This is a genomic window from Acinetobacter indicus CIP 110367, assembly GCF_000488255.1.
Lineage (GTDB): Bacteria > Pseudomonadota > Gammaproteobacteria > Pseudomonadales > Moraxellaceae > Acinetobacter > Acinetobacter indicus.
Window position 1 is genome coordinate 1 of the sequence record NZ_KI530756.1, and the last position, 57,671, is coordinate 57,671.

Annotated in this window: 61 protein-coding genes (1 of these 61 running past the window's edge); 24 read left to right on the forward strand and 37 right to left on the reverse strand. The window is 47.7% G+C overall.

From position 1 onward, the window contains the following. Positions 1–339: 339 nt before the first annotated feature. From P253_RS11280 to P253_RS11290, 3 genes are read right to left on the reverse strand one after another with little or no spacing between them, the layout of a single operon-like run. Positions 340–1,428, reverse strand: a complete 1,089-nt coding sequence (locus tag P253_RS11280; RefSeq protein ID WP_016659557.1) for a DUF6670 family protein — start codon at positions 1,426–1,428, stop codon at positions 340–342. 24 nt (positions 1,429–1,452) lie between these two features. After that, complete coding sequence (pssA, locus tag P253_RS11285; protein ID WP_016659558.1) at positions 1,453–2,277, reverse strand: CDP-diacylglycerol--serine O-phosphatidyltransferase; 825 nt, start codon at positions 2,275–2,277, stop codon at positions 1,453–1,455. Positions 2,278–2,324: 47 nt separating this feature from the next. Further along, positions 2,325–3,182 (reverse strand): 23S rRNA (adenine(2030)-N(6))-methyltransferase RlmJ, encoded by an 858-nt coding sequence (locus P253_RS11290; RefSeq protein ID WP_016659559.1) that lies wholly within the window; start codon positions 3,180–3,182, stop codon positions 2,325–2,327. 117 nt (positions 3,183–3,299) lie between these two features. Here P253_RS11290 and P253_RS11295 point away from each other — a divergent pair, with 117 nt between their 5' ends. Next, complete coding sequence (locus P253_RS11295; RefSeq protein WP_016659560.1) at positions 3,300–3,902, forward strand: 2OG-Fe(II) oxygenase; 603 nt, start codon at positions 3,300–3,302, stop codon at positions 3,900–3,902. 60 nt (positions 3,903–3,962) lie between these two features. Continuing rightward, on the forward strand, positions 3,963–4,490 hold the full coding sequence (locus P253_RS11300; protein ID WP_005182203.1) for a hypothetical protein: 528 nt from the start codon (positions 3,963–3,965) through the stop codon (positions 4,488–4,490). Between the two features lie 94 nt (positions 4,491–4,584). Here the strand turns inward: P253_RS11300 and P253_RS11305 are convergent, their stop codons facing one another. From P253_RS11305 to P253_RS11330, 6 genes are all read right to left on the reverse strand, one after another. Further along, positions 4,585–4,842 (reverse strand): DUF2789 family protein, encoded by a 258-nt coding sequence (locus tag P253_RS11305; RefSeq protein ID WP_005182199.1) that lies wholly within the window; start codon positions 4,840–4,842, stop codon positions 4,585–4,587. Positions 4,843–4,952: 110 nt separating this feature from the next. Further along, a complete protein-coding gene (locus P253_RS11310; RefSeq protein WP_005182196.1) occupies positions 4,953–5,213 on the reverse strand; it encodes a DUF2789 family protein in 261 nt (86 codons plus the stop codon). Positions 5,214–5,358: 145 nt separating this feature from the next. After that, complete coding sequence (locus P253_RS11315) at positions 5,359–5,613, reverse strand: DUF2789 family protein (RefSeq protein WP_005182193.1); 255 nt, start codon at positions 5,611–5,613, stop codon at positions 5,359–5,361. Positions 5,614–5,806: 193 nt separating this feature from the next. Further along, positions 5,807–6,793: a malate dehydrogenase gene (locus tag P253_RS11320; RefSeq protein ID WP_005182191.1), complete on the reverse strand. Its 987-nt coding sequence runs from the start codon at positions 6,791–6,793 to the stop codon at positions 5,807–5,809. 178 nt (positions 6,794–6,971) lie between these two features. Continuing rightward, positions 6,972–7,625 carry a ribonuclease T2 family protein gene (locus P253_RS11325; RefSeq protein WP_005182188.1) on the reverse strand — a complete coding sequence of 218 codons (654 nt, stop codon included), beginning with the start codon at positions 7,623–7,625 and terminating at the stop codon, positions 6,972–6,974. Between the two features lie 75 nt (positions 7,626–7,700). Beyond that, positions 7,701–9,677, reverse strand: coding sequence for a lytic transglycosylase domain-containing protein (locus P253_RS11330; protein WP_005182175.1), 1,977 nt, complete (start codon positions 9,675–9,677; stop codon positions 7,701–7,703). A 260-nt stretch (positions 9,678–9,937) separates the two neighbouring features. Between P253_RS11330 and miaB the strand changes: the two genes are divergently transcribed. The 4 genes from miaB (at position 9,938) to P253_RS11350 (ending at position 13,390) form a co-directional block, all read left to right on the forward strand. Further along, positions 9,938–11,392: a tRNA (N6-isopentenyl adenosine(37)-C2)-methylthiotransferase MiaB gene (miaB, locus tag P253_RS11335; RefSeq protein WP_005182171.1), complete on the forward strand. Its 1,455-nt coding sequence runs from the start codon at positions 9,938–9,940 to the stop codon at positions 11,390–11,392. A gap of 41 nt (positions 11,393–11,433) precedes the next feature. Next, positions 11,434–12,507 (forward strand): PhoH family protein, encoded by a 1,074-nt coding sequence (locus tag P253_RS11340; protein WP_016659561.1) that lies wholly within the window; start codon positions 11,434–11,436, stop codon positions 12,505–12,507. Positions 12,508–12,526: 19 nt separating this feature from the next. Continuing rightward, positions 12,527–13,009, forward strand: a complete 483-nt coding sequence (gene ybeY, locus P253_RS11345) for an rRNA maturation RNase YbeY (RefSeq protein ID WP_016659562.1) — start codon at positions 12,527–12,529, stop codon at positions 13,007–13,009. A gap of 90 nt (positions 13,010–13,099) precedes the next feature. After that, entirely contained in the window at positions 13,100–13,390 is a 291-nt protein-coding gene (locus P253_RS11350) for an antibiotic biosynthesis monooxygenase family protein (protein ID WP_016659563.1), read from the forward strand. Here the strand turns inward: P253_RS11350 and P253_RS11355 are convergent. Further along, positions 13,387–14,265, reverse strand: coding sequence for an energy transducer TonB (locus tag P253_RS11355; RefSeq protein WP_016659564.1), 879 nt, complete (start codon positions 14,263–14,265; stop codon positions 13,387–13,389). The genes P253_RS11350 and P253_RS11355 overlap by 4 nt on opposite strands. A 239-nt stretch (positions 14,266–14,504) precedes the next feature. Here P253_RS11355 and P253_RS11360 point away from each other — a divergent pair, with 239 nt between their 5' ends. The 4 genes from P253_RS11360 (at position 14,505) to P253_RS11375 (ending at position 17,333) form a co-directional block, all read left to right on the forward strand. After that, a complete protein-coding gene (locus P253_RS11360; RefSeq protein ID WP_016659565.1) occupies positions 14,505–15,188 on the forward strand; it encodes a hypothetical protein in 684 nt (227 codons plus the stop codon). A 153-nt stretch (positions 15,189–15,341) separates the two neighbouring features. After that, positions 15,342–16,055, forward strand: coding sequence for a DUF3108 domain-containing protein (locus P253_RS11365; protein ID WP_016659566.1), 714 nt, complete (start codon positions 15,342–15,344; stop codon positions 16,053–16,055). A gap of 89 nt (positions 16,056–16,144) precedes the next feature. Continuing rightward, complete coding sequence (locus P253_RS11370) at positions 16,145–16,720, forward strand: xanthine phosphoribosyltransferase (protein WP_005182137.1); 576 nt, start codon at positions 16,145–16,147, stop codon at positions 16,718–16,720. A 217-nt stretch (positions 16,721–16,937) separates the two neighbouring features. Then, positions 16,938–17,333, forward strand: coding sequence for a hypothetical protein (locus tag P253_RS11375; protein WP_016659567.1), 396 nt, complete (start codon positions 16,938–16,940; stop codon positions 17,331–17,333). Positions 17,334–17,401: 68 nt separating this feature from the next. Here the strand turns inward: P253_RS11375 and P253_RS11380 are convergent, their stop codons facing one another. Both P253_RS11380 and wrbA read right to left on the reverse strand, forming a co-directional pair. Then, positions 17,402–17,593, reverse strand: a complete 192-nt coding sequence (locus P253_RS11380) for a hypothetical protein (protein WP_016659568.1) — start codon at positions 17,591–17,593, stop codon at positions 17,402–17,404. Between the two features lie 287 nt (positions 17,594–17,880). Continuing rightward, positions 17,881–18,477, reverse strand: coding sequence for an NAD(P)H:quinone oxidoreductase (gene wrbA, locus P253_RS11385; RefSeq protein WP_016659569.1), 597 nt, complete (start codon positions 18,475–18,477; stop codon positions 17,881–17,883). A gap of 111 nt (positions 18,478–18,588) precedes the next feature. On the opposite strand from wrbA, the gene P253_RS11390 reads away from it, so the two are divergent. Beyond that, entirely contained in the window at positions 18,589–19,836 is a 1,248-nt protein-coding gene (locus P253_RS11390; RefSeq protein WP_016659570.1) for a YihY family inner membrane protein, read from the forward strand. Between the two features lie 43 nt (positions 19,837–19,879). Here P253_RS11390 and yddG read toward each other — a convergent pair whose 3' ends face one another. The 7 genes from yddG to P253_RS11425 all read right to left on the reverse strand — a co-directional run bounded on the left by yddG (position 19,880) and on the right by P253_RS11425 (position 25,530). Beyond that, positions 19,880–20,770, reverse strand: a complete 891-nt coding sequence (yddG, locus tag P253_RS11395; RefSeq protein WP_016659571.1) for an aromatic amino acid DMT transporter YddG — start codon at positions 20,768–20,770, stop codon at positions 19,880–19,882. Beyond that, a complete protein-coding gene (locus P253_RS11400) occupies positions 20,770–21,684 on the reverse strand; it encodes a DMT family transporter (protein ID WP_016659572.1) in 915 nt (304 codons plus the stop codon). Before P253_RS11400 ends, yddG begins: the two co-directional genes overlap by 1 nt. Positions 21,685–21,842: 158 nt before the next feature. Then, positions 21,843–22,247 carry an ExbD/TolR family protein gene (locus P253_RS11405; protein ID WP_005182129.1) on the reverse strand — a complete coding sequence of 135 codons (405 nt, stop codon included), beginning with the start codon at positions 22,245–22,247 and terminating at the stop codon, positions 21,843–21,845. After that, complete coding sequence (locus tag P253_RS11410) at positions 22,247–22,870, reverse strand: MotA/TolQ/ExbB proton channel family protein (RefSeq protein WP_005182127.1); 624 nt, start codon at positions 22,868–22,870, stop codon at positions 22,247–22,249. Before P253_RS11410 ends, P253_RS11405 begins: the two co-directional genes overlap by 1 nt. 20 nt (positions 22,871–22,890) lie before the next feature. After that, entirely contained in the window at positions 22,891–23,676 is a 786-nt protein-coding gene (locus tag P253_RS11415) for an energy transducer TonB family protein (protein WP_016659573.1), read from the reverse strand. A gap of 206 nt (positions 23,677–23,882) precedes the next feature. Then, complete coding sequence (gene purU, locus P253_RS11420) at positions 23,883–24,749, reverse strand: formyltetrahydrofolate deformylase (RefSeq protein WP_005182122.1); 867 nt, start codon at positions 24,747–24,749, stop codon at positions 23,883–23,885. A 70-nt stretch (positions 24,750–24,819) separates the two neighbouring features. Beyond that, positions 24,820–25,530, reverse strand: coding sequence for a TetR/AcrR family transcriptional regulator (locus P253_RS11425; RefSeq protein ID WP_016659574.1), 711 nt, complete (start codon positions 25,528–25,530; stop codon positions 24,820–24,822). Positions 25,531–25,645: 115 nt separating this feature from the next. Here P253_RS11425 and P253_RS11430 point away from each other — a divergent pair, with 115 nt between their 5' ends. From P253_RS11430 to P253_RS11445, 4 genes are all read left to right on the forward strand, one after another. After that, a complete protein-coding gene (locus P253_RS11430) occupies positions 25,646–27,109 on the forward strand; it encodes a coniferyl aldehyde dehydrogenase (protein ID WP_016659575.1) in 1,464 nt (487 codons plus the stop codon). Between the two features lie 164 nt (positions 27,110–27,273). After that, complete coding sequence (rpmB, locus tag P253_RS11435) at positions 27,274–27,510, forward strand: 50S ribosomal protein L28 (protein ID WP_000048256.1); 237 nt, start codon at positions 27,274–27,276, stop codon at positions 27,508–27,510. A 16-nt stretch (positions 27,511–27,526) separates the two neighbouring features. Beyond that, positions 27,527–27,682 carry a 50S ribosomal protein L33 gene (rpmG, locus tag P253_RS11440; RefSeq protein ID WP_003654787.1) on the forward strand — a complete coding sequence of 52 codons (156 nt, stop codon included), beginning with the start codon at positions 27,527–27,529 and terminating at the stop codon, positions 27,680–27,682. Between the two features lie 147 nt (positions 27,683–27,829). After that, complete coding sequence (locus P253_RS11445; RefSeq protein WP_005182113.1) at positions 27,830–29,548, forward strand: cation:proton antiporter; 1,719 nt, start codon at positions 27,830–27,832, stop codon at positions 29,546–29,548. 60 nt (positions 29,549–29,608) lie between these two features. Here the strand turns inward: P253_RS11445 and P253_RS11450 are convergent, their stop codons facing one another. From P253_RS11450 to P253_RS11505, 12 genes are all read right to left on the reverse strand, one after another. Further along, the gene (locus P253_RS11450; RefSeq protein ID WP_005182110.1) at positions 29,609–29,887 is read right to left on the reverse strand and encodes a hypothetical protein; all 279 of its coding nucleotides are present in this window, start codon (positions 29,885–29,887) and stop codon (positions 29,609–29,611) included. 102 nt (positions 29,888–29,989) lie between these two features. Continuing rightward, positions 29,990–30,493, reverse strand: coding sequence for a DUF6586 family protein (locus P253_RS11455; RefSeq protein WP_005182107.1), 504 nt, complete (start codon positions 30,491–30,493; stop codon positions 29,990–29,992). Positions 30,494–30,671: 178 nt separating this feature from the next. Next, positions 30,672–30,923 (reverse strand): RNA recognition motif domain-containing protein, encoded by a 252-nt coding sequence (locus P253_RS11460; RefSeq protein WP_005182105.1) that lies wholly within the window; start codon positions 30,921–30,923, stop codon positions 30,672–30,674. A 92-nt stretch (positions 30,924–31,015) separates the two neighbouring features. Then, positions 31,016–33,007, reverse strand: a complete 1,992-nt coding sequence (locus P253_RS11465) for an ATP-dependent helicase (protein WP_005182102.1) — start codon at positions 33,005–33,007, stop codon at positions 31,016–31,018. A gap of 68 nt (positions 33,008–33,075) precedes the next feature. Next, positions 33,076–33,429 carry a hypothetical protein gene (locus P253_RS11470; protein WP_016659576.1) on the reverse strand — a complete coding sequence of 118 codons (354 nt, stop codon included), beginning with the start codon at positions 33,427–33,429 and terminating at the stop codon, positions 33,076–33,078. 47 nt (positions 33,430–33,476) lie between these two features. After that, the gene (locus P253_RS11475) at positions 33,477–34,616 is read right to left on the reverse strand and encodes a glycerate kinase family protein (protein ID WP_016659577.1); all 1,140 of its coding nucleotides are present in this window, start codon (positions 34,614–34,616) and stop codon (positions 33,477–33,479) included. 56 nt (positions 34,617–34,672) lie between these two features. Continuing rightward, positions 34,673–35,431: a hypothetical protein gene (locus P253_RS11480; protein ID WP_016659578.1), complete on the reverse strand. Its 759-nt coding sequence runs from the start codon at positions 35,429–35,431 to the stop codon at positions 34,673–34,675. Between the two features lie 4 nt (positions 35,432–35,435). Further along, positions 35,436–36,239 (reverse strand): NYN domain-containing protein, encoded by an 804-nt coding sequence (locus P253_RS11485; protein ID WP_005182091.1) that lies wholly within the window; start codon positions 36,237–36,239, stop codon positions 35,436–35,438. Positions 36,240–36,332: 93 nt separating this feature from the next. Next, positions 36,333–38,969 (reverse strand): type I DNA topoisomerase, encoded by a 2,637-nt coding sequence (gene topA / locus P253_RS11490; protein WP_005182090.1) that lies wholly within the window; start codon positions 38,967–38,969, stop codon positions 36,333–36,335. Between the two features lie 33 nt (positions 38,970–39,002). Beyond that, the gene (locus P253_RS11495) at positions 39,003–39,452 is read right to left on the reverse strand and encodes an ammonium transporter (RefSeq protein WP_016659579.1); all 450 of its coding nucleotides are present in this window, start codon (positions 39,450–39,452) and stop codon (positions 39,003–39,005) included. 70 nt (positions 39,453–39,522) lie between these two features. Continuing rightward, complete coding sequence (locus P253_RS11500; RefSeq protein WP_016659580.1) at positions 39,523–40,545, reverse strand: hypothetical protein; 1,023 nt, start codon at positions 40,543–40,545, stop codon at positions 39,523–39,525. A 220-nt stretch (positions 40,546–40,765) separates the two neighbouring features. Next, positions 40,766–41,011, reverse strand: coding sequence for a SlyX family protein (locus tag P253_RS11505; RefSeq protein WP_005182087.1), 246 nt, complete (start codon positions 41,009–41,011; stop codon positions 40,766–40,768). A 35-nt stretch (positions 41,012–41,046) separates the two neighbouring features. Between P253_RS11505 and P253_RS11510 the strand changes: the two genes are divergently transcribed. Together P253_RS11510 and lpxL are read left to right on the forward strand one after the other, a co-directional pair. Continuing rightward, a complete protein-coding gene (locus P253_RS11510) occupies positions 41,047–42,957 on the forward strand; it encodes an ATP-binding cassette domain-containing protein (protein WP_016659581.1) in 1,911 nt (636 codons plus the stop codon). 100 nt (positions 42,958–43,057) lie between these two features. Further along, entirely contained in the window at positions 43,058–43,993 is a 936-nt protein-coding gene (gene lpxL, locus P253_RS11515) for an LpxL/LpxP family Kdo(2)-lipid IV(A) lauroyl/palmitoleoyl acyltransferase (RefSeq protein ID WP_016659582.1), read from the forward strand. A 339-nt stretch (positions 43,994–44,332) separates the two neighbouring features. Here lpxL and P253_RS11520 read toward each other — a convergent pair whose 3' ends face one another. Next, positions 44,333–45,460: an endonuclease/exonuclease/phosphatase family protein gene (locus P253_RS11520; protein ID WP_016659584.1), complete on the reverse strand. Its 1,128-nt coding sequence runs from the start codon at positions 45,458–45,460 to the stop codon at positions 44,333–44,335. Between the two features lie 194 nt (positions 45,461–45,654). On the opposite strand from P253_RS11520, the gene asd reads away from it, so the two are divergent. The 5 genes from asd to truA all read left to right on the forward strand — a co-directional run bounded on the left by asd (position 45,655) and on the right by truA (position 51,645). Next, positions 45,655–46,773 (forward strand): aspartate-semialdehyde dehydrogenase, encoded by a 1,119-nt coding sequence (gene asd, locus P253_RS11525; RefSeq protein WP_016659585.1) that lies wholly within the window; start codon positions 45,655–45,657, stop codon positions 46,771–46,773. A gap of 125 nt (positions 46,774–46,898) precedes the next feature. Then, on the forward strand, positions 46,899–48,314 hold the full coding sequence (locus tag P253_RS11530) for a FimV/HubP-related protein (protein WP_016659586.1): 1,416 nt from the start codon (positions 46,899–46,901) through the stop codon (positions 48,312–48,314). 66 nt (positions 48,315–48,380) lie between these two features. Further along, complete coding sequence (locus tag P253_RS11535) at positions 48,381–49,814, forward strand: FimV domain-containing protein (protein ID WP_016659587.1); 1,434 nt, start codon at positions 48,381–48,383, stop codon at positions 49,812–49,814. A gap of 46 nt (positions 49,815–49,860) precedes the next feature. Beyond that, positions 49,861–50,829 carry an asparaginase domain-containing protein gene (locus tag P253_RS11540; RefSeq protein WP_016659588.1) on the forward strand — a complete coding sequence of 323 codons (969 nt, stop codon included), beginning with the start codon at positions 49,861–49,863 and terminating at the stop codon, positions 50,827–50,829. Positions 50,830–50,847: 18 nt separating this feature from the next. Then, a complete protein-coding gene (gene truA, locus P253_RS11545; protein ID WP_016659589.1) occupies positions 50,848–51,645 on the forward strand; it encodes a tRNA pseudouridine(38-40) synthase TruA in 798 nt (265 codons plus the stop codon). 140 nt (positions 51,646–51,785) lie between these two features. On the opposite strand, the gene P253_RS11550 is transcribed toward truA, so the two are convergent. After that, positions 51,786–52,793 (reverse strand): AraC family transcriptional regulator, encoded by a 1,008-nt coding sequence (locus P253_RS11550; protein WP_005182061.1) that lies wholly within the window; start codon positions 52,791–52,793, stop codon positions 51,786–51,788. A gap of 230 nt (positions 52,794–53,023) precedes the next feature. Between P253_RS11550 and infA the strand changes: the two genes are divergently transcribed. Both infA and P253_RS11560 read left to right on the forward strand, forming a co-directional pair. Next, positions 53,024–53,245 carry a translation initiation factor IF-1 gene (gene infA / locus P253_RS11555; protein ID WP_001284370.1) on the forward strand — a complete coding sequence of 74 codons (222 nt, stop codon included), beginning with the start codon at positions 53,024–53,026 and terminating at the stop codon, positions 53,243–53,245. Between the two features lie 163 nt (positions 53,246–53,408). Then, positions 53,409–53,804, forward strand: a complete 396-nt coding sequence (locus P253_RS11560; RefSeq protein WP_016659590.1) for a hypothetical protein — start codon at positions 53,409–53,411, stop codon at positions 53,802–53,804. 80 nt (positions 53,805–53,884) lie between these two features. Here the strand turns inward: P253_RS11560 and leuB are convergent, their stop codons facing one another. From leuB to leuC, 4 genes are all read right to left on the reverse strand, one after another. Continuing rightward, entirely contained in the window at positions 53,885–54,964 is a 1,080-nt protein-coding gene (leuB, locus tag P253_RS11565) for a 3-isopropylmalate dehydrogenase (protein ID WP_016659591.1), read from the reverse strand. A gap of 40 nt (positions 54,965–55,004) precedes the next feature. Next, positions 55,005–55,568: a hypothetical protein gene (locus P253_RS11570; RefSeq protein ID WP_016659592.1), complete on the reverse strand. Its 564-nt coding sequence runs from the start codon at positions 55,566–55,568 to the stop codon at positions 55,005–55,007. Between the two features lie 101 nt (positions 55,569–55,669). After that, on the reverse strand, positions 55,670–56,320 hold the full coding sequence (gene leuD, locus P253_RS11575) for a 3-isopropylmalate dehydratase small subunit (protein WP_016659593.1): 651 nt from the start codon (positions 56,318–56,320) through the stop codon (positions 55,670–55,672). Between the two features lie 75 nt (positions 56,321–56,395). Continuing rightward, positions 56,396–57,671 carry the 3' portion of a 3-isopropylmalate dehydratase large subunit gene (gene leuC / locus P253_RS11580; RefSeq protein WP_005182046.1) on the reverse strand. 158 nt of this gene lie beyond the right edge of the window, so only the last 1,276 of its 1,434 coding nucleotides appear in the window; the start codon falls outside the window, past its right edge; the stop codon is at positions 56,396–56,398.

The window sequence follows — 57,671 nt, forward strand, 5'->3', positions numbered from 1 at the left end:
AATGAAAATATATTCGATTAATCAACCAGTAAAAATCCACACAAGTTGTTCTTCATAATCTCTTAATGATCTTCTCGATGCTTCGTCAGCATCAAGCTAGGTCGGCTATATTACTCTCTATTTTTAGAAAGTCAACATGCAATGTTGATTTTATTTCTAAACTTACCACCTAAACCAGAACTCAACCATTTTAGCTAAATCATTGTTTATCAACAAGTTTTTATCAACATCACCGCCGATGGATGTGCATTATAGAGCAAATAAAACCTGACGCAACCCCTATTTTTAATTATTTTGGGAAATACGACACAACTGTTTATTTATTCAACAAAAATACACTTATTTTTCTTTTTTCACTAAAAATGGGACCGGATTGGCCAAATGATCACCTAATTTTTCTGCCTGATTCTTTTCCTGCCATTTTAAGGCGCGACAATCAATATATTCACAATAGCCGCCTTCGCCCTGTTCTTCGACATCATTTATTTTGACCTGATAATGAAAACTGCCGACATAACCTGCAGCCAAGCCAAATTTAAAATCCCCGCGGCTTTGTGCCTGAATATGGATACGCGTGCCATCTGCACCGCTGTAACACCATTCAAATTCACGCGGCAGATACATGCTTTGCCGGTTTGGAGTCATCACCGCCGGATAAACCCGGTGCACTTTAAAATATACGCCTTCATCAAACAGCTGGCTTTGGCCACCGCTCAGGTCACGCAAATACATCCGCGACTGCAAAATCCGGTTAAAGCGGTCCCGCACTTGGGCCAGTAATAACTGCCGTTGTTGCTGCAGATTAATCACCTGATAGGTAAAAAAGGCTAAAGGTAGATAAGGAAAATTAATGGCTCGCGCATATTCAAAGCTGCCGAGTTGCTGGATCTGATAATGTTGCTGTTTATATTGAAGCTGTCCACTGCATTCACACAGCAAAGACCAGTGATCGGCCAGCCCCATGCGTAGCTTGGCAAAATAGGAAATCACCGGGGTAGTACAAATCCTCAGATCAAAACTGAGTTCAGAATCCAGACGTTGGACCCGAAACTCCGGAAAATGTCCTTCAAGCTGTTCCCGGCCACCAAACTGAAACAGTGCCGGCTTGAAATAACATTCTTTTTCCACTGAATAACTGCTGAGCTGCCCCACCATATGTGGACTGGAACTGACCAGTACCGTAGCAGTATCCAGCGGATGGGTTTGAATCGCGCTGTCATTACGCAGCATCGGGGCATTTGGCTGCCCAATCAGGCTCAGGAAATTAAGATAATGTAAGGGCGCGGGCAAATTGGGAATCATCAGCCCTTGATGAATGATTTTATATTTCTGGTTCGGGGCGTGAAAAGGCAGCTGCTCAAGCTTGAGTTGATGTGGAGCTTGATTCAGTTGTTTGGATCGATCGAGAAAATCTTGAAACATCTGCATAGCAAGCTCCTGGGTGTCATCTTGTTATGATTCGGCGGTTTTTCTCGCCATATAAGTGGTCACAAAACCTGATAATGCATAGATGATAGAAATCACCAGAATACCGACCGGAATATTATAGGTCATGGCCGCCAGTACAAAAACTGCTATCGGCAGCACAATAAACGGCACCCGCTTACGGTCCAATGTCTTAAAGGAATAATATTTAATATTGGAAATCATCAGCAAGCCAACCACCACAATAATCACGGCGTTGATGATCTGAATACCAAAGTCCTGAATATTATAAATTTCAGGAAAATCGCGGCCGACCCAGACCAGCGACACCAGCATTAAAGCCGCCAATGGACTGGCTACACCAATAAAATAACGCTTATCAACCACGCCAATCTGCACGTTAAAACGCGCCAGACGGAAAGCCGCACAGGCGGTATAGACAAAACAGCAGGCCAAGCCAATCCGGCCCAGATCATTCAGGCTCCAGCTATACATTAAAATTGCCGGGGCCACACCAAAGGCCAGCATATCGGACAAGGAGTCAAACTGCTCACCAAACGGACTTTGCGCACCAATGGCACGCGCAACACGACCATCTAAACCATCAAATAAGGCCGCCAGGAAAATGGCATAAATGGCCTGGCTATATTCGCCATTCATGCTGGCAATAATTGAATAAAAGCCCGACAGTAAAGCCGCGGTGGTAATGAGATTAGGCCACAGGTAGATGCCACGGCGTTTGACCTTTTGCCCCTCGCGGGTACGTTCCTCTTCCACCACTTCAAATGTGATTCCATCGTAATCATGTTCACGCGTCACGGAATCACCCTCGGGCTTCGGTGTGTTTATCATTATTTTATGTCCTAACTCTAACCTAATCTCTGTTGTGGCTGCTTGGCTTATTCGCCAACCAGCCAGCGTACTGCGGCATGTCCACCATTGTCCTGCATGCGTAAATGCGGGAATAACCATTGTAAGGCTTCATCTGCATCTTCAGAGAATTTCCAAGGTGGATTGATCACCAGTAAACCACAGCCATTCAAGCCAACCGGGGTATCATCTGGCCAGACACAGATTTCGCAAACCAGCTGACGGCGAATGCCCGATTTGTACATTTTCTTTTCAAAACGTTCAATCATGGCGCGGTCTTTAATTGGATACCACACCGCAAACACGCCTGTTGGCCATTTTTTATAGGCCGCGACCAGCAGTTCTACCAGCTGCGGGAAGTCTTTACGTTCCAGCTCATAAGGCGGGTCAATCATGACCAGACCGCGTTTTTCTTTCGGTGGAATCACCCCAAGCAGACCTTCGTAAACATCACGTTCATGCAAGCCAGCACGACGGTCACGGATATTGCTGCGCAATTGCTGAAAAACATCACGCTGCATTTCAAACACCGTGGCTTTATCCATCTCACGCATGCCTTGTAAGGCAAACCATGGTGAACCCGGATAAGCACCCTTGCCATCCGTCTCGCGCATCTGCTCGACCAGATTCAGATACTGCTTCACGCCTTCCGGTGCATTGCGGATAATCGAGTCATCCAGTTTGACCAGACGGTGAATACCATTTAAGAACTCACCCGACTTCTGTGCAGGTGCTAAAGATAAGTCGTATTTGCCTGCACCGCCATGTGTATCAATATAGCGATAAGGTTTATCTTTGGCATTTAAACGTGTCAGTAACTGAAGCAAAAGCACATGCTTCATGACATCGGCAAAGTTGCCTGCATGGAAATGGTGACGGTAATTCATGTTTCTTTAATTCCTGAAATCAACCGGTATTTTAGCATGAAAAAAAGTTTCATTCAGAGGCTTATCTTGCTCTAAAATAGTTCCCCCGCTTTTTTTATCCTTGTTCGAGTTTTGCCTATGCAAACACATTCTCTACCACCATCCTGGAATCTGGCACAGATATTTAATGATCTGGATCAATCCGGTTATGCCCTGATTGATGATGCCTATCCACAGGATTATGTACAAGCTTTGGTAGCAGAATGTACCGCACATTTGAATGAGTTTCGTAACGCAGCCATTCAAAACGGTGTGGTCAGCCAGATTCGCAGTGATCATATCTTATGGCTGGATTCAAGCCTGCCGGTTGCCGAGCAGCATACCCAAACCTTAATGGCGCTGGCCGAGCAATTAAATCGTGCCTTTTTTCTGGGCATTAAGGAAGTCGAAGCCCATTTTGCCTGTTATAACGCCGGCGAATTTTATGCCCTGCACCGCGATAATCCGCAAGGTAAAAATGGCCGGATGATTTCCTGCGTCTTTTATCTGCATGAACAGTGGCAGGCCGATTGGGGCGGTGAATTACGCTTGCAGGACAAACAGGGCGAATGGCAGATCATTGCGCCACAGCCCAACCGGATGACCTTATTCCAAAGTGACTTGCTGCATGAAGTGCTGCTCTCCAAACAGCAGCGCCTTTCGATTACTGCCTGGCTGCGTAGTGATCCACAGTTGTGGTGATCCTTTAAATCCTGGCAAGTGGCCTCATATAAACCGTATTGTGAACTGAGGATTGTGCCGATGCGTGATACCACCCAACCGATTATTCAGCGTATCGGTGAAACTGACCAGCTCTATTTACAGGGCAACACCCCGGAACTGGCGCTGGAACGTGCTTCATTACGCCTAGAACTGGTGATGCTGAGTCAGGTCCGTCAGGAACAGACCTATTTCCTGCAAGAAGCGATTGTGCTGCTGGAGCAAGGCCGGGTTGAATTTGAGGAAATGCCGCTGTCCTTATATTTAAATCTGTCCTTAACCCTGGCCAAGGCCTATATGCTGTATTTTGAAATCAGCCAGGAAACCCGCTTTGCCTTAATTACCCAGCAGATTCTAAAACCGCTGACCAATTATAATCATGGCGATATTTACCTGTTCCTGGCCTATGCCAGCGCAGCGAAAAAAGAAAATGCACTGACTCAGCACTGGCTGACCAAATACCGTAAAACAGCCGAGTTTGATGCCGATGTACTACGTGAACATACCGCCTTTGAACACTGTCATGGTCAAAGCTGGTTTGTGCAGCTGATTCAGCCGCGTTTACACTAAAGCTCAGCACGAAAAAAATATTTAACAACAAAAATGCCTCATTGATTGAGGCATTTTTTATGGACTACAGAAACGCTTGAATCTTCAGGCAGGATTAAGCGGTTTGGGCTTTATAGGCATCCATATGTAATTGTTGATTCAATTCATCGACCCAGATCGCCCAGTCATCATCCTGGACCAGATGACTGATTAATAAAGCACGCTGGGATTTATTCCAGAACGGCGCATCATGCAAAGAAATATGGGAAGGCAGTTGATGGGTACGTACATAAAGTTCAATGGCCGCCGGACTATTGGCTAAACCAAGTTGAGAAAATAATAGAGCTAAGGATGGTGTGTTGTGATTGAGCATCTCGCCCTCCTTATATATCAGATAAATTGTAGTTATTTATCCATCTAACTTATAAGATAAAGCAAAAAAAACCTAGTCTTTGCGACCAGGTTTGTTGTTTCAATTTGTGATTAAAGTTCGCAAGAGCCGGAAAGCTTATGTTCGGTATGTAATTGCTCGTTTAAGACATCAATCACGATGGCCCATTCATCATCACTTTTCCAGTGACTGATAATGAAATCGTGCTGGGCCTTGCTCCAGAATGCGGCTTTATGTAGGGGAATATCGGAAGTTAATTGATGGCTTTCAATAAATTGATCAATGGCTTCTGAACTGGACTCTAGACCCAGCTGCTCAAATAACAGTTCTAATGTGGGTTGCTGATCAAACATGGCGCCCTCCTCAGCATTTTTTTACTGTATTGTAGCTTTACGTTATAAGAATTCTGCACAAAAGCACAGCCTTGTGACTGCGCTTGTTGTATTTTTTTGTACCAAAGCATGTAAGGCGGATGAGCCTGATTGAACTGGCTCCGGCTTATTGCGCCAGCTTGTCGCTTTCAACGTGTAGTAACTGGTTTAATTTGTCGATAATCACAATCCACTCATCATCCTGATGCCAGTGTTCGCGTAAAAAGGCGCTTTGTCCCTCACTCCAGAATCCGGCATCGGGCAAGGTCACTTCTGCCGGCAATTGATGGGCACGCACAAATTGCTCAATAGATGCTTCGTCTGCGGCTAAACCCAGTTGTTCAAATAATAATTCTAAGGTCGGCTGTTGTTCGAGTACCATGGAATGACTCCGTATTTTTCTAGGCGAAGTCCATAAACTAGCAAATCCGGAACAGCATTAGGGCTACAGGCCGATGTATTCTTGTTATGTTTTGTGAGGTTTGTCATGGCGCTGATCAATACAACAATCCATACAGCTGCATAAAAAAAGCACCCCAAATGGAGTGCTTTTTCTAACTTAGTTCAACACTAAATTATTTCACCATGTCAGCAATTGCTGCACGTTCTTCTTCAAGCTCGTTTAGCGTGAAGTTGATACGCTCACGGCTGAATTCGTCGATTTCAAGACCTTGAACGATCTTGTATTCGCCATTTTCGCAAGTTACAGGGAAACCGAACATTACGCCTTCAGGGATACCGTAAGAACCATCAGAAGGAATACCCATAGTTACCCATTCGCCGTTTGTGCCAAGCGCCCAATCGCGCATATGGTCGATTGCAGCATTTGCAGCAGAAGCAGCAGAAGACAGACCACGCGCTTCGATGATTGCAGCACCACGTTTACCAACAGTTGGAAGGAATACGTCTTTGTTCCATTCAGCATCGTTGATTTTGTCTTTCAAGCTTTCGCCGTTTACGTTCGCAAAACGGTAGTCAGCATACATTGTTGGAGAGTGGTTACCCCAAACTGTCATGTTTTTGATGTCAGAAACTGCAACACCAGCTTTTTGAGCAAGTTGAGTCAACGCACGGTTGTGGTCAAGACGTAACATTGCTGTGAAGTTCTTCGCTGGAAGATCTGGAGCAGATTTCATTGCGATGTAAGCATTCGTGTTCGCAGGGTTACCTACAACAAGAACTTTAACGTCACGGCTCGCAACTTCGTTCAGCGCTTGACCTTGACCGATGAAGATTTCACCGTTGACTTTAAGAAGGTCAGCACGTTCCATACCTGGACCACGTGGACGTGAACCAACTAAAAGTGCATAGTCAGCATCTTTGAATGCAACTTTAGGATCATCAGTACCGATCATGCCAGCCAATAATGGGAAAGCACAGTCGTCAAGTTCCATCATTACGCCTTTCAGCGCTTGTTGAGCTTTCTCAACAGGAATTTCTAATAATTGAAGAATAACTGGTTGGTCTTTACCCAACATTTCACCGCTAGCGATACGGAATAATAGGCTGTAACCAATTTGACCAGCAGCGCCAGTAACGGCAACGCGAACAGGTTGCTTCATGTAATTATCTCCAGTTGAGAGGATAGTTAATGCGATTAAATAGCTGTTCTATCTAATCTTAATAATCATAAACGGCAAAGATTGTACTCCAATCCTTTGTCAGATGCATGTAAAAGGCTATGGATTTCAACAAAAGTCTGATAGGAAATATAAATAAAATGCCGAAAAACGTCGGGTTTTAGTATGAACCTTTAATAATAAAGGCCGATGGACACTGGGTTTCCACGCTACTGCTGCACTGTTTATAGCGCCCATTCGGGCTATAGCAGATTTTCAATTCAGTTAAATAACTTTTGGCCTGATGCGAAGTGCACTGAAAGTGAATGCTCTTGGAATGCATGCCCGGATTCAGGCGAATAAACAGCCGGTTCAGTTCATTCTGCTGCACCACGGTAGTTTCCTGACCGGTCAGCACCGCCGGGACTTTCAGCCGGTCGGCATAGTTAATGATGGTACGGAAATACTGGCTGGCATTCATCGGTACGCAGCCACCAATACCCTGCCACAATTGCACCCGGGCATGTTCATCGGGCATGACCCGTGCCACCACTTTGGCCTGAATGGGAGACAGTTTGGCTGAAGAGCTGGTTTCGCAGTCACGACGGGAGGTTTCCGGATACAGCCCGGTAATATTCAGCGAGTAGCCTTGCAGGCATTTCCGCTGCTTGGCGCGGTTGCTGTCAAACATGCACGCGGCGGGTGTCATTTGTACATCCATGACATAGCCCTGCACCGTGGCAGCACATGCAGCACTACTGAGCAATACCCCCGCCCCACCCGAAATCAGAATGAGGATTCCCGCTGGCTGCCCCCCGGCTGTCAATTTCTTCATTCTCAAACTTAGCACCTTCTCGTGTCGTTTTGAGTCCCATCCTCCTGCATCCATGCAGGAGACACCCCATCTTGTTTACTGCGTATTGCGCATTGGAATCTGCTGCATACGTTTACTGATTGATTGCGCGCCCTGACCCAGCAATAATCCATAGTGCGTGGCATTGGTCATGACGTGTTTAACGTAATCGCGTGTTTCCAGCAACGGAATAGATTCGGTATATTGATCCGCTGCCATGTTTTGAAATTCAGGCTGCCAGCGACGGGCACGGTTTGGCCCGGCATTATAGCCCGCAGTTGCTAAAACCGAGTTATTACTAAGCTGACCCTGGATGGTCGACAGATAAAACGTGCCATAACGAATATTGGTATTCATATCGGTGAGTGCCGCCGGATTATAGGTTTCCCCCATTTGGCGGGCAATTAAACGCGCGGTATCCGGCATAATCTGCATTAAACCACCCGCCCCGACATGCGAACGCGCCGTAGTCACAAAACGGCTTTCCTGACGCATCAGGCCATAGGCCCAAGCCGGATCAATCCCGGCGTTCTGGCTGTGGCTGACCACATAATTCTTGTGCGGCATAGCATAACGGTACTGATAGTTATGCTGCTTGGTGGTGCGGTCTGCCGCATAAATGGCCCGGTCATACCAGCCCATATCGGTGGCGCGTTTGGCTGCAGCTAATAACAGACCATCATCATGTTTTAAATAGGCCTGACGCACAGCCCAGTTCCATTCACGGTTAATATAACTGGCCGGTGCATTAATCTGGCGCAAGGCAAAGGCGCGTCTAAAGTGAATATCCTGATTTAAACGCTGCATATCCTGCGAACTTGGCTCACGGCTCACAGGAATCGAAGAATAGCTGTATCCGAGCTGATCTTTGGCCAGCAAATTGTGGTAATCATCACCCTGAGCCAAACGTTTATAAATCGCGTCAGCACTGCGTTTTGAAGTGGCATCGCCACGCTGCTCAGAGGCACGCGCCAGCCAGTACTGCCAGCGGTCTTCCTGCTTTTGCGACACGCTCATGGCATCAATCGCGCGAATTACACTTTCCCAAGCACCAAAACGAATCGCCTGACGGGCATAAATTTCCGCTTCTTCCGGGCTAAATGGCAGTCCATAGCTGGCATCCAGCGCATTCAGTACTTCACGGTTAAAATTGTTCTTCATGACGGTGGTGCCGCCAATATAGCCCACAGCACGATACAAGGCGCGCTGCACCGACTGCGGGGTACCTTCTGCAGCACGTTTCACCGCAGATAGAGCCGAGTTCAGGTCGGTATCGGCCAGGCGGCCCAAGGCATAAATCAGATAAGCCTGATCTTCAGCACTGGCTTTTGGTGCAGACCATAAATAGTTAAGCGGGTTGGCCTGAATGCTGTTCAGCTGCGACAGACTCAGGTTTAAACCTAGTCCCTGTGCAGTGGCAAGCGCCTGTCCGGATTGGCCGGCACGCAGCTGCACCCACAAACGCTGCTGTTTATCTTCCTGGGTCATCAGTGGGCTGGATAACATCATCCGGCCCAGACCGGTACAGGATTCCGGCTGCGAATTGGTGGTTAGCCAGACATCTTTAAATTCGGCAAAAACCAGCGGATCACCCGACTGGGCACGCACCTGCGCCACGGCACAGCTTTCGGCACGGTCGGCATTGGTCACATACGGCAGCACTGATACAGCATTGCTAAAATCGGCCTGTTTGACTTTTTCTTCGACATAGTCAGCGGCCAGTTTTTCTGCCATGGCCGACTGTGGATAACGCTGGGCAAACTGCACAATCGAGGCGGGTGACTGAGTGGCCAGATTGGTATTTAAAATCCAGTATTCCGGATAATAGCCGAGCACATCATTTTGCATGGCACTTTGATATTGCTGCAATAAAGAGAGGTTACTGGCATTGGCTGCCCGCAGCGCATCATTAAACTGCTCTTCGGCTGCGTACAAGGTTGGGAAAATGCTCAGTGATGCCAAACCTAACACAAGCTTTTTGCAAAAAATTCTTTTCTTTTCAGTCCATGTGCGCATGTGCCTATTTTCAGTCATTACTTCGCCTCTCCTCTCTTACCGCAATATACTAAAACAGTTTCATTATTCTCAAACACCTCAATTGTTGTGTTATGTAACCTCATGATTAAACAATATTAATTTTCGAACAATTTTAATTGATAAATCAATCTTCTGCTTCCCTCATTTAGGGCTATAAGTTTATACCCAGTTCCTGTTAAAATACGCGTTTTTCTATCACCTCTGCCGTTCAAACATTTCAGAACGGACGATCTCGATTTTATCCTTCAGGAGCCTACATGACGGTTCAAACCTTCATTCCAAATGGTGCCAAAGCTGCCTCAGAAAACACTGTTACCCAGCCACAGCACACCCCAGCCGACGGTTCAGTGAAAAAGCTGTACATCGAAACGCAAGGGTGTCAGATGAATGAGTATGACAGTCATCGTATGGCAGACCTTTTAGGCGATTCTCACGGCTATGTGCTGACCAGCAATCCGGCCGATGCCGATATCCTGCTGATGAACACCTGTTCCATCCGCGAAAAGGCACAGGAAAAAGTGTTCTCGGAACTGGGCCGCTGGCGCAAACTGAAAGAAAAAAATCCGGATCTGGTGATTGGCGTGGGTGGCTGTGTTGCTTCTCAGGAAGGTGACAATATTCAAAAACGTGCGCCGTATGTCGACATGGTGTTTGGCCCACAAACCTTGCACCGTTTGCCACAAATGCTGGATCAGCATAATGATCAGGTTGAAAAACCGAAAAAAGAAAAAATCAAGCTGGTGGATATTTCCTTCCCGGACATTGAAAAATTCGACTTCCTGCCAGAACCGCGCGTCGAAGGTTTTAAAGCCTTTGTGTCGATTATGGAAGGCTGTTCCAAATACTGTTCTTTCTGCGTGGTGCCCTATACCCGTGGTGAAGAAGTTTCACGTCCACTCGATGACGTACTGGCGGAAATTGCCGGTTTAGCAGAAAAAGGTGTGCGTGAGATTTCACTGCTCGGTCAGAACGTGAATGGTTACCGCGGTGAAACTTTTGACGGCAACATCTGTACCTTTGCTGACCTGTTGCGTTTGGTCGCCGAAATTCCGGGGATTGGCCGTTTACGTTATACCACTTCGCATCCGCTAGAATTTAATGATGACCTGATTCAATGCTACCGCGACTTGCCACAAATGGTGTCGCATTTGCACTTGCCGGTACAAAGTGGCTCCAATGATGTATTACAGGCCATGAAACGTAACCACACCATTGATGTTTACATCGAAAAAATTGCCAAGTTACGTAAAGTGCGTCCGGACATGCATTTGTCTTCTGACTTTATTATTGGCTTCCCGGGCGAAACCGACGAGAACTTTGAAGAAACCTATCAGTTTATTCAAGATATGGACTTCGACCATTCGTACAGTTTTGTCTATTCAAAACGTCCGGGCACGCCGGCGTCTGAACTGCCGGACAACACTCCGGAAGATGTCAAAAAAGAACGTCTGGCCAAAGTGCAGCAATGGATCAAACAGTCCAGTATTGACAAAACTGATGCCATGCTCGGTACCGTGCAACGTGTGTTAATTGAGAGCGTGTCGAACAAAGATCCGAATGTACTGGTCGGCACGGCGGACAATACACGTTTGGTAACATTTATTGGTGATCCGGCTTGGGTCGGACGCTTTGCGGAGATTGAGATTACCGAGATTAAAACTTTAAATTTAGTTTATGGTGAACTCTTGAATCTTGAACCAGACGTGGCGTAATGTAAGGGAACAATACGACTACTTCTGAATAAGGAATTCTCTTGACTGCAGCAATTCGACGTACAGTAAATTTTCCTGGCATTTCAATGGAACGTCTCAAAAGCATGCTCGGTGCTTATAACGGCCACTTGAAACAGATTGGACAGCGTCTAGATGTGCAAATTTCTCATCGAGGTGATGCCTTTTTTATTGATGGTGAAATAGATGCAGTTGAGAGAGCCGAGCTCTTGCTTCAGCGTTTATATGAAGAATCGGAAAATTCCAGCCAGATTAGTGCCGACACCTTACACATGATGATTCAGGGCAGCCAGACTGACCGTGAATTGCAGATTGATGAAGAGCAGGAACATACCGGTTTAGATGCGGTCTGGTTACAGACCCGCAAAGGCCGGATTAACCCGCGCGGTGCCAACCAGAAACGTTATGTGCAGCGTATTTTACAAAGCGATATTTCGTTCGGGATTGGCCCAGCAGGAACCGGTAAAACCTACCTGGCGGTAGCTGCAGCCGTCGATATGCTGGAGCGTAATGAAATCCAGCGGATTTTACTGGTTCGCCCTGCGGTTGAAGCCGGTGAAAAACTCGGTTTCCTGCCGGGTGATTTAACCCAGAAAATTGACCCGTATTTGCGCCCGCTGTATGACGCGTTATATGAAATGCTCGGCTTTGAAAAAGTCGCCAAGCTGATTGAACGTCAGGTGATTGAAGTCGCGCCGCTGGCCTATATGCGTGGTCGTACCCTGAACCATTCTTTTGTAATTCTGGATGAAGCGCAGAACACCACACCAGAACAGATGAAAATGTTCCTGACCCGTTTGGGCTTTGGCTCACGTGCCGTAATTACCGGTGACGTGACTCAGGTCGATTTACCGCGTGGTCAGCAGTCTGGTCTGGCGCATGCCCTGCGCGTGCTGGAGCACGTCAAGGAAATTCATATTACCCGTTTCCATTCACGTGATGTGGTGCGTCATCAACTGGTGCAGAAAATTGTTGAAGCCTACGAAGGCTGGGACAGTGAGCAACAACGTCTGAGTGCAGAAGCCCGTGCCGAACGCAAAGCCCGTCAGGAAGCGCTGATTGCAGAAAACGATGCCAAGGCCGATGCGCAGGACTAAACTGATCTAAGGATATATTTTGAAACTGAGTCTTTCTCTACAACAGGATGTTCAAGCCCCTGAACTGGTCTTGAAACTTGGCTATATCAAAAAAGTTGTAGAAACCACCTTGCGACATATTGGCACCCAAAGTGACTGTGAAATCGGGATCGCCTGTGTCGACAATGAAGAAAGCCATAAACTGAATCTGGAATATCGCCAGAAAGACAAACCGACCAACGTGCTGTCTTTCCCAAGTGAACTGCCCGATGAAATGGCCGAATTTCTTGATGCCTTCCCCATTGGGGATTTAGTGATCTGTATTCCGGTGGTGCTACGCGAAGCGAATGAGCAAGGCAAAGCACCGCTAACCCATTTCACCCATATGCTGGTGCATGGCACCTTGCATTTGATGGGTTATGACCATGAAACTTCAGATGAAGATGCTGAAGAAATGGAAGGCATTGAAATTGAAATTCTGGATAAGCTCGGTTTTGAAAACCCGTATCTAGAACGCGATTAAAGTTAAACAATGAAGAAGCGGGCTTAGGCTCGCTTTTTTTTATAGGGTTTATTTTATAATGAGATGAATAAAAATAGATAAGCCACAATCATGAAATACGTTGTTATTTTTAAAGCGAAAATTAAAAAACTTGATCCTCTGTATTTTGCCACAGCACAGCAGTTATGTCAGAAAGCCTTAAGCCAATTCCGCTGCATTCATTTTGAAACATTAACAGAAGGTTTATCTGAAATCGCCCTATCCTATTGGCATGATCTTTCAGATATACACGCTTGGCATTTAGATGCGGAACACCAAGTCGCACAACAACTCGGACATAACACTTGGTATGAAAATTTCAGTGTTGAAATTTGTGAAGTATTACGTCACTACAAACGCTAGCGCACCTCAAACTCCGCCTCAGCCGGGTCAAAACGCCAGGTCCGGATAATGCGTAGCTCGGAAATATCTTTCATCTTGGCATCAAAGGCACCAAAAGGAGCAGCTTTTCGTACTGAGGCTTTAGCAGCTTCATCCAGCATGGCATGTCCCGAGCTTTCAATTAAACGAATCGCGCGAATCCCGCCGTTGGCATTTAAAACCACCATTAAACGTACTTCACCGGCCAGCTGTTGCTGCTTGGCCGCTTCCGGATAATAACGATTACCATAAAATTCGACTTTCTGACGGAATTTTTCCAGATAACCGGCCGCGACATCCTGCTTGGCCTGAATTCCATCTACGGTTTTAATTTTCTGCTGACGGCTAAAATTTTGCTGACGCTGTAAATACTGCGCTTCTAGACTGGCCACCATCGCCGCTTTGGCCTGAAACTGGCTGTTTAATTCTTCCAGCGCTTTTTTACGCTGGTTTTCCGCCGCCTGCTTTTGCCAGCTTAAGGTGGTCATTAGCACTTTTTCTTCAAAGCTCAGTTCACGCTGCTGCTGCAAACGCTCAAGACTTTCCAGCTGCTGATCACCGGCACTCTGTTCAATCATTGGTGCGGGCATATCGCTGGACATGCGGTGCGCTTCCCGGAAGGTGCCAGAACCTTGCTGATCGGCCTGTGCTAAAAAGTCGGCGTCCTTAATTTCGGTGGCACTTGGCCTTAAGCTGACCGCAATTTCCTTGACCGCGGCATCGCTTTGCTGTGGCATGACAAATTGCACCGTTAACACAGCCAGATGCGAAAGTGCCGCCAGCGTCAGTACGGTGCCAAATAGTGGATCTTTCCACCACTGCTGCGTCAAAGGTGCAAAATGAAATTTCTTTAACATCACATTAATCCGACAAAATCGCGGATTCCCCAAATCGTATAAAACGAGATAAAATAAGACTGGTTTTTACTTTTGAAAAAAAGCGAGACACCCGTCAACATGTCGTGTCACGATAAATAAAATCTTGAAAATGGTGCAGTTTATTTTGCTAAACTGCAAGCTTCAATTGGCGTATTTTTAATACAATTCGACAAGATCTCTGCAAAGTTAATAAAGATTAACCCATTGGAATGCCCTGTATGTCCCCTCTTATCTCTCTCATTTCAAAACGTTTACGTCAGATGTATCAGAAGGCTGAAGGATTTATTGAAGATGAGCGCGAATTTCCAATGTCTCAGGTTTTTCTGAATGCGACCTTTCAGCGCTTTGTCACCGACAATGTCAAAATGCTGAAAGACTTACATGCCGATTTACATGACGACTGGCTGCGTCTGTATGCGACCCTGGACTACAACGGGCTGTATATTACTTTGTCGGTAGATTTGAAACTGGTGCAGATGGAACTGAATAAAAATGTCCAGCTGATTGTATTTGAACAGATTAGTGATACCCAGGTGATTGAAGCCAAATATCCAAGCATCCTGCATAAGCTGGGTGTGCGGTTTGCGCTGTTCTTCTATCAGAAAGTGCTGAACAAAGATCCACTGGGCATGATTCTGCAAAAACTGAATGTGATTAAAGTTAAAGATGATCTATTACATTTAGACCTGAACCGCTGGCTGGGCAAGAACCGCTCGATCATTGACACTCTGGGCAAAGTGCATGTCAATCATGCGGTGTTGCGTGAAGCCGAACTGGTGGTCATGGGCAATGTCAACCTAACCACCCTATTTCGAAAAATTGCTGAAGATCGCGATCGTGAAGAAGCCGAAGAAGCACAAACGGCCACAGAAGTGACGCCCATCAAACAGAAAAAGAGCTAAAAGCTCAAACAGAGAGATTGCAGATGCCGATCAGGATTGCTACACAAGCGTTACATAAAGTGCATATTTGCAAATTTTCTCTTCATCATTCAAGCGCATAATAGAACAAAGCACAATGTGCGCTTATTTACAGCAATAGGAAACAATTTACTTATGGCTAAACACGTATTGAAAACGATGGGCATGGCAGCGGGAGTTTCGACTGCACTGTTATTTGCAGGGTTCTCAAACCAGACTTTTGCCATGAGTCCATTCCAAGCCAGTTATCAGTTCAGCTATAACGGCAAAAACCTTGGCTCTGCGACCCGAACCTTAAGCAAATCCGGCAATCTGTGGAACTATGTTTTTGCCGCCAAAGCCGGCGGGATTGCTTCGGCCACGGAAACCAGCCGCTTCACCTTTGAAAATGGCAAAATTGGTTCTTCCAGCTTTAGCCGCAGCAGCAAAATCCTGATTCATAACAACACCATGAGTATTCACTTTAATCCGGCTGCGAAAAAAATTAATACCAAAAAAGACAAAGAGTCGCGTTCATTTGCCTGGAAAGCCGGTGTACTCGATGAACTAAATGCCGAATTGCAGATTCGTGAAGACTTAAAAAATGGTTCGCTCAAATCGACCTATTACCTGGCCGATGCCAAGGAGGTCGAAGCACGTAAATTTGTACGCCAAGGTAGTGAAAGCGTAAAAACCAATTATGGCACCTTTGACACCATTAAAGTGGCGATTAAGCATGACAAGCCGGGCCGTGAAACCATTTTCTGGTTAGCGCCAAAACTGGACTACTTACCGGTGAAAGTGACCCATCTGGACAAGAAGAACTCTTATGGCCTGCTGTTAACCGGCTATAAAGGCCCAACAAGTTAATCATTTTCTCGATTTTTGCTTGCATTTTTTCAGGTGCTTTTTAAAATACGCTTTTGCTTTAAAAAGCACCTGCTGTTGAGGATTCTCCCGTGCACGCACTAGAACAGAAAATCTTAGCTGAAGGTATCGTTCTGTCTGAAGAAGTTCTGAAAGTCGATTCTTTCCTAAACCATCAAATTGATCCGGTCATGATGCAGCAAATTGGTCAAGAATTTGCGCGTTTGTTTAAAGATGCCGGCATCACCAAAATTATTACCATTGAAGCGTCAGGTATTGCACCGGCAGTCATGGCAGGTTTAGAGCTGGGCGTTCCCGTGATTTTTGCACGTAAATATCAGTCTTTAACCCTAAAAGATGACCTGTATCGCTCTAAAGTGTTTTCATTCACTAAACAGGTCGAAAGCACCATCGCAATTTCAAACAAGCACATCAGCTCAAGCGACAAAGTACTGGTGATTGATGACTTCCTGGCCAATGGCCAGGCGGCTTTAGGTCTGGCTGATCTGATTCATCAGGCCCAAGCAGAAGTGGTCGGTATTGGTATTGTGATTGAAAAATCCTTCCAGCCAGGTCGTGACCTGCTCCTGGAAAAAGGCTACCGGGTTGAATCTCTGGCGCGTGTGAAGTCACTGGCCAATGGTACGGTTGAATTTGTTCGCGACTAAGATTTTGTCTGCAATTTATATCTAAAAGAGCACTCAGGTGCTCTTTTTTTTATGGCGATGTGATTTACAAAATTCTCTACCACGCTCCAGACCGAATGGCTTAGCATAAGCCTAACGGCAAATTCTGAGCGTTTTGACCAAGGTCAGCTAACGCCTTTTGTCCTAAGCTATTGGCTCTTTGGATTGACCCAGCATTTTTAGAAGGCACTCTACACTCATGACACAAGACAATCCGTTGATGGAACACAGTATCGTCTGTCCGAAATGTGGCTCAAATCAGGTTGAAAAGCGCAACCATGAACAAAACTTACAAAAAATTGGCGGAGTATTGCTCGGGTCGGCCGGAACAGCAGCCGGAACTGTCGGCGGGGCCGCCTCCGGTGCCTCTTTAGGCGCTGCCATAGGCACCGTGGCCGGACCGTTGGGGGTGATTATGGGCGGTACCATTGGTACCTTTGTGGGTGCAATTAGTGTTGGGATCACTGGCGGCTTTTTAGGGCATCGCTTTGGTAAAAAAGCAGGTGTAATTGTCGACCAAAATATCTTTCTTGATTTTCATTGTCTGAAATGCAAACACCGTTTTAAAGAACAAATCAAACCTAACCAATCTTAAACATACCAAACACAGATTTTCATATAAAAAAGTGCTGTATAAAACAGCACTTTTATCACATCTTTTTATTATTTTACTTGCACATTTTCGGCTGCAATTACTGGCTTTTGAGCTGCTAAATATTGAACTTCTGCAGGTTGTTTTTGGGCTTGTTGTTCTTGTGGGAAGTTCAGACTATGCACAATTTCAGTTGCAGCTACGCTCGACCACGAGCAGCCTAAACTCAATACAACTATACCGATTAACGTTAACTTATTCATTTCCACTTTTCCTCAATCTCTCATTATTACAGCAGTCCATTGTGCTTAATACATATACCTGCACGAAAAATGCTGTGTGAACCGTGACAGAAAACTCTGCTTTAAAAGTGGCTATTAAATGTGAAAAGTGAAAGACTGAATATCACTACAAATAGTGATTTTGCGTGAAAAGTAATTAGTTTTTTCGTGAATAAAAATATTCAAACCGCTGCAGCCAATGAAGCTCAAATACAATCAAGGTGTAAAACATTCTGTTCGTTTTACACCTGAGTTAATGATTCAGAAGATTACATTCCCTGTAACTTTTTCACCATTTCGCCTAAACGTTGCCCTTGTGCTGCACACAAGATTTTTTCATCCTGACTTAAACTCTGGTCATGACGCGGGCCACTGACATGCGACGCACCATAAGGCGTGCCGCCGGTTTTGGTATTGGATAAAGCCGGATGGGCATTGCTGAGTCCCATAATCATCATGCCATGATGAAATAACGGCGGTAGCATGGTCAGCAAAGTGCTTTCCTGGCCACCGTGCTGTGAACCGGAAGAAGTAAATACACAGGCCGGTTTATCGTGCAGGGCGCCGCTTAGCCACAGACTGGTGGTCTGATCCCAGAAGAATTTCATTTCCGAGGCCATATTGCCAAAACGGGTCGGCGAACCAAGCGCAAGACCAGCACAGTTGGCCAGGTCATCCAGGCTACAGTAAATATCACCTTCGGCCGGAATACTCGGCTCGGCAGTTTTGACCACCGCGGCAATATTCGGTACTGTACGTATTTTTACCGCTACACCTGCTGCCTCTACCCCGTTGGCAATCAGATGGGCCATTTCACGGGTGCTGCCATATTTGCTGTAATACAGAACTAAAACATAGGGTTGCATAATGTTATCTGTAGAGTAAAAAGAAAACTATACGGTATTTTGCTGTATTTTTGGTTAAGCTGGCACAGGAAAACACAGAAAGATCACTAAAAAAATCGAGACTTTAGCCGCATGATTGTTGAGTATTTAAAAAAGCTGCCCTTTTATGACCACCAGTGGTTTCAATTCGTGCTGTTTGTATTACGCCGTTTTGAAGCAGACCGCTGTCGTGAACAGGCCGGCTCGCTCACCTATACCACACTGTTTGCGGTGGTGCCAATGCTGACGGTTTTTCTGGTCATCATCTCCTCGATTAAAGCTTTAGAACCGGCGCGTCAGCAGTTACAGCAGCTGATTTACAGCAACTTTCTGCCCAAAACCACCATCGCCTTTGATAAGGCCCTGAATGCCTTTACCGATAAATCCAGCAATCTCACCATTATCGGGATTCTGTTCCTGTTCATTACCACTGTACTGATGCTGACCAGTATCGAAACTGCCTTTAACCGGATTTGGCGGGTAAAAGAAACCCGAGGCGGGATTATGGGCTTTATGCGCTACTGGACCATTATTTCGCTGGGGCCGATTTTACTTGGCAGCGCCTTTGTGCTGTCATCTACCGTTGCCTCGATGAATGTACTGAGCAATAACTTTGCCGGTTATGAGGTCAACGGTGCTTTTATTCTGTGGATCATTTCCTTTTCCCTGACCATTGTCGGCTTTTTTATTCTGTACTGGACCATTCCCAACCGCAATGTGCCGATTAAAGCCGCGCTGATTGCCGGCGTCTTTAGTGCGGTGGTGTTTGAGGCATTAAAAAACCTGTTCGGCTTTATCATGTCGAATTTCACCAGTTATGAAATTGTCTATGGCGCCTTTGCTGCCGTGCCAATTTTCCTGCTGTGGATTTTTCTGTCGTGGAATATTATTTTGCTGGGCGTAGAAATTAGCTTTGCTCTCACCGCTTTTAATTCCGGCAAAGACCAGAAACGCCATCCGATGATTATGCTGCTGGACCTGCTGGAGCTGTTTTATCAAAAGCAGAAAAAAGGCGAAAGCGTGACCGAGCAGGAAGCACTGGAAGTATTGGGCCGCGATGAAATTGGCCGCTTACCAAATTATATCTGGATGCTGGAGCAGCAAAACCTGATTAAACGCACCGATAACGATGAACTGGTGCTGGTACGGAATTTATCGCAGGTCAATTTCTGGAGTTTTTATACCCAGCTGCCTTATCCGCTGCCGCAGCGCAAAGATGTCGGCAATATTCATCCGGATGATGAATGGATGCAGAAACTCGGACCGGCACTGATTGAAGCTGATGACTATCTGACAGCCAAGCTGTCGATTCCACTCTCGAAAATTTTTGAAGAAAAATAGAGGTAGCACCTGCTGATCTTTAAGGCAGGGAAATAAGCGCCAGCTAAGCGGAAATTTCGCTGGTGCTTTTCCAGCAGATCAGCGCACCCAGACTGACCAGATTACAGCCGAGCCAGAACACCCAGCCGGGCTGTAACTGCAACAGCCACATCGAGATCAATGAAGACAGCACCGGAATAAAATAGGTGGCCAGAATTAGCAGCTGAATACGGCCAAACTGAATACTCTGGTTCCAGTTATGATAGGCCATCCCAATCAGGGCACCGGCCAGCACAATCCATCCCCATAGCGAAAGGCTTGGCCATTGCCATGGCTCATCCAGTCCTACATGCAGCGCCCACAGCAAAGCCGCAGTCACCACAAAAAACAGTGACACTGCATTGCTGCCTTGGGCATAGGCTCGGGTCAGCGCCCCGTAGCAGGGCCATAACAAGGCCGCTAAAAATGCCAGACTATAAGCCAACGGATTTTCCGTCAGTACGCTCCAGAGCTGGGCCAAGTTCCAGATCTCCGGATTGACCACCAGCATCAAGCCCAGTACGGCCAGCAAAAAGCCTGGAATTACCGCCCAGTGATAACGCAGCTGTTTGGCCAGAATCGCCAGCACAATACTCAGCGGCGGCCACAGATAATTGATCATGGCAATCATCAGCACCTGTTCGCGCTGTGTCGATAAAGCAATCGACAGCAGGAACAGAATTTCATAGCTGACAAATAATGCCCCACTCCCCCAGAGATAGATTTTCGGCATCTGGCTAAGTTTGGGCCAACCTTGGTGCAGCAGAATCACCAGCGCACTGACACTATAAATAAGCGCAAGTGCCAGCACCGGACTGAGCTGCTCACTAATCAGCTTGACCACACCTACTAGGCTGGCCCAGATCAGCAGTGAGCTCAAGCCCAGTGCAGTAAAGCGTTGTGATTGGCTCAGCATCAGGCCACGCGCCGCTTGAACCAGCCCTGTGCGCTGACCATGACCACGCCCAGCATCACCATAATAGCCCCCATAATAAAGCTGTGTTCCAGTTGCTCACCCAGCAGCCACACGCCGAACAGCACCCCAAATAATGGGGTTAAAAAAGAAAATACCCCCAAGCGTGAGGCCAGATAGTTTTTCAGTAACCAGAACCAGATTAAATAACTGGCAAAAGAAATCAGAATGGCATGAAACAACAGGCTGCCAATAGCGACCGGACTCCAGTGCACCACCGCCTGTCCGAACCAGTAGGCCAAAGGGAATAGCACGATAAAACCGCCCAGCAGCTGATAGAACAAGGTTTGGGTGGCTGGTGCTTCGGCCAGCGGGGTTAAGCGCACCGCTATGGTAGTGGCCGCCCATAAAATACCGGCACATAAAGCCAGAAAGTCGCCATAGAGCATGGAACTGGTTGCGGCACTGAGCTGACTGTCACGCCCCAAAAAAGTCACCACAATGCCCAGAAAAGCCAGCAGAATACCGCTCCATTGCAGCAGGGAAAGCCGTTCACTGGGCAGCTTCCAGTGCAGGCCTAAAGCTACAAAAATTGGCGCGGTATACAGCAGCACCACGGTATGGGAGGCCGAGGTAAAGCGGATGGCTTCAGCCAGCATAAAAAATTCGGCGGCAAATAGCAGCCCGACCAGCAAGCCCGGATACAAATACGTCGGTGTCCATAAATGCACACCTTGAGCCAGCCGAATTAACGGCCAGACCAGCAGCGCAGAAATCCCGGAACGCAGCGCCATTTGCATTAGCGGTGAAATATCAGGCGCGGCAATTTTTAGCACCACCTGCTGCAGTCCCCAGAAAATACACAGCACAAACATTATGCTGGCTGCTCTGGCATCCAGTGCCTGTCGTTGTTTCACCAAAATTCCTTGAAAATTCTCGTTTTTCCCTAGCCTACCTTAATTGAATTGGCAGGCATTTAAAATATGTGCTGCACGCTTTTCCTGCAATTTACACATAAACAGCTGCCATAAAAAAACGACCCGTGATGGGTCGTCCTGAGTCTGGCCTGTCACGTTTAGTTATCGCTGACAAAGGCAATATCACTGAGTCCGGCTTCACTCGCACGTGACATTACCTGGGCAACGGTATCATAACGGGCATCTTTGTCGGCACGTAATTGTACCGTTGGCTTACGTTCCTGCTCGCCTGCCGCATTTAAACGGTTTTCCAGCTCATCCAGACTGATGATCTGATCATCCCAGGCCACTTCACCCGAAGCATTAATGCTAACGGTAATCGCCTGTGGTGGTGGATCAATAATTTCTGCCGTGGTTTCTGGCAAGGTTAATGGTATTGATGGGTTGGCAACGGTCGCTGTCACCAGGAAGATGATCATCAAGACCAGCATAATGTCGATGAGCGGAATGAGGTTCATCTCATTCATGCCGCTATCGTTGTCTTCACCCAATTGAAATGCCATTAAGCTTGACCTCCCACTAAACCTTGCTGTGCAGTTTTCACTTCAGCCTGAGCGGTCGCAGAATCCTGCTGTAGCATGGTGTCAATTAACAGGTTGTGTGCATGATCTTGCAGCTCATGTGACAAGGTCCGGTTAAAACGGCTACAGATGTTATAGGCAATAACTGCTGGAATCGCGACAGCCAGACCAAAACCGGTCATGATCAGTGCTTCACCGACAGGCGTCGCCACTTGGGCAAGGCCAGCCTGACCGCTTTTACCCACCGCTACCAGCGCGTGGAAAATCCCCCATACGGTACCAAACAGACCGACAAACGGTGCCAGCGATGCAATAGTTCCGAGTACCGATACGCCTTTTTCTGCAGAGGCTTTTTCTGCCGAAATCTGGCGTAACAGCGCCTGCTCTGCCACGGCCTTGCGCTGTTCAAAACTTAAAGGCGCAAATTTGGCTTTCAGGCTGTTCAGTGCTTGAGCGAGTTGAGCATAGGCTTGCTGTTTAAGTTGGCGGGTGCCCATCAGACGCAGCACAAAAATTGTCCAGGTCGCAATCGACATTGCCAGTAACACGAAATACAGTGTTTTGCTGACTGCATCTGCATGTTGCCAATAAACTGAAAAGTTCATACTCGAACTCCTGATTAAAGTTAGCCGTTAGGATTCAATGTCAATTCAAAGGGTTGCTCGGCACGAATTGGATAAGCAACGCCATTTTCCTTGTACGGTTTGAATTTTGCACTACGCACAGCGCGTAAAATCTTTTCATCTAAAGCAGCAATGCCGCTTGAACGGGTGATCCGCGCACTGGTGATTGAGCCTTTTTCATTGGCTTCAATTAAGACCACCACGCTACGGGTTTCACCCTGTAAATCTCGGTTGGTATACGATGGTTTTGGTGAGCGGCTCCACTGCACGCCCGAACCCCCAATGGATACCGATTTGGTTGCTGGCACAGCCGGTGCAGGCGGCGCTACTGGCGCAGGCTGTACCACCGGTTGCGGTGCCGGTTTCACCACTTTGGTTTCAGAAACCGTGGTGGTAACCGTTGGGGTTGGCTGCGGCGTTGGCTCAACCGGTTTGACCACAGGTTTTGGCGCTTCGGCCTTTTTCACCTGCTGGACTTTTTCCACTTTTTTCGGTGGTGGTGGCAATGGTTTTTCAACCACTTTCACTTCTTTGACTTCTGGTGGCTTAGGCTGTGCCGGTTTTGGTTCTGCTTTTGGTTGTGGCGGTAAAGGTTTTGGTGGTTCCTGAATTTTGACAAAGCGGACTTTTAGCGGCTCCTTGTCAATCGGTTTCAGTTCCGGTGATTCCATCTGGCTAACCGCCCACAACACCCCGATATGGCCAATAACCACGGCCACCAGTGCAGACAGCACTTTCTTTTTCATGGGATGAGGAGATTGCATCATGGGAGTAGAAGATGGACTCATTAAACTCAGTTACCTTAAAGAGGTGATAGCCAGTTTCAGATTTGACCTATCAAGCTCATCGGTTAGCACAATTAAAGTACCGCAATGATAAATGAGAAGTGTTTTCATTTGCAACAATTAATTTGGCTATTTTAATGGCTTTTTCAAATAATCAATAAAAAAGGCATACTAAAAGTATGCCTTTAAATCTGGTGATTCACAACAACTTATTGGAATACCACTGTTTTATTGCCATCGACAATAATCCGGTCTTCCAGATGCCATTTCACTGCACGCGCCAGCACGTTACGCTCCACATCCTGACCCAGTTCACGCAGCTGCTCGACCGTAAAATCGTGGCTAACACGCTCCACATCCTGCTCGATAATCGGGCCCTGATCTAAATCTGCGGTCACATAGTGCGCAGTTGCCCCAATCAGTTTCACGCCTTTGTCATAGGCTTGCTGATACGGATTGGCGCCAACGAAAGCTGGCAGGAAGGAATGGTGAATATTGATCACTTTCATTTCCCATTTGCTAACAAATTCTTCATCCAGAATTTGCATATAACGTGCCAGCACCAGTACATCATTGCCCTGCATCAATTCATCAATTTTGGCATAGGCTTCGCGTTTATTTTCCTTGTTAACCGGCACCACTTCAAATGGAATACCAAAGTTCTCAACCGCTTCACGTAAAGTTTCGTGATTCGACACCACTTTGGTGATTTCACACGGCAGACCACCACGCGCATGACGCCATAACAGTTCCAGCAAGGCATGATCGACTTTAGACACTAAAATACCGACCTTTTTCACATCGGCCACCAAGGCCAGACGCCATTGCATTTCATAACGCTCGGCCACATTGCTGGCAAAGGTCTGGATCAGGCTTTCACGACGGCTTTGCAGATGATCCAGCTCGAATTCAACGCGCATGAAATAACGCCCGCCCTGAGCTTCAGTCGCGTATTGATCAAGTGCGGTAATATTTGCTCCCTGATGATACAAAAAGCTCGATACAGCCTGCACGATACCTGGCTTATCCTCACAAGTAATCAGTAAACGTGCAGTATTCGCAGTCGTCATATTCATGTTGGTTTATATCACTAATCAGTTAAATTGAAAAAATAAGCCGGCTATTCTAGCGCGTTTCCTTAACAGACTAAATAGGGGAATCAGTTTCTGTATTCTTGCTTGAAGATAAGCTGGCAAACAGTTCCGATGAACCCAGGGTCTGTAACAGGCCTTCATAGGTTTGACGGCTTTCACCACGCAAATACGCCCCTTCCAGGAATACCATCTGACGCAGCGCCTGCCAGACCCACTTCTCTTCCAGCGTATTCGAGTCGGTAATATGCCCCGACATATACAGGAAGTTGGTCCAGTTGGTCAGCACAATCCACAGGTTAATAATTAAGGCTTCAATTTCCGAGTCGGTCATTTCCATTAAACCGGCTTCCACGAAAGCTTTATAAATTTTTTGTCCCTGCTGCATCACCTGTCCGGCAAAACGCGGATACATTTTGCGGAAATCTTCGTTATTTTCCACCAGATGATAGACATCCCGATGCAAAAAGCGGTAGTTCCATAACTGGCTGCTAAGGACCTGAAAGTAATGAATCTTATCGTTGGCATCCAGCGGACGGTCATCTGGCAAGGCCAGCATGCTCAGGGTTTCGGCCTGATACTGCTCCATCAGCTCTTTAATAATTTCGTTTTTATTGCGGAAATGATAGTACAAATTACCCGGACTCATGCCCAATTCATCTGCAATATGATTGGTCGTCACGACACGTTCGCCACGTTCATTAAAAAGTTGCAGGCTTAACTGCAAAATACGTTCTTTGGTTTTCACCGTTTTCGAGTGTGACATCCTAAAGTAACCATTCTTTCAAACTGTTAAGAAACTAACAGATAAAGTAACTTGACTATTTAGAGTAAATACTCTAAAAACTAAATTAATTGATTCAATCGAATGGTAACACGCCATGAACAGTCAAACAAAAACAACTTCGATGACCACTCCCGACAGCACGCCCCATAACCTTGATGCACAACGTTTACATGATGTTCTGGCCCTGCAGAAATACGCCTATCAGCGCTATCCGCTGCCAACCGCCAAAGAACGGATTGACCGTCTGGCACGGTTAAAACGGGTGCTGGTTAAATATCAGGATCAGTTTGCCGAAGCAATTAATGAAGACTATGGTAACCGTTCGATGGGCGAGACCAAAATTGGCGAATTACTCACCTGCCTTGAACATATCAAATACTACAGCAAAAACCTCAGTGGCTGGATGAAACCATCCAAGCGACATGTCGGAATTATTCATCAGCCGGCCAAAGCCTGGGTGCAATACCAGCCTTTGGGTGTGGTCGGCATTATTGCACCGTGGAATTATCCGCTGTTACTGTCGGTCGGTCCGTTAATCTGCGCTTTAGCAGCCGGCAACCACGCCATGATTAAAATTTCCAGTGCCTCGATGCATTTTGGCCGCGTGCTGGAAAATGCCATTGCTGAAGCTTTCCCGCAGGAACTGGTGGCGGTCATTACCGGCGGCGGTGCGATTTCCGATACCTTTAGTCATCTGGCCTTCGATAAAATGATTTTTACCGGTTCGACCAATGTCGGTAAAACCGTGATGGCGGCGGCAGCCGAAAATCTGGTGCCGGTGATTTTAGAGCTGGGCGGTAAATCGCCCGTGCTGGTGCATCCATCAAGTGATATGGCCGATGTTGCCGAGCGGATTGCGGTTGGTAAACTCTGGAATGCCGGACAGACCTGCGTGGCACCGGACTATATGTTCCTGCCTAAAGGCAAAACCGCCGAATTCCTGAATCATTATGAACAATATATTAAGCAGATGTATCCAAGTCTGCGCGACAATCAGGATTACACCTCCATTATTAATGACAAGCAGTACAACCGGCTGCAGGGCTATTTAGACAATGCCCGTGAACAGGGCGCCCAACTGATTGAAATCAATCCGCAAAATGAACTGCTGGACGATGTACGCAAAGTCGCTCCGACCGTACTGACCGGGGTCACCACCGAAATGCGCATCATGAAAGAGGAAATTTTCGGACCACTGCTGCCCATCATGGAATATGAACAAATTGATGATGTAATCGAGTTTATTAATAGCCGTCCGCGTCCACTTGCATTATACTACTTCGACTTTGATCAGGCGCGTGCCGACTATGTCGCACAGCGTACCCATTCAGGGCATTTCGGACAAAACATGGTACTGACCCATGTCGCACAGGATGACTTACCATTTGGTGGTGTCGGTGCGTCAGGGATGGGCAAATATCATGGTCCCGAAGGATTCTTCAGTTTGTCGCATGAACGCTCGGTGATGTCTAATCCGAAGCTGTATAGCTTGAAATACATCCTGCCGCCGTTCAATAAGCCGATTCACAGACTAATTTCAAAGATGCTTCTTCGCTAAATGATCAAGGCATGAGCTATTAGCATGGCTCGTGCTGCGTTTTCCTGAAAATCGCTTGTCTTTTAAGCGCATTTTTGGTATAAAACGCCCCTTGAATGAATTCATCCGTTTATTTTTGACTGGCCATACAGATTTGCTGTTGGCTAAATCAATGGAGTTACACCATGTCTAAGGTTTGCCAAGTTACCGGCAAGCGTCCAGTCGTTGGTAACAACGTCTCACACGCCAACAACAAAACTAAGCGCCGGTTCGAGCCGAACCTGCACCACCACCGTTTCTGGTTAGAAAGCGAAAAACGTTTTGTACGTCTTCGTTTAACCACTAAAGGTATGCGTATTATCGACAAATTGGGCATTGAAAAGGTTGTTGCTGACCTACGTGCTCAAGGTCAAAAGATCTAAGTAAGGAGTCAGGACAATGCGTGATAAGATTCGCTTAGTTTCTACAGCTGGTACAGGTTATTTCTATACCACGACTAAAAACAAACGTACTATGCCGGAAAAAATGGAAATCAAAAAATTTGATCCAAAAATCCGTCAACACGTAATCTTCAAAGAAGCTAAAATCAAATAATTTTGGCTTTTTGAAAAAAACGACCTCTCTGCAGGTCGTTTTTTTTGCACTTTTTTTCTTCCAGTTGTTAAAATTTCCTGATCTTTTCAATCTGGCACTCTCTGTGCTTGTCTTTTTTACCCTTAACCTTGGCTTAAGGAGTTGTTAGTGCCGCATGATGTAGAACTTATTATCTTATTGGCTGTCGGCTTTGGACTGGCCTTACTGTTCGGCTATATTGCCGCCCGTTTACGTTTACCGCCCCTGATCGGTTATCTGGTGGCCGGTATCCTGATTAGTCCAAATACGCCCGGCGTGGTCGGTGATATTCACCTGGCCAACCAGCTGGCTGAACTGGGTGTGATGTTCCTGATGTTTGGCGTCGGGATGCATTTCTCGCTCAATGACCTGATGCAAGTCAAACGGATTGCCCTGCCCGGTGCCATCCTGCAGATTACTGTCGCCACTTTACTGGGGATTGGAGTCTCGATGATGTGGGGCTGGAGTTTCGGCTCTGCACTAGTGTTCGGTCTTAGCCTGTCCTGTGCCAGTACGGTAGTTCTACTCAAAGCACTGGGGGATCGCGGCCTGCTAGACTCGGTCAACGGCAAGATTGCCGTGGGCTGGCTGCTGGTCGAAGATCTGGTGATGGTACTGGTGCTGGTACTGTTACCGGCTACTGCGGTCCTGTTGGGTGGACAGGCACTTGCCGGTAGTGCAGCTGATGAAAACATCTGGCTGACACTGGGCATTACCCTGTTAAAAGTCACCGGCTTTATTGCCTTTATGCTGATTATCGGAAAACGATTGGTACCCTGGATTATGCAGGTAGTGGCGCGTCTGGGTTCCCGTGAACTGTTTACCCTGACTGTGGTCGCGGCGGCCGTGTCAATTGCCTTTGGTGCCTATAAAGTCTTTGGTGTGTCGATGGCACTGGGCGCCTTCTTTGCCGGTATGGTGGTGAAAGAGTCTGACTTTAGCCATCGTGCTGAAGAAGAAACCCTGCCGCTACGGGAGATTTTCTCGATCCTGTTCTTCGTGTCGGTGGGGATGCTGTTTGACCCGCGGATTCTGCTGGAAGAACCGCTGCATGTGCTGGCAGTGGTCGGCATTATCATGATTGGTAAAACCATTGCCGCCATGGCCCTGGTCCTGTTCTTCCGCTACCCGATTAACACTGCATTAACGGTGGGTGCTTCACTGGCGCAGATTGGTGAATTCTCCTTTATTCTGGCCACGCTCGGCGTATCGTTACAGTTGCTGTCTCTAGAAGGTCAAAACCTGATTCTGGCCGGTGCCCTGATTTCCATTACCTTAAACACCTTCCTGTTTTCGGCGATTGAACCGGTACAGCGCTGGATTCGCGAGCGCTCACATCTGGCCCGTTTGCTGGAACGCAGTGGCGACCCGCTGGCGATGTTACCCGATGAAGTTTCACAAGATTACCTGCGTGATCAGGTGGTGATTATTGGCCATGGTGAAGTTGGCCGCCGCATTACCAAAAACCTGATGGCAGAAAATATCAAGGTGGTGATTGCCGAAGAAAACCGTGAGATTGTCGAAAACCTGCGGGAAAAAGGCATTGCTGCGGTATCTGGTGTGGCCACTGAGCCTGGAGTACTGATTCAGGCACATATTCAACATGCCCGTTTACTGGTGATTTCACCGATGGACATTATTGATATTCATAAAATTGTTGATATTGCCACCACTTTGAATCCGCAAATTCAGGTGCTGATCTGCGCGGAAAGCAAAGAAGAAGCCGAAGTCATTCGCCGTGACAATATCGGTGAGGTGTACTTTGCCAAAGAAGAAATGGCCAAGAACATGAGCAATCATATTTTAAACCAGATTGAAATTGCCCATCATCAACCACCCTCACATTAAGCCTCAGGCACAAAAAAGCGCACCTTCAGGTGCGCTTTTGCATTCCAGAGCATGAGCCGACTAGCTCAGATACTTCGGCTGCTCATCAACCACTTCGGCCTGCCATTCATTGACCTGCTTTTCCAGCAGCCCGAATAATGCGGCCTGAATCATGTGCTGGGCGACAATTGGCGTCTGATCTCCCAGCAGGGCTTTGACTTCATCATTAAACTGAATTTTGACCAGAGGTTCCTGTTCTGAACCAGCATTACGCAATGCCAACTCACCACCTTCAAGCTGAACCAATTCCAAAATCGCGTCCTGATTTCCAAATAAGGCTTTTAACTGTTCTATAGACATAATTCCTCCATGTTCAACATGGTGGCAAAGATGGACTCTTTGCATCGCTTAGATAGTTAATATGATGTCAGGTTTTCAGAATTCAAGGGACACTGGTCGGGTTTAGAATTCCACCATTTCATTTCTGAAACCATCAATTAACTGCATCAGCTCACGATGCCATTCACGCAGGATTTTGGTATCTGGCAGCCATGCTTGCGGGGTTTGAGTGACTTTAATAATCAGGTTCGATGAAGTCTCATCTTCCGGTTCCGGTGCGCTTGGCTCCGGCGTATACTGACAAAGACGATAAGCGCGTTTTAATTCAGCAATAAAGCCTTCTTTGGCCAGTTTTTGCAGAATCACCACTTCAGGCGATACCTGACCTTTGGCCGCCATCGCTTCTTCAATTGATTTTAAAGTCGGCTGCAGCTCATTCAGGCGGTAGTAACGCACCAGTTCCTGCAAAAAGGCCAGTACAGCACCATGCAGATGAAACACCGCTGCTTCGCGATGTGCCTGCGCCTGCTGGATATGTTCGGTTTGTTCGGCTTGCTGACATGAAAGACGGGCAAAATACAGTTTTTGATTGGTACGGTCGGCATGAAAGCGAGCAACACGGGACATGAATAGCGTTCCTAAATTTTGGCTTTTATTTCAACATTAAGCTTAAACGCTCTGCGTCCAAATGCCCAACAAAAAATACATATGAGCGCTATCATCAGCATCGATATTTTCTACGATAAGTTTAAATAGAGAAAAATGCAGCGCTAAAAAAGGAGCCTCTAAGGACTCCTGTTGATGTTCAAGCTTTCGGCTTGTCTTCCGCAGCTTTAACGCGAATGCCAGCACCTTTGACTTTCAGGGTATTCAGGCCCTTAATCGCTTTGACGGCTTCACGACCATGCGGCATTTCCACAAAGCCAAACCCTTTGGACTTGCCACTGTCAGCCTCTTTAACAATCACCGCAGATTCTACTGTGCCAAACGGCTGAAACAGCGCCAGCAGTTCAGCATCGGTGATGGAACGCTCTAAATTACGTACAAGAATTTTCATTTACTTTTTCCAAATAGGCCAAATCATCCAAAAGCATGCGCCTACTCTACTCTGGAGATTGTGCATCAAGCTGCACAACACATGGCTCTAGTTTAATCGAGATCAATCCCAAAATCTAAACGAATCTTCTGGCGTTCGATCAGCGCGCTTTTAACGGTCTGTTCACGGGTTTTATAATGGGTTTCACTTTGACACAGGTTACGGGTCAAATCATTCAGGAAATAGCTTTCCACAGTACGCCCCTGTTCATCGACCGTATCTCTGGCCCACCAGCTGATGTTCTGCTTGGTCAGAATCAGCTCGTTTTGCGCCCGGGTTAAAGCCACATACAGCACCCGGCGTTCTTCTTCGACTTCGTCAAAATTCCCTTGCGCCCGTGCATGTGGATACTGCCCGGCAGTGACATTGGCCACATAGCAGACCTTCTGCTCGGTACCTTTGGCCGAGTGAATGGTAATGAGCGTGACCACGTCATCATCTGACTGGCGCTCAATTTCACTAATCGAAATCGGATCGAGCACATATTCTTCCAGAAACTCGCTGAGCTGACCGTGTTTGCTGGCCAGCTGCTTGACCAGATCAAAATCTTTAAGCCGTTTTGACCAGTCTTTTTTGGCGTAATTCTGTTCCAGCTGCTCCACCAGTGCCTCAATCGCCAGACTGACACAGACGTCGACTTTCTGTTTCAGTACCGCCATTTGCTTCATAATCAAAATGGTTTTATCCGGAATCCGGCCAAATTTCTCCAGCTTTTCCGCAATCTGCTCCATTTCCGGATTCAACAATAACTGCTGTGCCAGTTTACTGGCACCGACATCTCCCACGCCATTCCACAGGGTCAGAAAACGCATCCAGGCAATATCATCGGCCGGATTGGCAATGACTCGCAGCAGACTGAGCAAATCCTTGACATGCGCCGATTCCAGTAATTTCATGCCGCCAATAAAACGATACGGAACATTGGCGGCAATAAAGGCCGCTTCAATATGCCGCGCGGCAAAACTAGAACGCACCAGCACCATATGCTCCTGCCATGCTGCGCCCTGGATAAAGTGACGCTCTTTGATATCAATGGCAATCCATTTGGCTTCATCAAACTCATTCGGGAAAATGTGCATGCGCGGTTTTAAGCCGCTGCCACGATACGCCTCCAGCCGTTTGTCATAGCCGATCGGACTTTGATCCAGCAACCAGTTCGACAGATCCAGAATTTCCTGGGTTGAACGATAGTTGCGCTCCAGCTTATAAATCTGGGCACCCGGAACACGTTCTTTAAAATGATGAATATTTTCAAAGTCAGCACCACGGAAACCGTAAATCGACTGCGCATCATCACCAACACAGAACAGCTGCACCCGCTCTTTTAACGGCTCCAGCAAGGCCCATTGCAAAGGATTGGTGTCCTGCATTTCATCGACCAGCATGTGCTGGCACAATGATGCGACATAATCGACCAGCCCCTCTGACTGGGCCAGCGCCGAGGCGACAATTGCCAGAATATCGTCATAATCCAGAAAATGACGCACCTGCTTGCGCGCTTCATATTCTTTCATGATCTCGGCAATCTGATCTTTATAATCCAGACATTCCGGTAACTGTTTTTCCAGCGCAATACTCAGTTTTTGCCGGGTATTGCGGGCAAAAGAATACAGGTCACACAGCTGCTGTGGCTTGGGCAAGGCATTTGGATTTTTCTTGTCATCTTTACCACGCAGCAAACGGAACATCATGATCTGGTCATCACGATCAATAATCGAGAACTGTTCCAGCCCAAAGGCTTTCGGAATCCGGCGCAGCAGATACATACAGAAGGTATGGAAGGTAGAAGCACGCAAGCCCTTGGCCTGCTCGCCCAGCGCCAGCTCGACCCGCGCTACAATTTCAGCAGCGGCACGGCGGGTAAAGGTTAAAATCTGGATCTGGTTGGCCGGAACGCCCTGATCAATCAGATAAGCTGCACGCGCCACAATGGTTTTGGTTTTGCCACAGCCAGCCCCAGCCAAGACCAAACTATGCTTTGCTTCAGTGGTGGCTGCATTTTTCTGTTGGGGATTTAACTCGTCGATGAGCTGTGCAAGTGACATACCAAATCATTTCTCGAAAATTCAAAGCGAGATCTTATCATAAGCATCCCATCAATATAAAAACTAGCCTATTTGTAAACCCGGATCGTTTTCGAATTGAGTACTTCGTATTGCAGCCCCAGCTGTCTGGTCGTTACGTCCAAAAATTCAAAAAAGTTCGAATTGCGTAAATGACGGGGGAATTGATGATTCATGTCGACATCTGAATCCACAATCAGCGTGACCTTCTTTTCAATTGCCAGCAGATTTTTTAAAACGTTCAGATGCATCTCATCAAAATGAAAAGACAGTACTCTCGGCTGTGAGTTTTGCTGTACAGGATTTTTCTTGAGATAATTTTGCATATTTTCGCGGTAGGCTGGTTTTGCAAAACCGTGTACGGTGATGCAGCTTAATATCAAAACCAAGATGATCTTTTTCATAATTTCCCTATTTATCATTTTTTAAACCCTATTGGCATCTGGGTTTATCAAGCTTTCTTTAGCGATCGCATGACATTTTCGACGCTGTCGGTTAAATTATTTTCCGCATTTCGAATCGCATCTTCTACTGAAATATCAGGTGGATTAATACCAATAATCTGTGTAAATCCCGCCTCCAGCAGTGGCTCAATATCTTCACCAATCATTCCTGCAAACGCATAGACCGGTTTATTCAAGCCTTTCGCAACCTGTGCCACACCAAATGGGGTTTTACCCATGAAGGTCTGCCGATCAATTTTCCCTTCGCCGGTCAGGACCACATCGGCCTGTGCAATTTTTTCAGCCAACCAGGTTTGCTGAATCAGCAGTTCAACACCTGACTGAATTTTTGCGCGAGCAAAAGCAAGCAAGCCAAAACCCAGTCCACCGGCAGCACCAGCCCCGGCCTGATGTTGGACCTTGACCCCAAGCGTTGCTTCAACCAGATTGGCAAAATAACCCAAGTTCTGATCGAGAATTTTGACCAGCTCCGGTGTGGCACCTTTTTGCGGTCCAAAAATGGCCGAGGCGCCATGTTCACCACAGAGCGGATTATTGACATCGCTGGCAATCAGTATCTCGGTGGTTGCCAAACGGGCATCCAGCGCACTGAGGTCAATCTCACAGATCTGCTTTAAATTACCACCACACGGTTGCACCTCCAGGCCAGCCTGATCTAAAAATTTCACCCCCAACGCCTTCGCCATCCCACTGCCGGCATCATTAGTGACACTGCCGCCCAGTCCAATCATGATTTTAGACACGCCCAGATCCAGCGCCTGGCGGATCATCTCGCCAGTGCCATAAGTAGAAGTAAGCGCCGGATTGCGCTGCGCCAACGGAATAAGATGAATACCATTGGCCTTGGCCATTTCAATGACTGCAGTTTTGCCGTCGTCAATCAGGGCAAAGTAGCTTTCAACCTGTTGCTGCGGCAAAGGACCGCGTACCCGACACGAAACTTTCTGCCCGGTACATGCATTTAACAGGGCATCGACGGTGCCTTCACCGCCATCGGCCAGCGGTACCAAGCGACAGATTGCATCCGGAAACTGCCGCAAGATTCCGCGCTGCATGGCCAGGGCGGCCTGTACTGAGCTCAGGCTTTCTTTAAAGGAATCTGGTGCAATCACAAAACGAAGTGGCATGTGGTTTATCCCCAGCGTGGGTGTCCATTGTGGATAAGTGTTGGCTTATCCGCATATTAGCGTAGCCAGCCAATTTCCGCAGCGGTCAGGTCATTAATGACGGTGTATTGCAGGCTGTCCGGCATTTTGCTGGTGCTGCTACTTAGCGGAATATGCCCGCCCATTAACTCAGCTTTCTGCTGTGGATAGCGTGGCTGTTGCTGCGGGTTGGCATAACCCAGCGGATAAATCGGCAGTCCGGTGGCCAGATCATATTTATCACGGGCGCCAAAAGCATGCAGTAATTCATGTGCCAGTACCACATGATTCTGCTGGTTCTGACGCTCGGCGGCAAACAGGTTAACCGAACCAATCCGGCCTTTTTCCAGCGCGGTAGAATGTTTTAAAGCTTTTTGATGAGCTGGATCATAATAGTTTAAATACAGGGTCACATGCGGTGCGCCATCAACTGACTGATGCTGACGCCAGGCATAAAACCGGAACTTGAGACTCCAGATGATGCTATCGAGTAAAGAAGCCTGTTCCGGTACCTGTGGCGGCAACTGTTTCAGTTCCCGGCCAAGCTGCAGATAAAAATATACCGGTTGCTGGCGATACTGTGCTGCGGCCTGCTGCAAATACTGCTGCACCGTTTGAAAACTGCTGTTAGACAGCTGCTGGATATAAAGCTGCGTGCTGTCCTGTCCATCAGCATTCACCGGATGCAAGAGCACCCGCACCGGTTTAGTCCAGTCCTGATTCTGGTCACGATAGGCATTTACCGCCACAATGAAAAGAATCAGCAACAGGATCAGGATACGAATCTTTTTCCACATCGGCTTAAGCGCTCTGTTTTTTGAGTTTTCTCAGATACATCTGACTCATTTCAATTTTGGTTTCAAACAGATTCAGAGTTTTAATGAGTCCGGAAAGCTTGGCCCGGCCATAGTTTCTGGAATCAAAATCCGGTTTTACCGCGCTGATATATTGCCCGACCATGCCCAGATTGGCCCAGCCATTTTCATCGGCATTGTCTTTGACTGCTTTATAAATCAGATTCAGTGTGGCGCGATCCATCATCTCTGCAGCCGGGTTTTCTTTCGGCACAGTGCTGGATTTTAGCTCGGAGTTTTTTGCACTTTCTAGGTTCTTTTTGTCCTGAACCGGGCTGATTTCATCTTCTTCAGCATTTTTCAGTTCATTTTCAGAGATCAGGTTTTCAATATAAATAAATTTATCACAGGCTTTTTTAAAGGCTTCCGGAGTGGATTTTTTGCCAAATCCATAAACACTCAGGCCATTTTCACGAATCCGTGAGGCCAGCGGAGTAAAGTCACTGTCACTGGACACAATACAGAAACCATCCAGCGCTCCGGCATAGAGCAAATCCATGGCATCAATAATCAGGATCATGTCGGTGGCATCTTTGCCTTTGGTATAGGCAAACTGCTGTACCGGGGTAATGGCATGTGGTAACAGCACATCACGCCACTTTTTCAGGGTTTCACTGCTCCAGTCTCCATAGACCCGTTTCACACTGGCAATACCATATTTGGCCACTTCTTCAAGCACCGAAGCAATAGCGTGAATCGAAGAGTTATCGGCATCAATTAACACCGCAAATTTTTTTGTTTGGATATCCACCGGTTCCCCAAGCGCTTATTATTCAAATTTATTGTGGAGTTGATTTTGATATAAAAAATGCCGACTGATGTCGGCATTTTTTATTTTTAGCTTTTAGGCTTCAACCCATTTGCCATCCTGATATACCAGACTCCATTTGGTCTGCTTGCCTTCAGGGGTTTCAGAGCCAATATATTGCGCCTGATTTTTACGGCTGAATTTCACCAGAGTCGGGTTGCCTTCTGGGTCTACATCGGGTGCCTGCAAAATGAATTGATATTTTGGATCAAGCTGGTCAGCAACCGTACGCAGTTCCGCCACCTTCGGTGCACGGGTTTCACGCACTTTCGGGAACTTGCTGGCCGCCAGGAATAGACCGGCAGCGCCATCACGCAGGACAAAGAAGTCATCGTGCTTGGTCGAGCGTAAATGTTCCATCTTGATGGGGTCGACACGCGGCGGCGCAGGCTGACCGTTTTTCAAGACTTTACGGGTATTGTCACAGCTGGTGCAGGCAAAGTATGGACCAAAACGGCCAGTTTTCAGCTGCATTTCGCCATCACATTTATCACATGGAATGGTCGGGCCATCATAGCCTTTAATCTTGAACTCGCCTTCTTCCAGCTCAAAACCGGCGCAGTCCGGGTTATTACCGCAAATATGCAGTTTACGGCCACCATCAATCACGTAGCTATCCATTGCGGTTTCGCAAATCGGGCAGCGTTTTTTCGACATCAGGTCGGCGGTTTCAGCACTGTCATCATCTGACAGGGCCGCCAGAGATTCAACTGGCGTTAAATTCAAAGTGCCTTTACAGCGTTCTTTTGGCGGCAGGTTATAACCGGAACAGCCCAGGAATACCCCGGTGGTACCGGTACGAATCTGCATTGGACGTTCGCATTCCGGACAATGCACGGCATCCACTTCCACCGGCAGATTACGGCGCATGCCCTGTTCGCCCTGTGCATTGGTCAAACGGGTTTTAAAATCACCATAGAAGCTGTCGAGCAGATCTTTCCAGTTGCGTTCACCATCGGCCACTTTATCCAGCTGACCTTCTAAGTCCGCGGTAAAGTCGTAGTTCATCAGGTTGTTAAAGCTTTCATCCAGACGGTCGGTGACAATTTCACCCATCTTTTCCGCAAACAGGCGGCGGTTTTCCAGCTTGACATAACCACGGTCCTGAATGGTGGAAATAATCGCCGCATAGGTCGATGGACGGCCAATGCCACGTTTTTCCAGTTCTTTCACCAGCGAGGCTTCGGTAAAACGTGCCGGCGGCTTGGTAAAGTGTTGTGATGGGTCCAGCTTTTGCAGTTTCAGCACTTCGCCGACTTTCACTGCAGGCAGCAATACATCATCATCAGACTTGTTCTGACCACGCACTTTGGTAAAGCCATCAAAGACCAGGGTACGGCCTTTGGCTTTCAGTTCTACCCCATTGGCATTGACCAGAATGGTCGACGATAAATATTCGGCCGGAGTCATCTGACAGGCCACAAACTGACGCCAGATTAAATCGTATAAACGCTGGGCATCACGCTCGACACCGGCCAGGCTGTCGCCTTTCAGACCAACATTGGATGGACGAATCGCTTCGTGAGCCTCTTGCGCGCCGGCTTTGTTGCCGTAGCGGTTTGGCTTGGCCGGTAAATATTTTTGGCCATACTCGGATTCAATATGCGTACGCACCATATTCACGGCGTCATCACTCAGGAACGTCGAGTCGGTACGCATATAGGTAATAAAACCGGCTTCATACAGACGCTGTGCCAACATCATGGTTTTCTTGACCGAGAAACCTAGACGGGTACTGGCCGCCTGTTGCAGCGTTGATGTGATATATGGCGCACTCGGATTCACCTTGGTTGGCTTGTCTTCACGTGCAGCCACCGTATAATCTGCATCTTTAATCAGGTTCAGCAAGGCATCGGTTTCAGCCTTGTTACGCAGCTTTAAGGTCTTGCCATTTTGCTTGACTGCTTCCAGACGAATATCATCTTGTGCAGATTTGGTATCGGCAAATACCTGCCAGTATTCTTCCGGAATGAAGGCACGAATTTCACGTTCACGCTCTACCACCAGTTTGACGGCTACTGACTGGACACGACCGGCTGACAGACCACGGGCAATTTTTTCCCACAGCAATGGCGAAATCATAAAGCCAACCACACGGTCCAGGAAACGGCGCGCCTGCTGTGCATTGACTTTATTGGTGTCTAGACGTGCCGGATGCTTAAAGGCCTCCTGAATGGCATTTTTGGTAATTTCGTTAAATACCACACGCTGATAACGCGCATCATCACCGCCAATGACTTCTTTTAAATGCCAGGCAATGGCTTCCCCTTCACGGTCCAAATCCGTTGCCAGATAGACTTCATCGACCTGCGATGCCAGTTTTTTCAATTCAGCAACAACATTTTCCTTGCCCGGTAGCACTTCATACTGGGCTTTCCAGCCATGCTCCGGGTCTACCCCCATGCGGTTGACCAAGGCCTGCTGAGCTTTTTCTGCTTTTTGTGCTTCGGTCAGTTTGGCACGTGTGGTGGTTTTCTTTTCTGTACTTTTACTGGCGCCTGTAGGCAAATCACGCACGTGACCGACCGACGACTTTACAATGTAATTCGAACCGAGGTATTTGTTGATTGTTTTCGCTTTTGCAGGCGACTCCACAATCACCAAGGCACGCTTAGCGCCATCGGCAGATTTTGCTGTAGTGCTTTTCGATGTGGAGCGAGGAGCGTTCGCCATAGTTAACCGTAGTTCCTGTGAAAATGTTTTAAATTAAAGTTCAGCCAAAGAATGTAAATATGCCTTGATGTCATCCAGTTGGGTGGCTTTCAGATCAGCTTCTTCATCCCAATAGAGTCCTACACAGTTTGCCTGCATATCAATAGCATAAATGCCCTTTAATGCAACGGGTGTATGATTAAATTTTTCCTCACCATGCACCAGTTCAAGCTGCTGATCGACCACCCGGGCGCGCATTAACGGCAAGCGGGCCTCTGGAATCAGTACGCTATAATAGGCCACCATACTGGCACGGCTTTCTGTGGCCATCGGAATTTTGATCCAGTCCGGCGCAGCCACCAGACGCGGATGCAGGCCCATGTTGCGGGCTTTTTCACGCATCAGGCCGAGGGCTTTTTCTCTTGGACTGACACGCAAACCAAAAATCGAGCCCAGCACAAAAATGATGATGGCCAGTGCCACCCAAATTCCAGTATTTTCCATAGCTCAACCTTTATGTTCTTTTATTAGAGTTGCATAAGCGCCATATAAAACGCAAGTTTGCACGATAAAATTAATTCAGGAACATTTCGTGGCTATAGACCACTTCATGCCCGTTCCAGTAGATATAGCCTTTTTCCAGCAGTTCCTTGAGCAATAACCGCACGTCGGACTGGGGAAACATCTGTTCTAACAGGTCACGCAAGGCATAAATATCTTTGGGTTTATCGGCTTTCAGTTCGCGCAGTTTACGCGCCACTTCCAGCTGTACCGGATCAATCTGGTCAAAGTTTTTAAACAGCAGCTGCTGCGCACTTTGAATCGGCGCGGCGACAGAGTCCTGTTCAATAACAGGAGCAGCTCCGCTTTCTGTCGACTGTAACTGTTTTAAGGCCTGATCCAGACTGCTGGCCACCGGTGTTTTTTCAGCAGAGGCATTTAAATCCAGCTGAATCCACTGTTTCAGCACCTTCTTGCGAAAGGCAATTTGCTCATCATAACGCTTGATAATTTTCAGATTAATTAACAAACCGACCAGACGCTGGGCTTTTTCCGGCACCACCTGCAAAATATTGCTGAGAGAGTTTTTCAGCTTCTCGACCGTATTCGGTTTACCGCTCATTTTTGCCAGAGCATCACAGTATTTTTTGACCAGTTGCAAATACGGTTTTTGCTGGATGGTGGCAATACTCGGCAAGCTGTATTTTGGCGTATGAAGTGGCTGCGCCGCATCTTCTGGCTGAATCAAAATCAGATGGGCACTGATATTCGAGGCCTGTAGCATTTGCACCAGAATATCGCTGCTGTCCTGGGCCGAAATAATTTCGACATGGCTATCTGGCTCAAGTAATGCCATTAACTGCCCGACCACCACGGCATATTCAAACTCTTTATGCGGTGCTTCTGGGGTGTCCAGTACCACCACCTGAGCGCTGTTCATCCAGCTGGCCAGTTCAGTCAGGTCATCCAGCGCGTACTCAAAGCGTCCGGCACAGTTAAACAGGTAGAGTGTCGAATAATGCTGCAGAATATCGCGCAGCAGTTGTGCCGTAGGCATATTCTGTTCAAGATCTAAAAGTACAACTTTCTGGGTCATGACAAAAAATAAAGGATCTGAGAGCCGAAAGTGGGCATTAGAGCCGGAAGTGAGATAAAGGTCAAATTTTTTTATTGTGGCGCTGTGATCGCTGCCTCAAAAGCGGCTGGAGCTAAACCGATCTACCAGTATCTTCTTTATATGGATACCTTAAAATAAACCCGCATTCAGGCTGTGGGTTTATCAATAGATTGTGCGGAATGTTCTAGCAATTGACAGATTAATAATGCGGCGGAATATTGGTCAGCGGATCGAAGGGAGCAATGCCTTCAGACAGGTCAGCTGACTCAACCCGTTGATAAAGCAGCTGCATTTGTTTCTTGAGGTCGGCAATTTCCAGATTCTGTTTAGTCACCTGCTCATTCAGCTGTTCAACTAAATCATCTAAAAATGCAATTCGGACTTGCAAATCTTCAATGGGTGCGGAAAATGACGCCTGATCATTTAGATTTTGTTGTTTAGTCATTTTAAATCCTCATTTGAGATTTTTCAGGAAACACTATGGCCTATATTACCCTAAGGGATGTCCAACTCGCGTTTGGTGGACCCGCCCTGCTCGACGGCGCGAACTTTACTCTTGAACGTGGCGAACGAGTGTGTTTGATCGGCCGTAATGGTGAAGGTAAGTCTACCTTACTTAAACTGATTGAAGGAAGCTTACTGCCCGATGCCGGTGAAGTCTCGATTCAAAATGGCTTAACCGTGTCCATGCTCACCCAGGATGTCCCGATGGATTCGGGCAAGGTTGCCGATATTGTCGCCGATGGTGCCGGTGAAGCAGCAGAAGTCCTGCGTGCCTATCATGCCGCCAATGATGCCTGCGTACTGGGCGATATGGCCGCCTGCGAGCGCATGGGTGAACTGCAACACAAACTGGATCAGCTTGATGGCTGGGCACTGGAAAACAAGGTCAACTCTATTTTAAGCAAAATGGGGCTGGACCCGAATGCCGATCTGGCAGATCTTTCCGGTGGCCGTAAACGCCGCGTGCTGCTGGCCCGTGCCCTGCTGACCCAACCGGACATCCTGTTACTGGATGAGCCGACTAACCATTTAGATGTTGAAAGTATCGAATGGCTGGAAAAATTCCTGCTCGATCAGAACAACCTGACCTTATTGTTTATTTCGCACGACCGGACCTTTGTCGACAGTCTGGCAACCCGTATTGTCGAACTGGATCGCGGGATTCTGCGCAGTTATGAAGGCAACTATTCACGCTATCTGGATCTCAAAGCCCAGCAGCTGGAAGCAGAAGAAAAACAGAATGCCCTGTTTGAGAAAAAACTGGCCGAAGAAGAAGCCTGGATCCGTCAGGGCATTAAAGCGCGTCGTACCCGCAACGAAGGTCGTGTTCGTGCCCTGAAAGCCTTACGCGAAGAATCCAAAGCGCGTCGCTTCCAGCAAGGCAAAGTCAACATGGGGGTACAGGAAGCTGCGCGTTCAGGCAAACTGGTCTTTGATATTGAGCATCTGGGCGTCAGCTATGATGGCAAGCCGCTAATCAAAGACTTCTCGGCCATTGTCATGCGTGGCGACCGGATTGGTCTGGTTGGAGATAACGGGGTCGGTAAAACCACCCTGATTAAAGCCATTTTGGATGAAGTGGAACACAGCGGTACCGTTAAAATTGGCACCCAACTGGAAATTGCCTATTTTGATCAGCTGCGTAACCAGCTGGATTTGGAAAAATCGGTCAAGGACAACGTTTCTGAAGGTTCTGACTTTGTTGATGTCAATGGACAGCGCCGTCATATCTACAGCTATCTGCAAGACTTCCTGTTTAACCCGGAACGTGCGCGTACCCCGGTCAAAGCCTTGTCCGGCGGTGAACGTAACCGCGTGCTACTGGCCAAACTCTTGCTGAAACCATCCAATTTAATTGTGATGGATGAGCCGACCAACGATCTGGATATGGTCACGCTGGAACTGCTGGAAGAAATGCTGGCTGAATACAAAGGCACCTTGCTGCTAATTTCGCATGACCGTGCCTTTATGGACAATGTGGTCACCTCGACCTGGGTGTTTGATGGCAAAGGTCATATTGAAGAATATGTCGGCGGCTATCAGGATTATTTACAGCAGCGTCCGGATCAAACCGTGGTTGACCAGAAAATGGCGGTGAAAAAAGCCCAGGCCAAGGCAGAAGCAGCAAAAACAGAAGCTGCTCCGGCACCCGTGAAGAAGAAACTCAGCTATAAAGATCAGCGTGAACTGGACCAGCTGCCGGCTGAAATTGAAGCGCTGGAAGCAGAACAGGCTGAACTGTCAGAGAAACTGGCTGATGGTTCCTGGTTTGTATCCGATGCCGAAGCTGCAACCCAAGCCTCGCAGCGTCTGGCAGAAATTGAAGAGATTCTGCTGGAAAAACTGGAACGCTGGGATGAGCTGGAAAATATGAGCAAAGGCAGTTAATTCACCCGCTTCACAGCATCTGCCGGACAGCGGCAGATGCTTTTTATCTTCAAAATCGTTCATGCTACACTGCATTTAACCTTCATTTTAAAACGTCACTATGCCGCAACCGCAAGATTATCAACCTGGTGAATTTCAATGGTCCTTTCTGCTACCGAAATACTGGAGCATCTGGATCGGTATTATCTTCCTGATGATTTTGGCAATCTTGCCGTGGGCCATTCAGTATCGTTTAGGCCAGTGGCTGGGCCAGCTGGCGTTTCGCTATCTGCATTCACGCCGTAAAACCACTGTCCGCAATCTGGAGCTTTGCTTTCCAGAATGGTCTGCGCAAGAGGTGCAGGACAACGCGCGCCAGGTTTTTGTTGACCAGATGATTGGCGTATTTGAAACCCTAAATGCCTGGTATAGCCCGAAATGGTTCCAGGGCCGGGTCAGTATTGAAGGTCTGGAATATATTCAGCAGGCGCAAGCGGAAGGCAAAGGCGTCTTGTTGCTGGGCACCCACTCGACCCTGCTTGATGCCGGCGGCTATTTATGTGCCCAGTATTTTGAACCCGATGTGGTCTATCGTCCGCAGAACAATCCGCTGTTAGATATGCTGATTTACCGCTGCCGGGCCACCATTTATGCCCATCAGATTGACCATGATGATATGCGTGGTCTGGTACGTAACCTGAAAAATGGCCATGCCATCTGGTACAGTCCGGATCAGGATTTTGGCCTGAAACAAGGCGTAATGGCGCCATTCTTTGGCGTGCCGGCAGCCACCGTGACTGCGCATCGTCGTTTACTGAAAATGACCAAAGCCGCCGCAATTCCGCTGTATTTCTACCGCCATGGTGATCTTAAAAATCCGAAATATCATGTCTTGATTGAGCCACCGGTTGAGCGTTTACCAAGTGAGGATGAAGTCGATGATGCGACGCGTGTTAATTTGATTATTGAACGTCAGCTGCGCATCGCGCCGACTCAATATATGTGGTTTCATCGCCGTTTTAAGACCCGTCCACAAGGCTATGAGCAGCTGTACTAAGCAATACAGCTGTATTAAGCCAATCTTTCTGCCAGTCAAATACCATATGCTGATCAAAATACCAGGACACGACAGCCCATAAAGTTAAACCCGAGTTCTGCATCCTGCAAAACTCGGGCTTATGAGGTTGTGCTTTCAAAACTTTTTTGTTGTTATCTCTGGCTTTCCATTCCTGCATCATCTCCATGATGACAATCCACCGGCTTCAACTTCCTTAACGGGACTCTCCTTTCCCAACTCCATCTGCCGATATGCTTAGAATACGCAGCTTGCTCGGTTTCAGCTATTGGCCATCGGCCTAAATCTGTGTAAGCCATTTCTTACACTTTTCCTCAAATTTCATGGCGTCTTGCTGCCCTGCTTATAATCCTGAGCCAAATCATCGGTCACGATTTTTTCTTCCCGCTCGGCTTTTTCAATACCCTCCTGAATCGCCTCCTGCGCTTCTTCTTCATCGGCTTCAGTCTGTTCCAGCTCTTCCTGAATGTGCTCAAACACCCGACCGGTCTGTAACACCACATAGACCGGAAAATGATCTGAGCCCATATGTGGCAAACGCTTCATCTCCACCAAGGCAAAATCGGTACTGTGAAACACATGGTCCAGCGACCAGCGCAATAAGGGATAATCTGCATGGAAAGTATTGACATAATGCCGGCCGACGCGCGGGTCCAGCAGGCCACTGATGCGCTGAAACAGACGTGTGGTGCGGGACCAGGCCACATCATTCAGGTCGCCCATCACAATACAGCTTTCATCCAGATCTTTAATCTGATCGCCGACAATTAATAGCTCGGCATCACGCAGGGTCGAATCTTTGGCTTCAGTCGGACTCGGCGGTTTCGGATGCAGACAGTACAGCTGCACCGGCTGGCCTGAACGCAGGATCACTGTGGTATGAATTGACGGAATTTCATCACTAAGGATAAATTTCACTTCGGTTTCTTTTAAGGGCAGGCGGCTATAGAGATGCATGCCATATAAATTGTCCAGCGGCACCGGTACGCGATAAGGATAATCCGGCTCAATCACCGCCAGCTGCTGCTGCCAGACCGTATCGGTTTCCAGTGTCAATACCAAATCGGGCTGGTATTTCCGGATTTCAGCAATGAGCAGGTGATATTTCTGGTTGGTGGTCAGCACATTGGAGACCATTAACGAAATTTGCTGATCAGGGTTCAGCTGCTCCGGCTTGACCTTTTTGACCTGCTTTTTCCAGATAAAGGTATAAGGCAGCACCATTTTCAGCTGGTACGCCAGAGCGGCAATCAGACCGGTTAAAATCACATAGCGCGGCGTATCCCAGGCCGCATCCCACAGCAGCATCAGCACAAAGGCCACAATCCCCAGCACCAGAACCTGCAATCTGGGAAAATCGGCACCTCGAAACCACCATTCATCGCGCGGAATCAGCGACCAGAAGCTGATCCAGATGACGAAAATGGCCAGCATTTCCACCCAAATCATATGCACCTACTTAGAAAGTTCATTTTTCTCGTTTTTTTTAAATAGAAATCTAACGTTATCAATTTTGTATGTAACACAAACAAGTTATTTCACTCAATAATAATGATGTTTTGATTATGTAGAGCTTGCAGTTGTGTCCCCTTTTGATACACTCATACTCCTTTTTGTTTTTTTACGCACCGAGGCAAAGTGACATGAAAGTAGGTCTGGTCGGTTGGCGCGGGATGGTAGGTTCCGTCCTTATGCAACGTATGGTTGAAGAGAATGATTTTGCTCATTTTGAGCCATTTTATTTCTCTACCAGTAATGCCGGTGGTGAAGCACCAGCGTTTGGCGGTAAAACTGCCCCAGCACTTATGGATGCAACGGACATTAACATTCTGAAGCAAATGGATGTCATTATTACCTGTCAAGGTGGCGACTATACCTCAGACGTGTTCCCGAAACTGAAAGCTGAAGGCTGGAACGGTTACTGGATTGATGCAGCATCTACCCTGCGTATGGATGATGAAGCGATTATCGTGCTTGATCCGGTGAACATGAACGTGATTAAAGACGGTCTGGTGAAAGGCACCAAAACATTTGTGGGCGGTAACTGTACGGTTTCACTCATGTTGATGGGCTTAGGCGGTCTGTTCCAGAACAATCTGGTGGAATGGGCAACCTCGATGACGTATCAGGCAGCTTCGGGTGCAGGCGCGCAGAACATGCGTGAACTGATCACCGGTATGGGCTACCTGTATAACAACACCAAAGAACTGCTGGATGACCCACGTTCTCCAATTCTGGACATCGACTCTAAAATTGCTGAACTGCAACGTGGCGAAGGTTTCCCGTCAGCCAACTTCGGTGTACCGCTTGCTGGCTCTTTAATTCCATACATCGACAAACAGCTGGAAAATGGCCAGTCGAAAGAAGAATGGAAAGGTCAGTCTGAAACCAACAAGATTTTAGGCAACCAGCAAATCGTACCAATTGATGGTCACTGTGTCCGTATTGGTGCCATGCGTTGTCACTCTCAGGCCCTTACCCTGAAACTGCGTAAAGATGTACCTTTGGATGAAATCGAAGATATCATCGCCAGCGCCAATGACTGGTCGAAAGTGGTACCAAATACCCGTGAAGCCTCTATGACAGATTTAACCCCTGTTGCAGTAACCGGTACCTTAACTGTTCCTGTGGGCCGTTTACGCAAGCTGAACATGGGTAAAGAATACCTGGGCGCGTTCACCGTCGGTGACCAGTTGCTTTGGGGTGCGGCAGAACCATTACGCCGTATGCTACGCATCTTAATTGACTATAAAAACGCGTAAGCCTTTTAAGCAAAAGTAAATTACCAAAAGCCGATCTGAAAAGATCGGCTTTTTATGTAACTAGCCTGTAAATATTTTACAATCGACTTACAACTCGCTAATCTATTCTTTTCGCTATGCGATAAATGACCGAGCTGACGATTAAGATGACCGTATATAACAAATTAAAGATCGCGATTTTAGCTATTCTTGCCTCACAACATATTCATGCGATTAATGTCGATCCTGTTCAGATTCAGTCAGCACCTGGGGAATTGCTGTATGCTGAAATGAACTTCCGTCAGTCCAATGTCAATGCGCCGATTGAAGTCAGTCTGGCCTCGGCAGAAGACTTGATGGCCATTGGTGCCAGCCATCGTCCACCGGGTCATTTAAACTTCTTTACCCGACGTGATGGTGCTGGCAACGGGGTCATTACCATTACCTCTTCTCGGCCACTGACCGATACCGAATTGAATATTGTGGTCAAAATTCGTGAAGGCTCGGCCACGCGTTTACAGCATATTAAAACCTCACTAAAACGTAGTACCCTGGCAGAACAACGCGCGCAGCTGCAACCGAAAGAGCAGCCGCTAACCCCGGTTATGGTCGTGAATGAACGGGACATTGCCTTAAACTTGCCGACCAGTACCGCCTATACCACAGCCACCACTGCATCTACCAGCACCACGCGCAGTGTAGAAGCACCCTTGGCGATTCAAGCCAGCCCGCCACCGGCTTTAAGTCCATCAACTACAGCAACTGTCAGCGCAGCAGCACAGCCGGCTGCAAGCCCTGTGTCAGCGGTTACGCCATCGACTTCGGCGACATCAGCTCAACCGGCCTCTACACATAACGCGGGCAACATAGCTGCCGTAAATACAGCTGCTCCGGTTTCAGCAGACCCACTGGTCAAGAAATATGCCGAGCAGTTAAAAGCGCAGCAACAGCAAGCACCGGCAAAGCCGGCACCGGTTACAGCACCCAAAGCACCTGCTCCATCTGCGCCAGCATCAACCACAGCACGGCATGTGGTGCAATCCAATGAATCGCTATGGGCCATTGCCTCACGTATCGCCGCAGAGAACCAGCAGCCGGTCGGCGAAGTGATGCAACAGATTAAAGCCCATAATGAACATGCCTTTATTCAGGGCGATGCCAACCGTTTACGCCGCGGTGCCACCTTGAACTTACAGGCCGTCAGCAGCGGGCAAAAAGCCGCGAAAAAGACCGTGCCGATCCCAGCAACTCAGCCTTTACGCCAGTCTGGCAAGGCCAAATACCGGATCAGTCAGGCCGAAATGAGCCTGGTGGCAGAAAATCAGCAAGATTCTGCCCAAGGTTCTGCCAAAAAGAACACACAAAGCGCGCAAACCTCAGAAGAGTTGTCACTAAAAGTTATGACAGCGCGTGAGAAAACCGTTAAATTACAGAGAAACGTAACACAGTTAGAATTGGCATTAAGTCAGAAGGATCAAAGAATTCAATTACTCAATGCGCGTCTTGCTGAATTGCAACAACAGTTGAAAAAGCAACAAGCCGAAAATAAGCCAAAACTCTAACGTATTACTCAACATGATTTTTTTCAGGAGAGATGGTTTATCCCTCTCTGCCTAAGGGGTAGCAACATGCTGATTTATGTGATTCCATTTATTTTGTTACTGGTCATCGCGCTGGTGTTAAAAAAGCGTGAAGCCAATAAAGAATCCGAACCAGCAGCAAAAAAACCGGCTGCAGCCAGTAAAACCAAGACCAAGAAAAGCACCACTACGAAGAAAACTACGGTCAAAACTGCCGTAGTGGCCGAGCCTGTTGCCGAACCACAAGGAAGCACACCACTTCCGGCAGATTTACGCCAGACCATTGAGACCCAGATTCGTGACCGTAAATTTTTCTCGGCCGAAGCGCAGATTAATCAGGCGCTGAAACGTGACCCGTCGTTGCATGAACTGTATCTGCTGTTACTGGATGTGCATCTGACCCAAAAAGATGAATTTGCCACCCGCCAATTGCTGGATCATCTGAAAAATCTGGGACTGGAAGATATTCTGGCTCAGGCTGAAGCCAGAATCGAAGCACAGAAAGCCTCTCAAACCAAAGAAGAAACACCGGCCTCTGCAGCGCCAACTACTGCAGCGTTTTCTGAAACACCAGTTAGCGCAAAAACACAAACCCCTGCGGATTTTGATGCACTGATTCAATCCAGCAATTCAAGCACAGCCAGCACGTCATTTGACCAGTTACAACAGTCACTCAAAACCGAAACACCAGTCGCAAAAACCGAAAGTGCTCCGGTAGCAGATCTGGAATTTACCCCAAGTACTCCGGCTGCGCCTGTTAACACCCCTGCGCCAGCAAAAGCAGAAGAAGTTCAACCTCTTGAATTTAATCTGTCTTTTGACTCGGCTGCCGGCACACAAGCAGCTACACCGGTCGAACCGGCTCCTGCAGCAGCGCAGGAACCTCAGACATTAGATTTCTCGTTTGAGCTGGAACCAACACCAACCCAAGCTGCACCGGTAACACCGGTTGAGCCAGTGACTCCGGCTGCACAAGAACCTCAGGCACTGGATTTCTCGTTTGAGCTGGAAAAGACTGCAACTGAAGCCACACCTGCGACCACACCAGCTGTCACCACCCCACCTGCGGAAGAAAAATCAGACTTTAGTTTTGATTTCTCGATCAGTCCTACACCGGTGGCTGAACAGCCGGTAGAGCCTGCAGTTACCGCACCAGCAGACACTGCACCGCTATTCCAGTTTGACTTAGATAGCGCACCAACCATTGAAGCGACACCAGCAGCACCTGAAGCACCAATGGTTGAAGAGCCCGCTATTGCTGCGGTGGCGGCAACCGCGGTTGATCCGCATGATCCGCTGATTCAGTCCTTCCCTGAACTGGCCGAAGTCAATGAAATCCAGCTGAATCTGGAGCTAGCTCAGCAATATATTGAGCTGGGTGCCTATGATGCGGCCCGTGCCCTGCTGGCAGAAAAAGAAGCAAACTATTCTGCAGCGCAGCAGCAACACGCCACGCAGTTACTCAATCAAATAGCTTCTTGAAGCAAATCTCACTAAGATAAAGCAGTCATCCTTGGCTGCTTTTTTTATGATGAAAAAAATTGCATTAATTTATATGGGCGGTACCTTTGGCTGTGTCGGTGAGCCACTCAGCCCCATGCCCGCAGAGCAGTTTCTCCCCCAGCTGCGTCATGTGCTGCCGCTACATCTGTCGGTGGAATGTTTTGTGGCGCCGGTGATTCAGGACAGCAGCCGCTGTACCGCGACCGACTGGCTGCGACTGGTGCAGTTTATCCAACAGCTGCAGTTACAACAGTTTCAGCATTTTGTCGTCATTCATGGCACCGATACTTTAAGCTATGCCAGTGCCGTGCTGGCACACTTTATCGCGCAGTCTGCACATGTAGTGCTGACTGGCAGCCAGTATCCACTGCTGACCATAAATGGACAGAACACCCGTGACTTCAGCGATGCGCTGGATAACCTGAATTTCGCCCTGGAATCGGTGCTGCAATTGCCGGTTGGCGTGTATCTGGCGTTTCATCATCAATGTTTCCATGGTCGCAGCGCCTTAAAATGCCACACCACTGAATTAGATGCTTTTCAGGGTCAGGCCGCCAGCAGTGCTTTACATCAAAAAGAACAAGCCGCCTACTTGGTACAGGCTGCAGATCTGGACAAAGCACAACACTTCAACTGCATGAGTGTGATGATGCAGCCGATTGGTTTAGAGCAGCAGCTCGCCAATTTGAAACTGATCGCCCAGCAGCCACCGCATTGCCTGATTTTACAAGGCTTTGGTACTGGTAATCTGGCTGTAAATGAAACACTCCTGACGTTGCTACAGTCCTTACAGACGCAAGATTGTGCCGTGATTCTGACCACCCAAGTGCCATTTGGCCCATTGGATCAGCGTTATGCGATCAGCAGCTGGATCCAGAACAGTAAAATTTTAGTCAATGATGGCTTTGGACATGCAGATCTGTATGCAAAAGCATTAAAAATGTATTTACAATACCCGCGCAGAGAACAATGGCAACAGCATTGGTATGACTAAGGCCAATTTGAGGTGAATATGCAACGTTTTGCGGTCGGGATTGAATTTTGTGGTATTCGCTACCGGGGCTGGCAAACCCAGCAACCAGGCGTCCCGAGCGTGCAGGAAACGCTGGAAAAGGTCCTCTCCAAAATTGCCGATGAACCGATTATCCTGCATGGCGCTGGCCGTACCGATGCCGGCGTGCATGCCACCAATATGGTGGCACATTTCGACACGGCAGCCATTCGCCCTGAACGCGGCTGGCTGATGGGAGCCAATAGCCAGCTACCCAAAGACATTGCCATTCAGTGGATTAAGGCTATGGACATGGATTTTCATGCCCGCTTTAAGGCCTGTGCGCGCCGCTACCGTTATGTGGTGTATAACCATCCACAGCGCCCGGCCCTGCTGCATAAACAGGTCACCCATGCCTACTATGCGCTGGATGTCGACAAGATGATTGCCGCTGCGCAAAAGTTTGAAGGCACTCATAATTTTGAAAGCTTCCGTGCCGCAGCCTGTCAGTCCAATCAGCCGGTCCGCACCGTCAGCCATTGCCGCCTGATCCGTCACGGGCATTATTTGGTGCTCGATATTCAGGCCGATGGTTTCCTGCATCATATGGTGCGGAATATCATGGGCTGTCTGCTGGAAATTGGCCAAGGTATGTATGATATTGACCATATTGATACAATTTTTGCCGCACAGGATCGTAAAGCGGCTGGCATTACCGCCCCACCAGATGGCCTGTACTTTATCCAGGCGCACTATCCAGAGCAGTTTGACTTGCCTCAAGTGCCTTTAGGTCCGCATTGGCTGAATATGCCGGAATAATTGTATTCCGTCTTACCTCCCTTTTAGCCAGGAAGGATTTTATCCCCGCCATTTCCAGGCTTTAAAAATAAAAGTCACCCTTGCATCAAGCGGCAACTCTAAAAAAATCCCCCTTTTATCAAGGGGGGCTGCGGAGATGCTTAACGCTGCTTACGTTTTCGGTACTCGACCGGTGTTTCATTGGTCCAGCGTTTAAAAGCCCGGTAAAAGGTGCTCGGTTCAGAAAATCCGGTCAGATACACAATCCGCTCCACGCTTTCATTGGTATTGGCCAGCAGCTTTTTGGCCAGACGACAACGATAATCCGAGAGAATCTGCTGGAAACTGGTATTGGCCTCACTCAGCTGGGTGCGTAAACGACGCGGCGTGATATTCAGCTGCGCTGCCACGGTTTCCAATGTGGTTTCCCCACTTTCTAGGGTCGACCCAATCGCCCGGCGTACTTCACCGACCAGATCATAACGCGCCAGTTCCTGCAGTTTCTCCAGCGCCAGCTGCTCATGTAACTGCAACAGCTCCGGCTCGGCCTGCCACAGCGGATATTCTAAAATAGAGGGATCGAAATACAGTCGTGTTTCATTCTGCCCCAGACTGACCGGGCACTCATAGACCCGGAAATATTCATCATCGGCAGCGCCCTGCTGGAAATTAAAGTCGATATACAGCGGCTGGAATTTGCCTTCGGTAATAAACTTGAAGAAACGCAAAATGCCCGACATGGCACATTCAGAAAAGTGACGATTGACAATATTGTCAGCCCACGGCTGTTGACCATTGGTTAAATAACAGCGGTCATCTTCAATCACCAGTTTGGCATCAAAGGCATCACTGATTAAACGCTGATAGGCCAGTGCCCGTTTTAAACCTTCACCAAAATTTTCCGAAGAAATAAACAGATGCTCAATCACCTGACCACGATAGAGCGGCAAATGTTCACCCAGATGCAAACCAATATCCGGGTCACGGCTGACTTCTTCCGCCGCCACCCAAAACGCATACTGCGCGCCCAAAGGCGTACGATCATTGGCCTCAACCTGATTAAGTGCGACACCTGCTTTTGTTAATATTTCTTCGGTTGGCAAACCGGCACGACGAATCGCTTGGTAGCCTAATCGCAATACAACCGATGCATCAGTTAGCTGACCCACGCAAAGACCTTCCTTGTATGTTCTTCATTTATACTTAAAAAGATTGATTTTAGATTAACTGTGATTGACCAAACTGACAACCATCCACCACGTTTTTTTGTAGAAAAAATTTAAATGTTTTGTTCGCTTATTTTACTGACAGATGATTCATCTGCGGCGGGTTTCACCTTGATTTTTTCAAAAAAATTGACTATAATTTGCGCCTTTCCAATTTGATCATCAGGTAGGCTATGGCCAATAAAGAGGAACTCATCGAGTTCGAAGGCGTTGTCACCGAAACGCTTCCTAATACTATGTTCCGTGTACGTTTAGAAAACGGTCACGAGGTGATTGCCCATATTTCAGGTAAAATGCGCAAGCACTATATTCGCATTTTAACTGGCGACAGCGTGAAAGTTGAAATGACGCCTTATGACTTAACGAAAGGTCGTATTACCTATCGTGCACGCTAAGTTTTAGCGCAAGCAAAAAGCCACCTTCAACAGTGGCTTTTTTATTGGCTGCTGATGCTGTGTAACAGCCAAGAATGGCGTCGAGATCTGCCGCTTATCGAATATACACATATTTTTAGGCTGTCCTTGCCTAGAATGAAGTTTTATTCAATGGAGATCGCGCATGTTTGTTTCTCGCTCCGTTGCTTTGGCGCTCTTCGCGTTCAGTCTCTCCGCTTGTGTAACCACGCCGTCCAGTACCCGAGCTGAACGTGATACCTATCTGGCTCAGTTTGTCGGCCAGTCCAGCCAGCAGATTCGCCAGCAGCTCGATTTAAGCCTGCTCGGTTACGAACAGGTCAGTTCACCACAAATCAACCCACAGGCGCTCACCTACACCGTTATACGCCCAATCAGCATTCCGATTCCTGTAGCGAATGCCCCGGCCACCGGCCCAGCCCATATTCCAGCACCCATTGGCCCAGCCAACAGCTATGATATTAACCTGCACTGCCAGATTGTGTTCCGGCTGGAACAGGATATTGCCCGCTCTGTACACTATAGCGGTCGCACCTGTTAAGCGCTGAATTTAGAGCTGACCATTCAATAGCCATAAAAAAACGCAGCCTGAAGCTGCGTTTTTTGATTTGCTGTCGAGACTTAGCCCAATGCCGCAACCACAGCCTGACCCATTTCCTGAGTACCCACTTTATTCATGCCTTCAGACATGATGTCAGCCGTACGTAAACCTTGATCAAGCACATTGCCCACTGCATCTTCAATCGCTTTCGCGGCAGCTTCTTCACGGAAGGTATAACGCAGCATCATTGCCACAGACAAGATGGTCGCCAACGGGTTGGCAATGTTCTGGCCAGCGATGTCTGGTGCTGAACCATGACATGGCTCATACATACCTTTGCCATTTTCATCTAGCGACGCTGATGGCAACATACCGATAGAACCGGTCAGCATTGCTGCTTCATCAGACAGGATGTCACCAAACAGGTTACCGGTTACCAGTACGTCAAACTGTTTTGGCGCACGTACCAATTGCATTGCAGCATTGTCGACATACATGTGGGACAGGTTGATTTCTGGATATTGTTCAGCATGTAGCTGGGTCACGGTCTGCTTCCACAGCTCAGTCACTTCCAGCACGTTGGCTTTGTCCACCGAGCAGACTTTACCACCACGCAGTTTGGCCATTTCAAAAGCCACTTTGGCAATACGCTTGATTTCTGATTCAGCATAGACGTCGGTGTTAAAGCCCTGTTTCTCGCCATTTTCCAGCTCGCGAATACCACGTGGCTGACCAAAGTAAATCCCACCCGTCAGTTCACGTACAATCAGGATATCCAGACCCAATACAATTTCCGGCTTTAAGCTAGACGCATCAGCCAGTTGCGGATACAGAATCGCTGGACGCAGGTTAGCAAACAGGTTTAATTCGCTACGTAATTTTAACAGGCCACGTTCCGGGCGGATCGAACGCTCAATCGTATCCCATTTTGGACCACCAACTGCACCAAGCAATAAAGCATCGGCTTTTTTCGCCTGTTCAGACGTCACATCCGGATAAGGTGAACCATGCGCATCAATCGCGGCACCACCTAACAATCCCTGTTCCCACGTCAAGCCCAGATTGAACTTTTCATTAACACGCGTAAGCACCTGCTCCGCTGCTGTGACGATTTCTGGGCCAATACCGTCACCGGCAAGAATCAAAATATGTTTTGACATGAGTTTTTCCATTTCCTGTAGCAGTCAACGACTGTGGAGACTAAATTTTCTGTTCCACAAATTCCCCCAGTCCATGTAAGACATTATAAGGTTTGCAGAAACGTCGAATAATTTTCTGGTTTTGTAAAAGATCCACACACAGCGGCTCTGGCGCCGAAACATTCAGCAGACTGCCTTTATGCTTGCTGCGGTCACGGTACATTTTAAAAGTGTACGTTTGACGCGGCTTAAACTGATGAATGACGTGCAGGGTTTCGGCCTGATCACGGGAAATCGGATAGAACCGGATCACCACTTCATGCTGTTTGGCCGGAACCGACAGATACAGCGGATTAGGCTGCCGTAGTGAATCTGCCTGCAAGCGCACCAGTCCCTGCTTGATGGCTTCACGACTCAGACGCTGACTTTCAGCATCCATGATCATGACCCGGTTCAAGCGTTCAAACTCGCAATGCTCGGTACCTGAACAATAAATACGTGCATTGGATTGGGATGCCTGTGTCTCTTTTACCTGTTTTAGACGTGCTGTATCCCAGGTTTGACATGCTGTTAACAGCGTAGCCACTCCCCCCAATACAGCAAGCCGACGAAAAACCTTCAACATAGCCCGAGCCCAACCTCATCAAAAAGCAGAATATTTAAATTATTATGCCTTGAATGTTAACAAGAGTTCGACGCCCGTGCTATGCCTATTTACGAAATAACTTAAGCTTGAATTTCCGCAAACACCCACGGACGCACGGCTTTGGTTTTCTCCTCATACGCGCGAATATCATCGGCATCTTGCAAGGTCAAACCAATATCATCCAGACCGTTTAACAGGCAATGCTTACGGAATGGATCAACTTCAAACTTGAATGCTTCACCGTTTGGCGTACGGACTTCCTGTGCTTCAAGGTCAATAGTTAACTGATAACCTTCATTGGCTGCACATTCCTTAAATAGCTGATCAATCTGCGCTTCGGTTAAAATCACCGGTAACATGCCGTTTTTAAAGCAGTTATTAAAGAAGATATCCGCAAAACTTGGGGCAATGACTGTACGCAAGCCGTATTCACTTAAAGCCCACGGCGCATGCTCACGGCTGGAACCGCAACCAAAGTTGGCACGTGAAATTAAAATGCTGGCGCCCTGATAACGCGGCTGGTTCAAGACGAAATCTGGGTTTTTAGGACGGGTTGAATTGTCCTGACCCGGATAGCCTTCATCTAAATAACGCAATTCATCAAACAGGTTGTCACCGAAACCGGTACGTTTGATTGATTTCAAGAACTGTTTTGGAATAATTAAATCGGTATCGACATTGGCACGGTCTAAAGGTGCAACGATACCCTGTTCAACGGTATAAGCTTTCATATTTATGTTCCAATGAATCCGTACTCTCTCTCACATCCGCTCCAGCAAGGAGCGGCCTGGGATGAGGGCTTAAACTTAGAATGAACGAACATCCACAAAGTGACCGGCAATTGCCGCTGCTGCTGCCATGGCCGGGCTGACCAGATGGGTACGACCACCATTGCCCTGACGACCTTCAAAGTTACGGTTTGAGGTCGATGCACAGTGCTCGCCTGGCTGTAACTTGTCGGCATTCATGGCCAGACACATCGAGCAGCCAGGTTCACGCCATTCAAAACCGGCTTCCAGGAAGACCTTGTCCAAACCTTCTGCTTCCGCCTGCTGTTTGACCAAACCAGAACCCGGTACCACCATCGCCTGTTTAATGCTTGGCGCCACTTTACGGCCTTTGATCACATCTGCCGCAGCACGGATATCTTCAATACGCGAGTTGGTGCATGAACCAATAAAAACACGATCCAGCTGGATATCTGCCAAAGCCTGACCAGCAGTTAAGCCCATATATTGATAAGCACGGGTCCAGTCATTGCGCTGTACCTCATCTTTGGCCTGTTCCAAAGTTGGTACTGCCTGAGAAACCGGAATGACCATTTCAGGTGAAGTACCCCAAGACACTTGCGGCTCAATCTCTTCACCCTGTAATACCACGACAGTATCAAAATGCGCATCGGCATCTGAATGCAAGGTATTCCAGTACGCCACAGCCTGATCCCATTGCTCGCCTTTTGGTGCATAAGGACGGTCTTTTACATATTCAATGGTTTTTTCATCAACCGCGACCATACCGACACGTGCACCGGCTTCAATTGCCATGTTACACACGGTCATACGGCCTTCAATCGACATATCACGGAACACCTGACCGCCAAATTCAATGGCATGGCCCGTACCACCTGCTGTACCGATTTTGGCAATAATCGCCAGCACCACGTCTTTCGGGGTCACGCCCTGACCCAACTGACCATCTACGCGTACCAGCATGTTTTTCATTTTCTTCTGAATTAAACATTGCGTGGCCAACACGTGCTCAACTTCTGAAGTTCCGATCCCGTGTGCCAGACAGCCAAAGGCACCATGGGTCGCGGTATGCGAGTCGCCACATACCACCGTCATTCCCGGCAAGGTTAAACCCTGCTCTGGTCCAACCACGTGAGCAATCCCCTGACGGATATCGTTAATATCAAATTCAACGATATTAAAAGTCTTACAGTTATCGTCTAAGGTTTGCACCTGAATACGCGAAGTATCATCTTCAATACCGGCTACGCCCTGCTCACGCTCTTTTTTCGAGGTCGGTACATTATGGTCCGGAGTCGCAATATTGGCACTTAAACGCCATGGCTGACGGCCA

Coding starts and splice junctions, on each gene's coding strand:
- P253_RS11280 (WP_016659557.1), bottom strand. CDS start 1,428: ATGCAGATGTTTCAAGATTTTCTCGATCGATCCAAACAACTGAATCAA.
- pssA (WP_016659558.1), bottom strand. CDS start 2,277: ATGATAAACACACCGAAGCCCGAGGGTGATTCCGTGACGCGTGAACAT.
- P253_RS11290 (WP_016659559.1), bottom strand. CDS start 3,182: ATGAATTACCGTCACCATTTCCATGCAGGCAACTTTGCCGATGTCATG.
- P253_RS11295 (WP_016659560.1), top strand. CDS start 3,300: ATGCAAACACATTCTCTACCACCATCCTGGAATCTGGCACAGATATTT.
- P253_RS11300 (WP_005182203.1), top strand. CDS start 3,963: ATGCGTGATACCACCCAACCGATTATTCAGCGTATCGGTGAAACTGAC.
- P253_RS11305 (WP_005182199.1), bottom strand. CDS start 4,842: ATGCTCAATCACAACACACCATCCTTAGCTCTATTATTTTCTCAACTT.
- P253_RS11310 (WP_005182196.1), bottom strand. CDS start 5,213: ATGTTTGATCAGCAACCCACATTAGAACTGTTATTTGAGCAGCTGGGT.
- P253_RS11315 (WP_005182193.1), bottom strand. CDS start 5,613: ATGGTACTCGAACAACAGCCGACCTTAGAATTATTATTTGAACAACTG.
- P253_RS11320 (WP_005182191.1), bottom strand. CDS start 6,793: ATGAAGCAACCTGTTCGCGTTGCCGTTACTGGCGCTGCTGGTCAAATT.
- P253_RS11325 (WP_005182188.1), bottom strand. CDS start 7,625: ATGAAGAAATTGACAGCCGGGGGGCAGCCAGCGGGAATCCTCATTCTG.
- P253_RS11330 (WP_005182175.1), bottom strand. CDS start 9,677: ATGACTGAAAATAGGCACATGCGCACATGGACTGAAAAGAAAAGAATT.
- miaB (WP_005182171.1), top strand. CDS start 9,938: ATGACGGTTCAAACCTTCATTCCAAATGGTGCCAAAGCTGCCTCAGAA.
- P253_RS11350 (WP_016659563.1), top strand. CDS start 13,100: ATGAAATACGTTGTTATTTTTAAAGCGAAAATTAAAAAACTTGATCCT.
- P253_RS11355 (WP_016659564.1), bottom strand. CDS start 14,265: ATGTTAAAGAAATTTCATTTTGCACCTTTGACGCAGCAGTGGTGGAAA.
- P253_RS11360 (WP_016659565.1), top strand. CDS start 14,505: ATGTCCCCTCTTATCTCTCTCATTTCAAAACGTTTACGTCAGATGTAT.
- P253_RS11365 (WP_016659566.1), top strand. CDS start 15,342: ATGGCTAAACACGTATTGAAAACGATGGGCATGGCAGCGGGAGTTTCG.
- P253_RS11375 (WP_016659567.1), top strand. CDS start 16,938: ATGACACAAGACAATCCGTTGATGGAACACAGTATCGTCTGTCCGAAA.
- P253_RS11380 (WP_016659568.1), bottom strand. CDS start 17,593: ATGAATAAGTTAACGTTAATCGGTATAGTTGTATTGAGTTTAGGCTGC.
- wrbA (WP_016659569.1), bottom strand. CDS start 18,477: ATGCAACCCTATGTTTTAGTTCTGTATTACAGCAAATATGGCAGCACC.
- P253_RS11390 (WP_016659570.1), top strand. CDS start 18,589: ATGATTGTTGAGTATTTAAAAAAGCTGCCCTTTTATGACCACCAGTGG.
- yddG (WP_016659571.1), bottom strand. CDS start 20,770: ATGCTGAGCCAATCACAACGCTTTACTGCACTGGGCTTGAGCTCACTG.
- P253_RS11405 (WP_005182129.1), bottom strand. CDS start 22,247: ATGGCATTTCAATTGGGTGAAGACAACGATAGCGGCATGAATGAGATG.
- P253_RS11410 (WP_005182127.1), bottom strand. CDS start 22,870: ATGAACTTTTCAGTTTATTGGCAACATGCAGATGCAGTCAGCAAAACA.
- P253_RS11415 (WP_016659573.1), bottom strand. CDS start 23,676: ATGAGTCCATCTTCTACTCCCATGATGCAATCTCCTCATCCCATGAAA.
- purU (WP_005182122.1), bottom strand. CDS start 24,749: ATGAATATGACGACTGCGAATACTGCACGTTTACTGATTACTTGTGAG.
- P253_RS11425 (WP_016659574.1), bottom strand. CDS start 25,530: ATGTCACACTCGAAAACGGTGAAAACCAAAGAACGTATTTTGCAGTTA.
- P253_RS11430 (WP_016659575.1), top strand. CDS start 25,646: ATGAACAGTCAAACAAAAACAACTTCGATGACCACTCCCGACAGCACG.
- rpmB (WP_000048256.1), top strand. CDS start 27,274: ATGTCTAAGGTTTGCCAAGTTACCGGCAAGCGTCCAGTCGTTGGTAAC.
- rpmG (WP_003654787.1), top strand. CDS start 27,527: ATGCGTGATAAGATTCGCTTAGTTTCTACAGCTGGTACAGGTTATTTC.
- P253_RS11450 (WP_005182110.1), bottom strand. CDS start 29,887: ATGTCTATAGAACAGTTAAAAGCCTTATTTGGAAATCAGGACGCGATT.
- P253_RS11455 (WP_005182107.1), bottom strand. CDS start 30,493: ATGTCCCGTGTTGCTCGCTTTCATGCCGACCGTACCAATCAAAAACTG.
- P253_RS11460 (WP_005182105.1), bottom strand. CDS start 30,923: ATGAAAATTCTTGTACGTAATTTAGAGCGTTCCATCACCGATGCTGAA.
- P253_RS11465 (WP_005182102.1), bottom strand. CDS start 33,007: ATGTCACTTGCACAGCTCATCGACGAGTTAAATCCCCAACAGAAAAAT.
- P253_RS11470 (WP_016659576.1), bottom strand. CDS start 33,429: ATGAAAAAGATCATCTTGGTTTTGATATTAAGCTGCATCACCGTACAC.
- P253_RS11475 (WP_016659577.1), bottom strand. CDS start 34,616: ATGCCACTTCGTTTTGTGATTGCACCAGATTCCTTTAAAGAAAGCCTG.
- P253_RS11480 (WP_016659578.1), bottom strand. CDS start 35,431: ATGTGGAAAAAGATTCGTATCCTGATCCTGTTGCTGATTCTTTTCATT.
- topA (WP_005182090.1), bottom strand. CDS start 38,969: ATGGCGAACGCTCCTCGCTCCACATCGAAAAGCACTACAGCAAAATCT.
- P253_RS11495 (WP_016659579.1), bottom strand. CDS start 39,452: ATGGAAAATACTGGAATTTGGGTGGCACTGGCCATCATCATTTTTGTG.
- P253_RS11500 (WP_016659580.1), bottom strand. CDS start 40,545: ATGACCCAGAAAGTTGTACTTTTAGATCTTGAACAGAATATGCCTACG.
- P253_RS11505 (WP_005182087.1), bottom strand. CDS start 41,011: ATGACTAAACAACAAAATCTAAATGATCAGGCGTCATTTTCCGCACCC.
- P253_RS11510 (WP_016659581.1), top strand. CDS start 41,047: ATGGCCTATATTACCCTAAGGGATGTCCAACTCGCGTTTGGTGGACCC.
- lpxL (WP_016659582.1), top strand. CDS start 43,058: ATGCCGCAACCGCAAGATTATCAACCTGGTGAATTTCAATGGTCCTTT.
- P253_RS11520 (WP_016659584.1), bottom strand. CDS start 45,460: ATGATTTGGGTGGAAATGCTGGCCATTTTCGTCATCTGGATCAGCTTC.
- asd (WP_016659585.1), top strand. CDS start 45,655: ATGAAAGTAGGTCTGGTCGGTTGGCGCGGGATGGTAGGTTCCGTCCTT.
- P253_RS11530 (WP_016659586.1), top strand. CDS start 46,899: ATGACCGAGCTGACGATTAAGATGACCGTATATAACAAATTAAAGATC.
- P253_RS11535 (WP_016659587.1), top strand. CDS start 48,381: ATGCTGATTTATGTGATTCCATTTATTTTGTTACTGGTCATCGCGCTG.
- P253_RS11540 (WP_016659588.1), top strand. CDS start 49,861: ATGATGAAAAAAATTGCATTAATTTATATGGGCGGTACCTTTGGCTGT.
- truA (WP_016659589.1), top strand. CDS start 50,848: ATGCAACGTTTTGCGGTCGGGATTGAATTTTGTGGTATTCGCTACCGG.
- infA (WP_001284370.1), top strand. CDS start 53,024: ATGGCCAATAAAGAGGAACTCATCGAGTTCGAAGGCGTTGTCACCGAA.
- P253_RS11560 (WP_016659590.1), top strand. CDS start 53,409: ATGTTTGTTTCTCGCTCCGTTGCTTTGGCGCTCTTCGCGTTCAGTCTC.
- leuB (WP_016659591.1), bottom strand. CDS start 54,964: ATGTCAAAACATATTTTGATTCTTGCCGGTGACGGTATTGGCCCAGAA.
- P253_RS11570 (WP_016659592.1), bottom strand. CDS start 55,568: ATGTTGAAGGTTTTTCGTCGGCTTGCTGTATTGGGGGGAGTGGCTACG.
- leuD (WP_016659593.1), bottom strand. CDS start 56,320: ATGAAAGCTTATACCGTTGAACAGGGTATCGTTGCACCTTTAGACCGT.